The sequence below is a fragment of the Neisseria sp. HMSC067G12 genome, assembly GCF_001812725.1.
In the GTDB taxonomy this organism is placed as follows: domain Bacteria; phylum Pseudomonadota; class Gammaproteobacteria; order Burkholderiales; family Neisseriaceae; genus Neisseria; species Neisseria perflava.
In genome coordinates this window covers 822-56235 of record NZ_KV810226.1, presented here as the reverse complement: position 1 = coordinate 56235, position 55414 = coordinate 822, and the positions used below count along the sequence as shown (strand labels likewise).

Sequence of the window (55414 nt, the reverse complement as noted above, 5' to 3'; positions counted from 1 at the left end):
TATTTTACTGTTTCCAATCATCGTCTCGGCGTTGACGCTTCAACAAAATCCTGACTGCGCCATCATTGCCTTGTCGAGGCTCGACATAAGCCAACACTTCAGGATGCTGCATCAACCAGCGGCGCGTCATATTTTTCAAAACCGGTTTATAGCCTGCCGAACCCAAGCCACTGCCGTGGACAATCTCGCCGCAAACGCCGCGTTTTTTCGTAAACTCAATAAACTCGTTCAATACCTGCTGCGCTTCTTCCTGCGTATAGCCGTGCAAATCCACATCTGCCACCACGGGATAATGGCCGTTTCGCAAACGCATCAAATCATTTTTACCCTGTCCGTTTTTACTGAACGAAGCCGGCGGTTCTTCCCAGCCGCCGCTGCCCACATAAAAATAATCTTCCTGCTCCAAAGTCGCCATTTCTTTAGGTCGCGGTTTGATAGGCGATTTATCGCGGGGCTGTTCATAATAGTTGCCGGCATTTTTCAAAGGTGTAACCTTGCCAACCGCCTTGCTGAAATCTACATCCTCTGCCTGCTTTTTAGCCTTCGCTTCCGCCTCTCGCTCCGCAGCTTCCTTTTTCGCCTGTTTGCCCAAAGCCTTCAGCGTTTCTTGAAAGTTTGCCGTCATGGTTTGTCCTTTCCAAAAAATAGATTGCACACATTATAGCAAACCCGATTACAAGGCCGTCTGAAAGACTCTTATCATCGCACCTTGTTTAGGGTATAGTATTGTCGCCTTGTCAGTCTTACAAAGAGAAAAATCATGTTTAAACGTCCGGAAGAAATTATTGTTTTGGTACTTGCCCTATTATGGGTCGCACTCAGCTACTACTTCGCCGCCATCCTGATTTCAGATGCCTACACCATCCTCCTGATTACCGTATTGACTTTTGTTTGGGCGGCCATCTGTTTCCTTTTATGGCAACGCAACTTAAGCCGTCATATTTGGCCGCTGTTTCTCGGCAGCCTAGTTGCCTGCTGGTGGCCCTACTTCACTTGGCTTGCAAGCGACGTTCCCGAAGGCACATGGTATTCGGGCTGGACATTCAAATCCATTATCGCCCTGATTCCCGTTGTAGCCGCTTATGTCTTCAAGTGGAAACGAAGCCGGAAAAACAAAATTTCCGATACCCTCGCCTGATACCTTACGCCGTCTTTTCAGACGGCGTTTTCCATATCTGACATAGCGCTCAGACTGTCAACAATTCCAATAAAATGCTATACTCTTCACACGATTTAACACCCTGAAACAGGCCGTCTGAAAGACTTATCAAGATGATCAGCAAACAAGAATACCAAGCCCAAGCCGCACAAGGTTACAACCGCATTCCACTCGTTCAAGAGCTGCTTGCCGATTTGGATACACCGCTCTCAATCTACCTCAAACTTGCCAACAAGCCTTTCACCTACCTGCTCGAATCCGTTGTCGGTGGCGAACGCTTCGGCCGCTATTCCTTTATCGGTCTGCCTTGCAGCCACTATCTCAAAACCAGCGGCAAACATGTCGATGTGTATCAAAACGGCAAAATCGTCGAACAACACGACGGTAATCCCCTACCCTTTATCGAAGCCTTCCACAACCGCTTCAAAACGCCCGAAATCCCAAGCCTGCCGCGCTTTACCGGCGGCCTGGTCGGCTACTTCGGTTATGAAACCATCTACAATTTCGAACATTTTGCCCACCGCCTGAAACATACGGCCAAAGCCGATCCCCTCGGTACGCCTGACATCCTCCTGATGCTCTCGCAAGAGCTTGCCGTAGTGGATAACCTAAGCGGCAAAATCTACCTGATTGTTTATGCCGATCCGTCTCAAGCCAACGGCTACGAACGCGCGCGCGAACGTCTTGAAGACATCCGTACCCAGTTGCGCCAAAGTTGCGCCATCCCGCTCTCGCTCGGCAGCAAACAAACCCAAGCAGTCAGCGAATTTGGCGAAGAACCTTTCAAAGCCTGCGTCAACAAAATCAAAGACTACATCTTTGCAGGCGACTGTATGCAGGTTGTGCCCAGCCAACGCATGAGCATGGAATTTACCGATAATCCGCTTGCCCTCTACCGCGCCCTGCGTACGCTGAACCCATCGCCGTATATGTTCTACTACGATTTCGGTGATTTCCATATTGTCGGCTCTTCGCCCGAAATCCTCGTCCGCCGCGAACGCGACGATGTTATTGTCCGCCCTATCGCCGGCACACGCCTGCGCGGCAAGACACCAGCCGAAGACCTTGCCAACGAACAAGACCTGCTGAGCGACGCCAAAGAAATTGCCGAACACGTCATGTTGATTGACCTAGGACGCAACGACGTCGGCCGCATCAGTAAAACCGGCGAAGTCAAAGTCACCGACAAAATGGTGATTGAAAAATACTCCCATGTGATGCACATCGTCTCCAACGTCGAAGGCCGTCTGAAAGACGGTATGACCAACATGGACATCCTCGCCGCCACGTTCCCCGCCGGCACACTCTCCGGCGCCCCCAAAGTCCGCGCCATGGAGATCATCGAAGAAGTCGAACCGAGCAAACGCGGCATCTACGGCGGCGCAGTCGGCGTATGGAGTTTCAACAACGACATGGACTTGGCCATTGCCATCCGCACTGCCGTGATTAAAAACAATACCCTCTTCGTCCAAAGCGGCGCAGGCGTAGTTGCCGATTCCGACCCAACATCCGAATGGCAGGAAACCCAAAACAAAGCCCGGGCAGTAATCCGCGCAGCGCAAATGGTGCAAGAAGGATTGGATAAATAATTTTCAGACGGCCTGCGCTCTGAAATGACTAAACAACAAGATTATGATACTCAACGAAAAACAACTAAAATCCATCAGCAAATTCCTCAGCTTTATCTTGCGTCATCATCCCGAGCAAATTGGTATTACTTTGGATAAAGACGGCTGGGTGGATATTGATACCCTACTGACGCAGGTAAACCATCCCAAGCGCGGCTTTACGGGCAATCCGCTGACCTACGAAATATTGTTGGAAGTAGTCGAAAACAACGATAAAAAACGGTTTACCGTATCTGAAGACGGCAAACTCATCCGCGCTGCGCAAGGTCATTCGACGGCACAAGTTCAGGTTGAACACAAAGTAGCGACGCCTCCTCAGATTTTGTATCACGGTACGGCTGAGCGCTCTGTTCCGTCTATTTTGGAACAAGGCCTGCATTCTGCCTCGCGCCATTTTGTCCATCTGTCTGCCGATGCCGAAACAGCCGTCAAAGTCGGCTCCCGCCACGGCAAGCCGGTTGTATTGACCATCGACACTGTCGCCATGCTTACGGCAGGACATCAATTTTTTCTGGCGGACAACGGCGTATGGTTAACTGAAAACGTTCCGCCGCAATTTATCGGCAAACTTTAAAACATCAGGCCGTCTGAAGCCGTAAAACCATTTTCAGACGGCCTGCAAACACCCTACCCAATTTCTTCATAAAGCGATTATCCATGAACACATCCCCCATCCTCCCTCCTGCTATGCTCGGCATTCTTGGCGGCGGACAATTAGGCAGAATGTTTACTGTTGCTGCCAAAACCATGGGCTACAAAGTAACCGTACTCGATCCCGACCCGAATGCGCCGGCAGCAGAATTTGCCGACCGTCATTTATGCGTGCCGTTTGACGACCAAGCTGCTTTGGAAGAATTGGCAAAATGCGCGGCAGTTACGACTGAGTTTGAAAACGTCAATGCCGACGCGATGCGTTTTCTCGCCAAACACACCAATGTTTCCCCCAGCGGCGACTGTGTTGCCATCGCGCAAAACCGCATTCAGGAAAAGGCATGGATACGCAAAGCAGGCCTGCAAACCGCGCCGTATCAAGCAGTTTGCAAGACCGAAGACATCACTGAAGAAAGCATACAATTTCTGCCCGGTATCCTGAAAACCGCCACTTTAGGCTACGACGGCAAAGGCCAAATCCGCGTAAAAACATTGGATGAACTCAAAGCCGCGTTTGCCGAACACGGCGGCGTGGATTGCGTTTTGGAAAAAATGGTGGACTTGCGCGGCGAGATTTCCGTTATCGTATGCCGTCTGAACAATGACAACGTGCAAACTTTCGACCCTGCCGAAAACATTCACGAAAACGGTATCCTCGCCTACTCCATCGTCCCTGCACGACTGAGTGCCGACATTCAGCTACAAGCGCGACAAATGGCGCAGCGTTTGGCCGATGGGTTGAACTACGTCGGCGTATTGGCAGTAGAAATGTTTGTTGTCGGCGACACACATGAATTGGTCGTCAACGAAATCGCCCCGCGTCCGCACAATTCCGGCCACCATACCATCGACGCCTGCGCGACAGACCAATTCCAGCAACAGGTTCGCCTGATGTGCAACCTGCCTCCGGCTGACACCAAATTGCTGAGCTCTTGCTGTATGGCGAATATTTTGGGTGACGTTTGGAAGAAAGACGGCGACGAACCCGAATGGCTGCCGCTGCAAAGCAACCCGAATGCACATCTGCATCTTTACGGTAAAAAAGCCGCGCGCAAAGGCCGAAAAATGGGCCACTTTACCGTCTTGGCCAATGATGCGGACAACGCGTTCCAAACTGCACAAACCTTACATCAAAGCCTGTAACCTTACCCACTTTTTCAGACGGCCTTTGGTTGCCAAAGGCCGTCTGAAATCAATTTTTCCGACCATCCGCCATGAGCCTTCTGACCATCCTCCGTCCGGCAACCGAAAAAGACTGCCAAGCCATACACAACGCCCATCTGCATGCCGTTCAATACGCCTGCATCCGCAGTTACGATGAAACCATTATGCACGCATGGGAAAGTCTGCTCGACATCAACAGCTATTTGGAAACCATCTCCGATAAAAACAAAGCCTTGTGGGTGGTCGAATACAAAGGGCTGATTCAAGGCTTCTTCCAAGTCGATTTCAAAGAAGCGCAACTGGACGCCTTATACGTCCATCCGCTCTTCCACAATCTCGGCTTGGGCACGGCCCTGCTCAGCCGCTCCGAAGAAATGGCACGAAATGCAGGTCTCAGCTTTCTCAAACTGTATGCCTCGCTCAATTCCGTGCCTTTCTATCGCCTCAACCGTTATGAATCGCTCGGCACTGCCGTGTTGCAACTGAACAAAACCGTCCGCGTCGAATGCGAATTGATGCGCAAATACCTGTAAATTCCCCTTCCGCCGTTGCTTTTTGAAAGAAACCGATGTCCCGAATTGCCGCCCTGCCCGACCATCTTGTCAACCAAATCGCCGCCGGCGAAGTGGTCGAACGTCCTGCCAACGCCTTGAAAGAAATCGTTGAAAACAGCATCGATGCAGGCGCGACAGCGATTGATGTCGAGCTGGCCGGCGGCGGCATCCGCCTGATTCGCGTCAGCGACAACGGCAGCGGTATCCATCCGGACGACATCGAGCTTGCGCTCCACCGCCACGCCACCAGCAAAATCAAAACCTTAAACGATTTGGAACACGTTGCCAGCATGGGCTTTCGCGGCGAAGGTTTGGCCAGTATCGCCTCCGTCAGCCGCCTGACCCTGACCAGCCGCCAAGAAGACAGCACGCATGCGACCCAAGTCAAAGCCGAAGACGGCAAACTCAGCAGCCCCACCGCCGCCGCCCACCCCATCGGCACCACCATCGAAGCCGCCGAACTCTTCTTCAACACCCCCGCGCGGCGTAAGTTCCTCAAATCCGAAAACACCGAATACGCCCACTGCGCCACCATGCTCGAACGCCTCGCGCTGGCGCATCCGCACATTGCCTTTTCACTCAAACGCGACGGCAAACAAGTGTTCAAGCTTCCTGCCCAAAGCCTGCATGAACGTATCGCCGCTATTGTCGGCGATGATTTTCAGACAGCCTCATTGGAAATTGACAGCGGCAATGGCGCGCTGCGGCTCTATGGCGCGATTGCCAAACCGACTTTTGCCAAAGGCAAAACCGACAAACAATACTGCTTCGTCAACCATCGTTTTGTCCGCGACAAAGTCATGCTCCATGCCATCAAGCAGGCATACCGCGACGTATTGCACAACGCGCTGACGCCTGCTTTCGTCCTCTTTCTCGACCTGCCACCCGAAGCCGTCGACGTCAACGTCCACCCCACCAAAACCGAAATCCGCTTCCGTGACAGCCAGCAAGTACACCAACTCGTGTTCCACACGCTCAATAAAGCCCTTGCCGACACGCGTGCCGATTTGACTGAAAGCGTCAGCAACGCAGGCGAAGTGTTGCATGACATTACCGGCGTTACTCCTGCACCAATGCCGTCTGAAAACGACAGCGAAAATCTGTTTGATAGCGCATCCAACTACCCGGCAGGCAACAAATCCGATACACGCAATGCCTTTGCTTCATCAGGCAAAACCGCGCCCATGCCTTACCAAGCCGCGCGCGCACCGCAGCAACGCAGCCTGTCCCTGCGTGAAAGCCGCGCGGCAATGAATACTTACGCCGAGCTCTACAAAAAAACCGACGACATCGACCTTGAGTTAAGCCAATTCGAGCAGGCACGTTTCGGCAATATGCCGTCCGAACTCCCTACCCAAAAAACAGATACGCTGCTTTCAGACGGCCTTCCATCCCAATCCGAACTGCCGCCGCTCGGCTTTGCCATTGCCCAATTGCTTGGCATCTACATCCTTGCCCAAGCCGAAGACAGCCTGTTGCTCATCGATATGCACGCTGCCGCCGAACGCGTTAACTACGAGAAAATGAAACGCCAACGTCAGGAAAACGGCAACCTGCAAAGTCAACGCCTGCTTATTCCCGTAACCTTTGCCGCGTCCCACGAAGAATGCGCCGCCCTTGCCGATCATGCCGAAACGCTGGCAGGCTTTGGCCTGGAACTGTCCGACATGGGCGGCAATACCCTTGCCGTCCGTGCAGTTCCCGCTATGCTCGGCAAAGCCGACGTTGTTTCGCTGGCTAAAGATGTATTGGGCGAACTCGCCCAAGTCGGCAGCAGCCAAACCATCGAGGAACACGAAAACCACATCCTCGCCACCATGTCTTGCCACGGCTCAGTCCGCGCCGGCCGCCAGCTTACTCTGCCTGAAATGAATGCACTCCTGCGCGATATGGAAAACACACCGCGCAGCAACCAATGCAACCACGGCCGTCCGACATGGGTTAAACTGACTTTAAAAGAATTGGATGCGTTGTTTTTACGCGGACAGTAACGCTAAAAAGGCCGTCTGAAAATGCTTTCAGACGGCCTTTTAACTTATTTGCCCTTAACGAATATCCATAGGCACAAACGATTTCACAGTTTCATCGATTGCTTTAACACGGGTCAGGAAGTCTTCCAATTGCGCAAGCGGCAATGCGCTTGGACCATCGCATTTGGCTTGGTCGGGATTGGCATGAGATTCAAGGAACAAACCGGCCAATCGGGTTGCCATACCGGCAAGCGCCAAGTCCAATACTTGGGCGCGACGACCGCCTGACGCAGCAGCGCCAGATTCGCGCGTTTGCAGGGAATGGGTTACGTCAAAAATAACGGGCAGGTTGTTACACGTTTTTTTCATCACGCCAAAGCCGAGCATATCGACCACCAAATTGTCGTAGCCGAAGTTTGCGCCGCGTTCGCACAAAATGATTTGATCGTTGCCTGCTTCTTGGAATTTCTCCACAATGTTTTTCATTTGAGAAGGGCTGAGGAATTGCGGCTTTTTGATGTTGATGACATTGCCGGTTTTCGCCATTGCCACCACCAAATCGGTTTGACGTGCCAAGAATGCTGGCAGCTGGATGACATCGCAGACTTCGGCAACCGGTTGGCATTGGTAAGGCTCGTGAACGTCAGTAATTACGGGAACGTTAAACTCGCGTTTCACCGCTTGAAAAATCTTCATACCTTCGTCCAAACCCACACCGCGGAAAGAGTGGATGGAAGAGCGGTTTGCCTTGTCGAAAGAGGCTTTGAACACGTAAGGAATGCCGAGTTTATCGGTTACTTTAACGTATTGCTCACAGGCTTTCAGCGTAGAGTCGAGGTCTTCAAGGACATTGATGCCGCCGAAAAGGGTAAAGGGCGCATCGTTGCTGACGGTGATGTTGTTGATTTGGATATTCACGGCAAAGCCTTTCAGATAAGTTGAATTTGGGAAACAGGCCGTCTGAAACGTTTCAGACGGCCTTTGTTTGAATATTACAACACGGTGTGCGGCGGCTCATAAGAAATCACGTCGCGGATTTTATTGTTCTCATCGACGAGGACGACTTTCGGCTCATGCGCTGCAATTTCAGGTTCGGACAACATGACGTAAGACATGATAATTACGATGTCGCCTTTTTGAACCAAACGCGCGGCTGCGCCATTAAGGCAAACGACGCCGCTGCCGCGTTCGCCGGGGATGGTGTAGGTTTCAAGACGTTCGCCGTTGTTATTGTTGACGATGGCGACTTTTTCGTTAACGCAAATACCTGCCGCATCCAGCAGGTCTTGGTCAACGGTAATGCTGCCGACGTAGTTGAGGTCGGCTTCGGTAACGGTGGCACGGTGGATTTTGCCGCCGAGCATGGTACGGAACATGGGTTTCCTTTTTGATTGTGGGTTGATTTGCGGTTTTAACTTCCTGGAAGTTAAAACCGCTGTTTGTGTTATTGAGGATTAGTTATTGAGGAAGTCTGATTCGTCAAACTCGGGTTCTGGGTCGCTTTGAAGGACTTTTCCGTTTAATTTCAACTCGCTGTTTTGCAGAGTCAGATGGGTTTTGACATTATCGTCTTCTAAGGTCAGATATTTCTCACTTGCCATGCTTTTAATGGTGCTGTCCACCATCAGGCGCAAGGTCTCGTTGATATCGTCGATGCTGGCACGGCCTGCGGCTTCATCTTCGGCATTGACGCTAAACAGGCTGCTTGCTTGGTTGACGGCGAGTTGTTCCAACAATTTTTGCGGTACGCTCATGTTGAAGTCGGCTTCGGTTTTTTTCAACATATCGCCTAGGCTGTTGAGGTCTTTGGCCGTCAAACCTTTAAAGGCAAGCTTGCCGCTGACATCGACATCACCATTAGGCATGGTAAATTTGAAGGTTTTGACGTTCAAAACCGGATTGTTAGTAAACAGGCCCGAAGCCTCGTTTTTGGCCGTCTGAATCAAGGAAGCCTGAATTTCTTCTTCGCTCATTTTCTTCACGGACACTTCGGCAATTTTGTTTTTCAATGCCAAAAGTGATGCGGCGTCCAAATGCTCGGCAGCGACATTGATGTCCAGAGGGCCGTATTTATCTTCGCCATAGGTCAGGCTTTCAAATTGGAAGCGGCCTTCGCTGTTGATGAATTTATCGACTTCGCCGGTCTGGGTATCGAAACGCAGTTTGTTGACTTCGATTTTAGACGGAGCAATCGTACCGGTCGGATTGATAAACGCACCGATTTGTAGATTGGTCACAAGGTTGACCAATTCGTTCAACTTAACGTTGTAATCGATATTTTCTTTCCATTGCAGCAGGAATTTATCCAACGTAATGCTGCTCTTACCCAAAGCAAGTTTGGTCAGGCCGTCTTCCGTTTCGGATTGGAAGCGCAGGTTTTCCAAAGACACATCACCTTTGTCGGCCAATTTGACTTGCAAAGACGGCGCAAGATAATCGTGACGATAGCTTTTGAAGCCTTGGCTGTAATCGGTATTGCCGCTAAAGCCTTTCCAGTTGAGCTTGATACCGGAAAGCTCTTCATAATCGAAGGCGGGAATATTGAGGCTGAGTTTGCCGTCGCCGGAAAGGTAAACCGTATTGGTCATGGTCAACGGCGTTTGCTGGCCGAAGAAGCGGTCTAAAACTTTTTTGGTTTCCGGATGGTATTGGAACTCAGTTTCCACATGGGCGCGCGTGCCGAAACCTCCGGCAAACGGGCCGTGTGTCACGTGGTTAATGACCGTAATCGGCTCTTGTAGGACGGTTTTCAAATTGTCCGGCAGGTATTTTTGCGTATTTTGAAGCAGGGTCGGCTTGAGGCGGATGACGGTCGTCTCGGTTGAACTGAACCAGCCGCGATCGTATTGGTGGGACTCAACGGTCAAGAAACCGGATTCCTGCAACAGCTTTTGTTGCTCGGTCAGGCTTTCTTCCGCTTTGACACCAAGATAATAAGGCGTGCCGAGCGCAGCGGCGACAACGACGGCGGCAGTCGGGATAAGATACTTTTTCATCACTTCAAACAGATTAGGTTCAAAGCGTAAAGCATAGCATTTTTTAGCTGTTTTGTCTTATCCGCCGTTTCAGACGGCCTTTAGGTAAAGATTGTGATATTATGCAAACATAAACGATTTTTACAATTTTGGCAGACCTTACCCTGTCTGCCGAAATGTCATTAAAGGTTTGCAAATGCTTTTATTCATTGATAACTACGACAGCTTCACCTACAACATCGTCCAATACTTTGCCGAATTGGGGCAGGAAGTTTTGGTACGCTGCAACGATGAAATCACCATCGAAGAAATCGAAGCCCTGAAACCGCAATATCTGGTCATCGGCCCCGGCCCTTGTTCCCCTAAAGAGGCAGGCATTTCTGTTGCAGCCATGCAGCACTTTGCCGGCAGGCTGCCCGTCATGGGCGTGTGCCTCGGCCATCAAACCATGGGCGAAGCATTCGGCGGCAATGTCGTGCGCGCGCAAACGATGATGCACGGCAAAGTCTCCCCCGTTTTCCACCACGGCACAGGCATGTTTAAAGACCTACCCAATCCGGTCAACTGCACGCGCTACCACAGCCTAGCCATCGACCGCGCCACCCTGCCCGACTGCCTCGAAATTACCGCGTGGACGGAAGACGGCGAAATCATGGGCGTATGCCACAAAGAATATGCCGTCGAAGGCGTACAGTTCCACCCCGAAGCCCTGCTGACCGAACACGGCCACGATATGCTGAAAAACTTCTTGGAAGAATTCAAAGACTATCGTCCGCAAAAATCTTAATGAAAGGCCGTCTGAAATGTGTTTGAGTGTTCAAACCGCATTTCAGACGGCCTGAATCACATCGGACACAAACAAAGGAAAAATCATGATTACCCCTCAACAAGCAATTGAACGCCTCATCAGCAACAACGAACTTTTCTACGATGAAATGACCGACCTCATGCGCCAAATCATGAGCGGCCAAGTTCCTCCCGAGCAAATCGCCGCCATTCTGACCGGCCTGCGGATTAAAGTTGAAACCGTTTCCGAGATTACCGCCGCAGCCAGCGTGATGCGCGAATTTGCCACTAAAGTGCCGCTGGAAAACGCCGACGACTTAGTCGATATTGTCGGCACAGGCGGCGACGGTGCCAAAACCTTCAATATTTCCACGATTTCTATGTTTGTCGCGGCTGCGGCAGGTGCGAAAGTCGCCAAACACGGCGGCCGCTCCGTTTCTTCATCCAGCGGCGCTGCCGATGTCATGGAACAAATGGGTGCCAACCTCAACCTCAACCCCGAACAGGTTGCCCAAAGCATTCAGCAAACCGGCATCGGCTTTATGTTCGCGCCCAACCATCACAGCGCCATGCGCTATGTTGCCCCTGTCCGCCGCTCGCTCGGCTTCCGCAGCATCTTCAATATCTTGGGCCCGCTGACCAATCCGGCCGGCGCGGCAAACCAACTCTTGGGCGTGTTCCACATCGACTTGTGCGGCATTCTTTCCCGCGTATTGCAACAGCTTGGATCTAAACATGTTTTGGTTGTGTGCGGCGAAGGTGGTTTGGATGAAATCACGCTGACCGGCAAAACCCGCGTTGCCGAACTGAAAGACGGCAAAATCACCGAATACGACATCAGCCCAGCCGATTTCGGCATGGAAGTCCGCCGCAATTTGGACGAAATCAAAGTCGAAAACGCGCAAGAATCCCTGCAAAAAATGAACGAAGTGTTGGACGGCAAAGCTGGTGCCGCACGCGATATCGTCGTCCTTAACGCCGCTGCCGCGCTCTATGCAGGAAATGTGGTTGCTTCGCTGGCAGATGGCGTCAAAGCCGCTCAAGAAGCCATCGACTCCGGCAAAGCCAAAGCCAAAAAAGACGAATTTATCAAATTTGGCAAACAGTTTGCCTAAGCTTTAAAACCATAATAAAAGGCCGTCTGAAAATCTTTCAGACGGCCTTTTATTCTTTAAATATTAAAATTTGCTTTTAATATCATTAATCAAGCCTTCAGCTTTTTCTTTGGCTTCTTCAGCCAAGTGTGCTACTTTCTCTTTGGCTTCATCGGCTAAAGCAGTTGCTTTTTCTTTAGCTTCTTCAAACAATTGCGAACCTTTTGCTTTACCTTCTTCTAAAGTGTCACTGGCTTTGCTTTCAATATCTGATGCTGCTTCTTTTACTTTGCCAACGCCTTGTTGAACCAAGCCCTCAGCTTCAAGTTTGGTATTGCTGGATACATCTCCTGCCACTTCTTTTACTTTACCGCTGATTTTATCTAATTCGCCGCTCATGGCCATACTCCTGGATTAAATGTTGATAGGATTAGTGCTATATTACCATATATCGGGGCTTCACTTCAACTTTAAAGGCCGTCTGAAAGCCAAAACATGACAAAACAAATTAAGTCAGGTTAATCCATCTGTTTCAATATCGCCTCTGCTACTGCCTTGCCTATCATCTTACTGCCGAACTCATTGAAATGAAGTCCGTCGCACAGCATCACATCAGTCAAATCCTGCCCGAACATCAAACTATATAAATCATTGACGGCAAAACCATATTGCCTTGCCAAATCCTCCGCCACACGGTTATAGGCCTTCAAGTCGGCCAGATAACGGCGCGAGGGTTTGACGATATTGTGTACACTTTCCAAAAACGGCGTACTGCTCGCCCAAATAATTTTTGCACCCGTCCGTTTCAGATAATCGAAAATTCGGGTCAGGTTGTTGCGGTAGGTTTCTATATCGGCCACCGGCTCATTACAGCCTTGATTGTGGCGGATGTCGTGCAAACCGCAGTTGATGTGGATAATGTCTCCCACTGTCGCGCCCTCTGTCCATTGCCCGATATGCTCTAACACATCATGCGACGAGCGGCAGTTTTCCGATGGAGAAACAATATCCGCCTCAAACAAAGCGGCGCGTGTGTAAGGCTCCGATGCAAGCCGAACAGAATCGCCGATTAAGTAAACGGTCATTTTTATTCTCCTCCCTTTATTTGAACCAACAGCAAGGCCGTCTGAAATATTACTTATATTATTATAAGAGTGCTATTTCAGACGGCCTTAACTTCAGTCAAATTCTATCGTTAAATCATAAATTAACGCTGACCGTTTTTATAAAAATCAATTAATTGCTTGGCCTGCAACACCGGCAGCCCAAAACGGTCGCTCACGGCTTTCAAATCCTTCCACTCCTGACCGGTCAGATTTTGCCCAACCCATTTGAGGTTTTCCGGATTGCTTTTGATTTTCTCAAAATACGCCTGCTTGCGTTTCCAGTTGCGCGACCACACCAGCAACATGGTAAAAATACATAAAACAATCAATACAATATTGGTCAACAACATCATGTCCATACGACATACTCCCGCTTGGGTCTCAAAATCAGAAAAGATATGGATTAAAGGCCGTCTGAAAAAAAGTCTTCAGGCGGCCTCAACGTCATACTCAACGTTGCATTTCCAGCATCAATGCCTGACAAGCGGCTTCATTTTCCAAAGCACAAGATTCGCTCAGTTGGTTTAACCGGCTGTCGCGGTCTGATGTATTGCCTTGCGCCATCTCTGCTTTAGTGTCTTCAAGATTGGTACAGGCATTTTCATAACCGCCTTTACAGGCCCGTTCGTAGAGCTTGACCGCGGCGGCATAATCCATACCCAAACCGCTGGACGGATTAAGATACAGATTACCCAAAACATTGCAGCCGCGCATATTGCCGCCATCACAAGCTTTTTTCAGAAACGGATAAGCATTAGCAGGCGCTTCAAGATAGTCGCGCGTCCAAATGGCCGCAGTGACGCAACTTTCCAGATTGTTCCGATTGCATTCCCGTATCAGCTTATCGTGCTGCTTCTCGCTGTAATCCTCAGCCTGCACGCTAAACGCAGTGGCAACCAATGCCAAGCCAAACAATAAACGAAGTGTTTTCATCTGATTATTCCTTCAAAAATACTTGATGACAGGCCGTCTGAAAAAACAGTCTTCAGACGGCCTTTATATTATCACTCAATATTCACCCGTTTCAGGCGCAAGGCATTGCTCAACACGGAAACCGAGCTTGCCGCCATTGCCGCGCCCGCGATGATGGGGTTTAAAAAGCCGAGTGCGGCGAGCGGAATGCCCAAGATATTGTAGAAAAAAGCGAAAAACAGGTTTTGCTTGATGTTTTTCAAAGTCGCTTGCGACACCAGCAGGGCATCGGCGAGTTGGTTGACCGAATGCTGCATCAGTGTAGCGGATGCGGTGTGTTCGGCAACATCCGCACCGCCTTTCATCGCGAAGCTGACGTTGGCGGCAGCGAGCGCGGGTGCGTCGTTGATGCCGTCGCCGACCATCGCCACGGTTTTGCCGGCGGCTTTGAGTTTCTGCACTTCGGCGGCTTTGTTGCGCGGACTCATGTTGCCGAAGGCGTGTGCGATACCCAGTTGTTTGGCGACGTATTCGACCGTGCCTTGGTTGTCACCGCTCATGATGTAAACATCGATATTGTGTTTTTTCAGACGGCCTATGGCTTCGGCGGTATCGGCTTTCAGCGCGTCGGCGAGTGCGAATGCGCCGATGGGTTTGTTGTCAACTGAGACTGCAACAATGCTTGCAATGTCCCAAACGCCGTCTGAAAACTTCGGCAAGTTCAGTTCGGCAAATTCGGCTTTTCCTGCTTTCACCAAACCCACGCCTTCCACTTCGGCGGTAATGCCTGCGCCAACAACGGTTTGGGCGTCTTTTGCAGTGGGAATATCCAAGCCGCGCGCTTGGGCTGCGGAGACGATGGCGCGGGCGAGCGGGTGGGCGGCGTTTTGTTCAACGGCGGCGGCGATGCGGTACAAAGCGTCTTCGTCAAAGCCGCTGTCGGGTACGCAATAAACGGCGGCAACCTGCGGTTTGCCTTCGGTCAGCGTGCCGGTTTTGTCCAACACGACGGCATCGACGTGGGCAGCTTCTTCCATTGCCGCCGCGTCTTTAAACCAAATCCCGTGTTTCACCGCCTTGCCCATACCGACCATAATCGCGGCAGGGGTTGCCAGACCAAGCGCGCACGGACAGGCAATCACTAAAACAGCAACGGCATGCATCAGCGCAACCGTCCAATCACTTTTAATCAGCCAAGTAACGATAAAAGTCAAAAGCGCAATGCCCACGACAGTTGGCACAAACACCGCCGCCGCTTTATCGGCCACACGCGCAATCGGTGCTTTACTGCCTTGTGCTTCAGAGAGCGCGTTCATCATGTCGCCGAGCAATGTTTGGCTGCCGAGCTGTGTGGCGCGGTAAACCACGCTGCCTTCGGTCATCAACGCACCCGCCAACACTTTGCCGCCTGCCTTTTTCTCTTCGGGGTTGGATTCGCCGGTAAGATGACTCTCATCCGCCCAACCGCTGCCGCTTTCAATAATGCCGTCGGCGGCAATGCGTTCGCCGTGGTTAGCGCGGATAAGGTCGCCGATTTGTACTTGGTCGATGGGAAGCTGTTTCCATTCGCCATTGCGTTGCACGTTGACTTGGGTCGGCGTGAGCTTGAGCAGCAAGCCCAAGCTGTTCAGGCTGGATTTTTTGGTGCGGTGTTCCAAAAATTTGCCCAGCGACACAAAACCGATCACCATCACGCCTACTTCAAAATACACGTGTGCCATGCCGTGCGCCGCGTGCGGGCTGAAAAACAGCATATAAACGGAATACAGGTAAATCGATACCGTGCCGATGGTAACCAGCACGTCCATATTCGCCAACCCGCCCTTAATGCTTGCCCACGCGCTTTTGTAAAACGGGATGGCCAGCCAAAGTTGCACTATGCTTGCCAGCACAAATTGCCATACAGGCGGAATCATCCAATCGTGCCGCCCGATCATCATGCCTACCATGCCGATTAAAAACGGAATATTAATGGCCAGCAAAAGCCACAGCCTCCAGCCGATATGGTGTTCTGCTTCAGGTTGCGGCAATGTATCTTCCGTTTTTTCCTTTGCGCCGTAACCGGTTTTCTCAATGATTTTGGCGATGTCGGCTGCGGAGGTTTTGCTGTCGTCAAATGTAACCTGCGCCTCCTCGCTGGCAAAGTTCACCCCCGCCGATTCGACAAAATCTTTTTTGTTCAACACTTTTTCAATACGCGAAGCGCAGGCCTGACAGGTCATGCCTTCGATTTGAAAACGGACTTTTTGTTGCATGGCAAAGCCTCCTATTGATTGTTTGGCGCGTGTTTTTGTGTTTATGTATTATCAAACGAAAACGACATAATGGCAAAAAGTAAGTATCAAGAGACAAAGGCCGTCTGAAACTGTTCAGACGACCTTTATTCAAAAATACACTTATCGGTTACAAAGCCACATCGTAGCCGCCGTCTTCTACGGCATCAATCAGCGCGTCGGCATCTGTTTTGCTTTCATCGAAAGTAATCACTGCATTTTTGTTTTCCAAGCTGACTTCTGCTTTTTCTACGCCTTCTACGCCTTCCAAAAGACGGGTTACGCTTTTCACGCAGCCACCGCAGGTCATGCCGTCGATGTTGAGGGTAACAGTTTGCATTTGTATTTCCTTTCATTCACACAAATATGGTTGCCGAACACTTTACTCCTTACGCAAACAGCTTGCAAATTCTTCATTAAGGCCGTCTGAAAAATGCAGATAGGCGTACAATAACGCCTTTTGCTTCATCAAACGGACATAATAATGACTTCAACATTCAAACAATGGGTTAGCGTATGCGCGCTGGCGGTGGGGGCGTTTATTTTCAATACCACCGAATACATTCCGATTGCGCTTTTGAGCGACATCGGTCAGAGCTTTGGCAAACCGGCAACGGAAGTGGGCATGATGATTACGGTGTATGCGTGGATTGTTGCGCTCCTATCGCTGCCGCTGATGCTGATGACGAAAAACATCGAACGGCGCAAATTATTGCTGATGCTGTTTGCACTGTTTGCGCTGTTTCACGCGCTGTCGTTCTTTTCTTGGAACTTCAACATCCTTTTAGTCAGCCGTATCGGGATTGCGCTGACACACGCAGTATTTTGGTCGATTACGGCTTCTTTGGCGGTACGGCTTGCTCCGGACGGTAAGACCAATCAGGCTTTGGGCCTGCTCAGCACGGGTACGGTTTTGGCGATGGTGTTGGGTATTCCGCTCGGACGCGTGGTCGGGCAATATTTCAGCTGGCAGCTCAGTTTCCTGCTGATTGGTGTCTGCGCCGCCGGCGTAATGCTGGTGTTGGCTAAAAACCTGCCTGCTTTACCCAGCCAAAATACCGGCTCTTTAAGCAGCCTGCCGAGTTTGTTCAAACGCCGCAACCTGATGCTGCTCTATGCCATGACGGTGTTGATTATTACAGCCCATTTCACGGCATACAGCTATATCGAGCCTTTCGTTTTGCAAATCGGCCACTTTAAAGCCGAACAAGTAACAATAGTCTTGAGCCTGTACGGTTTGGCAGGATTTGCCGCATCTTATCTGTTCGGCAAATGGTTTGCCAAAGCGCAACGTTTGTTTATGCTCGGCGCAGTGACGGTCATCCTGCTCTCCGCCCTGCTGCTTCTGCCGCTTGCCTCTTTCCCGTATGCGGTATATGCGCTGGTGTTTATTTGGGGCGTGGCCATCGTCATCGTCAGCTTGGGCATGGTCTCCAAAGTATTAACGTTTGCTTCCGATGCGACAGATGTGGCCAACTCGATTTATTCAGGTTTGTACAATGTCGGTATCGGCGGCGGTGCGCTTTTGGGGCATTACGTGACCACTTGGTTCGGCCTTTCCAATATCGGCATTGCAGGCGCGCTCTTGGCTGCGGCCGCTTTGGCCGTGTGCAGCCTGCTGGTTAAAGCACAAGGCAACCCGCCACAAAACGTTTAAAATCCAATCACTTTCCTAATCGAACGGACAAACAGCCTTCCTGCTGCTTGTCCGTTTTTTATTTTATTTTAAAAAATAATTTACAATTTATTTACACTACATTAAATTACAAATATACTGTCGCTGTCAGGCCGTCTGAAAACGGCCGGCACAAGCGTAAAAGAAAAACCAGCAAACTTCAGAGGAACATTCTATGGATCTGCACGCAAAGGACAAAACCCAGCATCCGGAAAACGTCGAGCTGCTCAGTGCACAAAAGCCGATTACCGACTTTAAAGGCCTGCTGACCACCATCATCTCCGCCGTCGTCTGTTTCGGCATTTACAGCATCCTGCCTTACAGCCCCGACGCCAACAAAGGCATCGCGCTATTGATTTTCGTAGCCGCGCTTTGGTTTACCGAAGCCGTCCACATCACGGTAACCGCATTAATGGTACCGATTCTCGCCGTCGTACTCGGCTTCCCCGACATGGACATCAAAAAAGCGATGGCGGGCTTTGCCGATCCGACGATTTACATCTTCTTCGGCGGCTTCGCGCTTGCCACCGCCCTGCACATGCAGCGCCTCGACCGTAAAATCGCCGTCAGCCTGTTGCGCCTGTCGCGCGGCAATATGAAAGTGGCTGTGTTGATGCTGTTTGCCGTTACCGCCTTCCTGTCCATGTGGATCAGCAATACTGCGACCGCCGCCATGATGCTACCTTTAGCCATGGGTATGATGAGCCACCTCGACCAAGAAAAAGAGCGCAAAACCTACGTTTTCGTCCTGCTCGGCATCGCCTACTGCGCCAGTATCGGCGGTTTGGGTACCGTGGTCGGTTCACCGCCAAACATGATTGCCGCCAAAGCGCTGAACTTGGACTTCGTCGGCTGGATGAAGCTCGGCCTGCCGATGATGCTGTTGATTCTGCCGCTGATGCTGTTCTCCATGTATGTCATCCTCAAACCTAATTTGAACGAACGTGTGGAAGTTAAAGAGGAGTCTATTCCTTGGACGCTACACCGCGTGATCGCGCTGTTGATTTTCTTGGCTGCCGCCGTTGCTTGGGTATTCAGCTCCAAAATCAAAGCTGCATTCGGTATTTCCAACCCAGACACCGTCATCGCCCTGATTGCCGCCGTTGCCGTCGTCGTATTCGGCGTGGCGCAATGGAAAGAAGTCGCGCGCAATACCGACTGGGGTGTATTGATGCTCTTCGGCGGCGGTATCAGCTTGAGCGCGTTGCTGCAATCTTCCGGCGCGTCTGAAGCATTGGGTCAACAGGTTGCCTCCACCTTCTCCCATTCTCCTGCATTGCTGGTAATTTTCGTGGTTGCCGCCTTCATCATCTTCCTGACCGAGTTCACCAGTAACACCGCCTCCGCCGCGCTGCTCGTGCCTATTTTCGCCAGCATCGCCACACAAATGGGGCTGCCCGAACAAGTCTTAGTATTCGTCATCGGCATCGGCGCGTCTTGCGCGTTCATGCTGCCGGTTGCTACGCCGCCTAACGCGATTGTGTTCGGTACGGGCTTGATTAAGCAACGCGAAATGATGAACGTCGGCTTATTGCTGAACGTCCTCTGTATCGTATTGGTTGCGCTGTGGGCTTATTTCGTCCTGATGCCGTAAACCCGTAAACATAGTCCAGGCCGTCTGAAAGAATATTTTTCAGACGGCCTTGAAGTTTGTCGTTCAGACACAATTTAACAAATGATTCAAAACCGGATTCTAACGAAAGGAAACCCATGATTATCCTGCACACCAACAAAGGCGACATCAAAATCGAACTCGATTTCGACAAAGCCCCCGTTACTGCTAAAAACTTCGAGCAATACGTTAAAGACGGCTTCTACGACGGCGTAATCTTCCACCGCGTCATCAAAGGCTTCATGATTCAAGGCGGCGGCATGGATGAAAACATGAACGAAAAAGAAACCCGCGATCCGATTCAAAACGAAGCGTCCAACGGTTTGCCTAACGAAAAATACACCATCGCCATGGCGCGTACTTCCGATCCGCACTCTGCCAGCACGCAATTTTTCATCAACACTGCCGACAACGCTTTCCTGAACTTCCGCTCTAAAGAATTGTACGGCAAAACCGTCGTCCAAGACTGGGGCTATGCCGTATTCGGTAAAGTCGTTGACGGTTTTGACGTTGTCGATGCCATCGAAGGCGTTTCTACCAAACGCCACGGCTACCACGACGATGTACCGACCGAGCCTGTGATCATCACCAAAGCCGAAGTGGTTTAATTGATTTGATTTCCCATAAAAACAGCCTGTCCGAATTCAAAACGGACAGGCTGTTTTTCAATCATTAATGACGATACCTTCACACATCATAAGTACCGACCACGCATGCCGAATCCAACATATGGCCCTGCATGGCAAAATGCAGCTCATTAAAGCGGAAACCGCGCGGCAAATCCAAAACGGTATCCAGCGCATACACAATCAGCTCGTAACGATGGCGGTTGTTCGGTGGCGCCATACCGCCGTAAAACGAAGCCTCTTCGATTTCAAACTTACCCAACGCGCTCGCCCAAGTATTCGCGCCCTGCGTAAAATCTGTTGCAGAAATACTCTCATTTTCTGCCACGGAAGTGCGTTTCAAATCCGAAATCAACCAATGCGTCCATACAAAACCCGATGCTGAAATGGCATCTTTGTCTTCCAATACCACGGCAAACGATTTTGTTCCTTCAGGCGCATCTTCGATTTCAAAAGGAATCGAATAAGAAGGCATACCGCTCGGACTGAACTGGCTGCCGCGCTTGCCGTATTTGTCTTCAAATTCGCCGTTGACAATAGCTTTACTGCTGACTTTCATCTTATATCTCCCAATAGTAGGTTTGTTCATTCTAACAAACACCAAGGCCGTCTGAAAGATACTGCCGTTTTCACTTTCCCGATGTCGCATTTTCAGACGGCCTCCAGCAATATTCACAATTCGATCAAACACATTTGACATTCCATAGTATAATCCGCCGCATGAAAACTACACAGGATACGCATTATGGATTGGAAAGGCCGTGAACAAAGCCAAAACGTCGAAGATCGCCGCGGAAGCCGTGGCGGCGGTGGCGGCAAAACGCCGGGCATACTCGGCATTATTGTGGTTTTGGTCGGCGCATATTACGGCGTGGATTTGAGCGGTTTGGTCGGCGGCTCATCTTCAATGGGCATTCCTACCCAGCAAGCTACCCGACTCGACAGCCAACAAGAAGCCGAATTGAACGAAATGTCCCGTGTCGTCCTTGCCGAGACGGAAAAAGCATGGAGCAAATATTTCCAACAACACGGCCAACGCTACACACCGACAACCATGGTGTTGTATGAAGGCGGTACATCCACCGCCTGCGGTACAGGCCAATCTGCCATGGGTCCGTTTTACTGCCCGGGCGACCAAAAAGTTTATTTGGATTTGAGCTTCTACGAAGACATGCGCACCAAGCTCGAATCCGCCAGCGATGCCGCGTTTGCCTACGTTATTGCCCATGAAGTCGGCCATCACGTTCAAAACCTGCTCGGCATTCTGCCTAAAGTCCACAAAATGCAACAGCAAGTCGGCAAGAAAGAGGCCAACGCCCTTTCCGTCAAACTCGAATTGCAGGCCGACTGTTTCGCCGGTATTTGGGGACACTACGCCGTCAACAACAATATCTTCAAAGCCGAAGATATTAAAAAAGCGATGCTTGCCGCCGAATCCGTCGGCGACGACCGCTTGCAGAAACAAGCTCAGGGCTATGTCGTTCCCGACAGCTTTACCCACGGCTCGTCCGAAGAACGCATGACTTGGCTCAAGCGCGGCTTGGAAAGCGGCGACATCAACCAGTGCAACACTTTCAACAATTGATTCGTCCAAACAACACTGTTCTTTGATGTAACAACAAAAGGCCGTCTGATTTTTTCAGACGGCCTTTTAGCCGTGTTAGAATAAGCCTCATTATTTCCCCTTAAATTTAAAGGAAATCCACATGGCAAATATCGCCCGCGACATTTTCAAAGCCTACGACATCCGAGGCATCGTCGGCAAAACCCTGACTGACGAAGCAGCCTACTTAATCGGCAAAGCCATTGCCACCAAAGCCGCAGAAAAAAGCATTACCCGTATCGCACTCGGCCGCGACGGACGCTTGAGCGGCCCCGGCCTGATGGCGCAGATTCAACGCGGTTTCACAGACAGCGGCATCGACGTCCTCAATGTCGGCATGGTTGCCACCCCTATGCTCTACTTCGCGGCCATCAACGAATGCGGCGGTAGCGGCGTGATGATTACCGGCAGCCACAATCCGCCCGATTACAACGGTTTCAAAATGATGCTCGGCGGCGACACGCTCGCAGGCGAAGCCATTCAAGAACTTTTAGCCATTATTGAAAAAGACGGTTTTGTTGCCGCTGACAAACAAGGCAGCGTAACCGAAAAAGACATCTCCGGCGAATACCACAACAATATCGTCGGCCACATCAAGCTCAAACGCCCGATGAAAATCGCCATCGACGCGGGCAACGGTGTCGGCGGCGCATTCGCGGGCAAACTCTACAAAGGCTTGGGCAACGAAGTAACCGAACTTTTCTGCGAAGTGGACGGCAACTTCCCTAACCACCACCCCGACCCTTCCAAACCGAAAAACCTGCAAGACCTCATCGTCGAGCTCAAAAATGGCGATGCCGAAATCGGCTTGGCATTTGACGGCGATGCCGACCGCTTGGGCGTGGTTACCAAAGACGGCAACATCATCTATCCGGACCGCCAACTGATGCTTTTCGCGCAAGACGTGTTGAGCCGCAATCCTAAAGCCAAAGTGATTTTCGACGTCAAATCCACCCGCCTGCTCGCACCTTGGATTAAAGAACACGGCGGTGATCCTGTGATGGAAAAAACCGGCCACAGCTTCATCAAGTCCACCATGAAAAAAACCGGCGCACTGGTGGCCGGCGAAATGAGCGGACACATTTTCTTTAAAGAACGCTGGTTCGGCTTCGACGACGGTATGTATGCCGGCGCACGCCTCTTGGAAATCCTGTCTGCCTTCGACAATCCGTCCGAAGTGTTGAACAAGCTGCCGCAAAGCATTTCCACGCCCGAACTCAACATCGACCTGCCCGAAGGCAGCAACGGCCACAAAGTGATTGAAGAGCTGGCTGCCAATGCCAAGTTTGAAGGTGCGACCGAAATCATCACCATCGACGGCTTGCGCGTTGAATTCCCTGACGGCTTCGGCCTGATGCGTGCTTCCAATACCACGCCGATTTTGGTGTTGCGTTTTGAAGCGGATACGCAAGAAGCGATTGAGCGCATTCAAAACCAATTCAAAGCAGTCATTGAAAGCAATCCTGCATTGAAATGGCCGCTGTAAGGGTTTAGGCTAAAACAAAAGGCCGTCTGAAAATTATTTCAGACGGCCTTTAATATTAAACATTGATTATTTAAAATTTGGAAACCAAGAATATCCCGGCTTCGTTATCCGACTTGCGCCAACTGTTGACGCATTTCATCGATAACGGCTTTATAATCCGGTTTGCCAAAAATCGCCGAACCGGCCACAAACGTATCCGCACCTGCCGCCGCAATTTCTGCAATATTGTCTGTCTTCACGCCGCCATCGACTTCCAATGCAATATGGCGGCCGCTTTGCCGTTCATACTCGTCCAACATCTCGCGCACTTTGCGGACTTTCACCAGCGTATTCGGGATAAAGCTTTGTCCGCCAAAGCCCGGGTTGACCGACATCAGCAACACCATATCCAGTTTGTCCAAAACGTTTTCCAGAATATTAACCGGCGTAGCAGGATTCAATACCAAGCCTGCCTGACAGCCGTATTCTTTAATCAAACCCAAGCTGCGGTCGACATGGCGGCTGGCTTCGGGATGAAAGGTAATGATATTGGCACCGGATTTGGCAAACGCATGAATCAAATCGTCCACCGGCTCAACCATCAAATGCACATCGACCGGCACGGTTGCATACGGTTTCAAAGCCGCACAAACCATAGGGCCGAAAGTCAGATTCGGCACATAATGATTGTCCATCACGTCAAAATGAATCAAATCCGCACCCGCGCGGATAACTTCGGCAACCTCTTCGCCCAAACGGGCAAAATCGGCAGACAAAATACTGGGGGCAATACGGTAGTCGGTCATGTTTATTCTCCTAAAGTGTGTTCCTTTGTCATTATCGCATTTTTAACCCTATGTTGTATGCCGCCGACAACGTCTCTACCGTCATTTTTATGAATTTACATTTCACATACATTAATGAAACTTAAAATCAAATTGTAAGGCTTTGAAAATAAATTATTTGAATACATACACGTGCAGAAAAATCTAACATCATTAACAAAAGTTAACTGCTTTGATACTGCCTTTCACACGCTAATCGGTTATATTTCCAAACCTGATGAAATATTAGGAAAACACCGTGTCTGTCGCACTTTCCCGCTATCCGACTTTTACTTTCTTAGCACTCGCCCTACTCTGTTCCAGCCTGCCTGCACATGCCGGTCCGTTTCTGGCCACTTTAGACGACTTCCATCCAAATTGCGACATTCGACAGCTTAATTTATCCGCCGACCAACACGCCGCTCTGCGCCGCCTGCGTACCGACTTCAAACAAATCAACGATAAAGCCTACCGCAAAACCGTACGCTCCGACCGCAACCGCCGTCAAACCATCATCAAAATCCTCTCCGGCGACTCATTCGATTCAAACGCCGCCCGCGACTATGTTGAAAGCCGCTACCTCTCCAGCATGGACTATGCAGTGGATGAAATGGAAATCCAATACCGCCTCTATCATCTGCTCAATCCGCGCCAACGCCAGCAGTGGTTGTCTTCATGCTTGCGCTGATGGATAAATAAAAATACAAAAAGGCCGTCTGAAACCATATTCAGACGGCCTTTGCTTTTTCAGCCTTAATCCAACACTCTTTCTTCCGGCAACCGACCTGCCCAGTCGCAGGCAAACTGCCATGCCGAGCGGCCTGAACGGCTGCCGCGCATTTGCGCCCATTGCAACGCGGCTTGGCGCGCCGTATCGTCAAAAGGCACATTGAAATCGTCCAACCAGTTGGCTACGGCGGTCAAATAATCGTTTTGATCGAAAGGATAAAAACTCAGCCATAAGCCGAAGCGGTCGGAAAGGGAGATTTTCTCCTCGACGGCCTCTTTCTGATGGATTTCGCCGCGAGTGCCCGTCGTACCGCCGTTTTCATCCATGTATTCAGGAATTAAATGACGACGGTTGGAAGTAGCATAAACCAAAACATTGGTGCAACGTTGCGACAGTCCGCCGTCTAAAGCAGTTTTCAAGGCTTTATAGGTCTCATCACCGGTTTCAAACGACAAATCATCGCAGAAAACGATAAATTTCTCGGGACGCTCAGACAACAGCGTCAACAAAGCCGGTAAGCTGATCAAATCGCTTTTATCCACCTCAATCAGTCGCAGGCCGCGCTCGGCGTATTCGTGTAACAACGCTTTAACCAAGGAAGATTTGCCCGTACCGCGTGCGCCGGTCATCAAGACATTATTTGCCGGACGGCCTGCCAAAAATTGCTCGGTATTGCGTTTCAGCCTGTCGGTTTGCGAACCGACTGCCGCCAATCTGCTCAAAGGAAACGTATGCGGACGTGGCAGGCTTTCCAAAATGCCTTTTTTGCCCACGCTGTGCCAACGGTAGGCCAAAGCGCGCCAGTCGGTTTTACCGGCTTCGTCAGGCAGGATTAAATCCAGACGGTTTAAAACGGAATTCGCTTTTTTCAAAAAATTGGATAATTTCATTTCGGCTTTCTTTTTTTCAGACGGCCTTTTGCGCCAATACTCGCATCACGGTATCGACAACGGCTTGGGTTTGCGGATCGATTTCAATATTAATGAGGTCGCCTTCTTTGCGGCTGCCAAACAGGGTGCGCTCCAAAGTCTCCGGAATCAGGTGTACGCAAAATTCGCTGTCGCTGATTTCACCTATGGTCAGGCTGCAACCGTCCAAACCGACAAAGCCTTTGGTCAGGATGTAGGGCTTGAGGTTTTCCGGCAGCTCAAACCAAACTGTACGGTTGAACTCGCTTGATTCAATTCGGGAAATTCGGGTAACCGCCATCACATGGCCGCTCATTACATGGCCGCCGATTTCATCGCCAAACCGCGCCGCGCGTTCCAAATTGACACTGTCGCCGACTTTCAAGCTGCCGAGATTGGTTTTACGTAAGGTCTCGTCCATCAAATCAAAGCTGACTTTGTTGCCGTCGATTCGGGTAATGGTCAGGCAGCAACCATTGTTGGCGACAGAGGCGCCGGTTTGCAGATTGTCGGCGATTTCGGGGGGCAGCTCAACTGTGTGGGTACGAAAGTCGGGCGAAGGTTGGGCGATGTCTGTAATTTTGCCCATACCTTGTACGATGCCTGTAAACATGATGTCTTCTTTCCGATGGTACGATAAGGCGGATATTGTAGCATTTTCCAGGCACAAAGGCCGTCTGAAAGCGGTGATGGCGATGGTTTGGGGTATAATCGAATTTTTATTTCCGCAGCCCGATCATGCTCAGCTACCGCCACGCCTTCCATGCCGGCAACCAGCCGATATGCTCAAGCACTTTACCCTCTTCCTCGTCCTCGAATATTTCAACCGCAAAGACAAGCCCTATTGGTATATCGATACGCACAGCGGTGCCGGTTTGTATGATTTGAGCGGCGATGAAGCGCAAAAAGTCGGCGAATACAAACAAGGCTTTGTGCTCTTGGAACAAGCTGACAAGCTGCCTGCCGAATTGGCCGAATTTGTGGGCCGTCTGAAACAAATACTGCCGCAAGACAACCTTTACTGCGGCTCGCCTTGGCTAGCACAGGCGCTCACGCGCGACAGCGACAAAATGCGCCTCTTTGAGCTGCACCCTGCCGATTTTGTCCATTTACAAAACAATATGCGCGAAGTTCGCCCTGCGCGTAAAGTGCAGGTCAGCCAAGCGGACGGTTATCAAGGTTTGATTTCACTTCTGCCTCCTCCGCCGCGCCGCGCCGCCGTCTTGATTGATCCGCCCTACGAAGAAAAACAAGACTACCGCCGTGTCGTCCAAGTCTTGAAAGATGCTTTAAAACGCTTTGAAACCGGCTGCTACATGGTTTGGTATCCCTGCTTGAGCCGCGAAGAAAGCCGCAAACTTCCGGACGAACTCAAAAAAATCGCTCCCGACAATTATCTGCACGCCGAGCTTCATGTCCATACGCCGCGCAGCGACGGCTTCGGTATGCACGGCAGCGGCATGTTCGTCATCAACCCGCCCTATATGCTTGCCGAACAGTTGCAAAACAATCTGCCCGAACTTGCCAAAATTTTGGCGCAAGATGTCGGCGCGCATTATGTATTGGAAAGCAAAACGAAATAAACACTGCCGTCTGAACGTATACCCAAACGCTTTGATTTTGCCGCCATACCTGTTCAGACGGCCTTAACCCTTTATACTTAAGCCTTTTTCCACTACAATTCACAACATAACAATTAACGGCCGTCCACTCATGAATATACGCACACCCCTAGCCTGCACACTCCTGCTCTGCGCGTGCAGCGAATCAGCAAAAAACGAATTTAAAGAAGAATTTACCCAAAGTTTCCGCACCGAATTTGTCCGCTCGGCAACCGAAGCCTGCGTAGAAAAAGCCTCCGGAAAAAGCCCGTTTGATTCCGCGACCACTGAAAAAATCTGCCGCTGCATCGGCGAAAAAACAGTCGACCAAATCAATCCTGAAGAAGCGACATCGCTTTTGGGCGGCAGCGACTCCATCAGCGACGAGCTGAAAAAACGCATCAAAGACACCAGCATCGCCTGCACTAAAGAAGTTTTAGGCATGGCCGAGAGCAAAACCAAATGAACACGCCGTTTTCAGACGGCCTGAAATTGAAAAATATTCGATTCAAACTTAGGAAAAGAGTGAAACCATGAAGACACTGAACCAATTCTTAGCCCAACACCTGCCCGAACACAAACTGCCGCAAGAGCTGGCCAGCGTACTGGAATCCGTAGCCGCCGCCTGTTTGGACATCAACGCCAAAGTCCGCCTCGGCGCGCTTTCCGGCGTTTTGGGCATGGCAGGTACCGGCAACATCCAAGGCGAAGACCAAAAGAAACTTGACGTCATTGCCAACAACATCATGATTGATGTTTTAAAAGCCAATGCCAACATCGCAGGCCTTGCCAGCGAAGAAGAAGACACCTATGTCGCCACACACGAAAACGGCGGCTATTTGGTATTGTTTGACCCGTTGGACGGCTCTTCCAATATCGACGTCAACATCTCCGTCGGCACCATCTTCTCCATCTTGGCGAAACCAGAAGGCGCATTAACTACCGAGTCCTTCCTGCAAAAAGGCCGCGACCAAGTGGCCGCAGGTTATGTTTTATACGGTCCGCAAACACAACTGGTACTGACTGTCGGTCACGGCGTGTTCGTCTTCACTCTGGACGATGCCAACCAATTCCTGCTGACCAAAGAAAATCCGCGCGTTCCCGAGTCTACTAAAGAATTCGCCATCAATATGTCCAACCAAAGACATTGGTTCGCCCCTGTTCAACAATACATTGACGAATTGCTGGCAGGCGAAACCGGCGTACGCGGCAAAAACTACAATATGCGCTGGGTAGCCAGCATGGTTGCCGAAATCCACCGCATCCTGATGCGCGGCGGCGTATTCATGTATCCGCAAGACAAACGCGACCCATCCAAACCGGGCAAACTGCGCCTGATGTACGAAGCCAACCCGATGAGCCTGCTTATGGAACAAGCCGGCGGCGCATCAAACAACGCCATCGAAGCCATGCTCGACATCCAACCTACCGGCCTGCACCAACGTGTTGCCGTATTCATGGGCAGCCGCGAAGAAGTCGAATACGTTTACAATCTGCATCAAAAATAATCGGATATATTGAAACCAAAAAAGGCCGTCTGAAATATAATTTTCAGACGGCCTTTCGTTAAGAAATCAAAGAAATGAAAAATCAAAAGGCAGACTCAAATCTGCCCTTTACTACTTTCCATCTAAGCTTTATTGGATTACGCCGAACGAGCCAGCTCTTCCGCTGCTTTTTGCACCATATCCGGCGTCAGCTTGTTCAAACAATCCGTATGCCCTAACGGACATTCGCGTTTAAAACATGGCGAACAATCCAAATTCAAGCTGACGATTTTTGCCTTTTGGCTTAGAGGCGGCGTATGGTCAGGGCTGGATGAGCCGTAAACCGCAACCAATTTCCGATCAAGCGCGGCCGCAAGATGCATCAGACCGCTGTCGTTGCACACGACCGTATCGGCGCAAGACAACAGATCAATCGCCTCCGGAAGATTGGTTTTGCCGCAAAGATTGGTACACAGGCCGTCTGAAAGTTGGTTGATTTCATCTGCAATATCGAAATCTTTTTGCGAACCAAACAGCCAAACCTGCCAACCCTCGGCCAAATATCGGCGGCCGAGTTCGGCAAAATGACGCGCAGGCCAACGCTTGGCCGGGCCATATTCCGCACCGGGACAAAATGCCAAAATCGGTTTATCCGTCGTCAAACCATGTTTTTCCAAAGCAGCTTGACGGCTTTCGGGATCAATCTTAAAACACGGATTATCGGAATGCCCGTTAAAATCTGCTTGGGTCGGATGCGCCAGCGCAGTATAGCGGTCGACCATCAAGGGCAACGCGGCCTTATCCAACTTGCGGATATCGTTCAACAAAAAATAGCGCGACTCGCCAACATAGCCCGTACGCTGCTTAATACCCGTAGCCAAGGCAATAATGGCGGATTTGAGCGAACCGGGCAAAACAATTACTTGATCATAGCCTTCTTTTCCCAATTCACGCCCGATACGCCAGCGTTTTTTCAATTCCAACGCACCATGTCCAAACGGATTTTCCATCACACGGTTGATTTCAGGCATACGCTCAAATACGGCCATCGACCATTTGGGTGCAAAAGCATCAATGGTGCAGCCGGGATGCAGCTCATGCAAACGACGATAAAGCGGTTGGGTCATGACACAGTCGCCAATCCAGCTTGGGGTAATAATCAGGATTTTTTTGGACATAATGGAATGTGTTTTTAATTTTAGCTTATTGTAATACGATTTTTAAAAGGCCATCTGAAACTCGGTTTAATCGCTCAGTTCAAAACGTACTAGTTGATACATGTCATTTCAGCGCGTGAAGCGTTTGTCTTCCCAATTTATCCGGCAAGTTCTGCAAATACCTAACCTGAAACACCAGACCAAACAGCGGCAAGTAATATTCTCTTCATTTTTAAAACCTTATAAAAACAGAAAGGCCGTCTGAAATATTTTCAGACGACCTTTTTATACTGGTTTAACGATGGTAGTTAGGCGCTTCTTTAGTGATTTGTACGTCGTGAACGTGAGATTCGCTCATACCGGCAGAAGTGATTTCCACAAATTCTGCTTTCTCGTGCATTTCAGCAATATTGGCGCAACCCAAATAACCCATGCTGGAGCGCAGGCCGCCAGTCAGCTGGTGGATGATGTTCACAATCGGGCCTTTGTAAGGAACGCGGCCTTCGATACCTTCAGGAACATATTTGTCTGTGCTGTCGGTTTTGTCTTGGAAGTAGCGGTCGGCAGAGCCTTGGCTCATCGCACCCAACGAACCCATGCCGCGGTAAGACTTGTAAGAGCGGCCTTGGTAGAGTTCGATTTCGCCCGGTGCTTCTTCCGTACCGGCAAACATACCGCCGAGCATGACGCTGTATGCACCTGCTGCCAGAGCTTTGGCAATATCGCCGGAGAAGCGGATACCGCCGTCGGCAATCAGGGGAACGCCTGTACCTTTCAAGGCTTCGGAAACATTGTGAATCGCAGTCAGCTGAGGCACGCCCACGCCGGCCACGATACGGGTGGTACAAATCGAACCCGGGCCGATACCGACTTTAACGGCATCCGCACCGGCGGCCACCAAATCCAAAGCGGCTTGGGCAGTCGCGATGTTGCCGCCGATGACTTGAATGTGCGGATAAGTTTCTTTGACCCAGCGCACGCGATCGATAACGCCTTGGCTATGACCGTGGGCAGTATCAACCACAATCACGTCCACGCCTGCTTCTACCAATGCTTTGACGCGCTCTTCGGTATCGCCGCCGGTACCCACCGCGGCACCGACGCGCAGGCGGCCTTCGGCATCTTTGTTGGCATTAGGGAATTCGGTTGTTTTCAGAATATCTTTAACTGTAATCAGACCTTTGAGTTCGTCTTGGTCATTTAACACCAAAACGCGCTCAACTTTGTGCGCATGCATGATTTCGCGGGCTTCATCGATGCTGGTACCTTCAGGAACGGTAACCAAACGGTCACGGGGAGTCATGATAGCAGAAACCGGCAGATCGACACGGTTTTCAAAACGCAGGTCGCGGTTGGTCACGATACCGACCACTTTGCCGTTTTCAACAACAGGCAGACCGGACATTTTGCGTTTGCGTTGTGCGCGCATTTCCAAGACTTCGCGGATCAATGCGGTCGGCGCAACGGTAACGGGATCTTTCACCACACCGCTCTCATGGCGCTTCACTTTGGAAACGGCACGCGCTTGCAACTCCGGCGTCATGTTTTTATGGATAATGCCGATGCCGCCTTCTTGAGCCATAGAGATGGCCAGACGCGCTTCGGTAACGGTATCCATTGCAGCAGAAAGTAGAGGGAGGTTGAGCGTGATATCGCGGGTGAGTTTGGTTTGAAGTTTGACATCTCGAGGCAGCACGTTTGAGTGCGCTGGAACCAACAAAACGTCGTCGAAAGTATAGGCTTTTTCTACAATACGCATGATGCTCGGTCTTTCAGTTTGTGCAAGATGCACGGCATTATATCACACCGGCTTGATGCTAACATTGGCAATACACGTTTTAACGTTATTTTTTTACATGATTTGATTTGGCGTACAAAAATATGCCAACGCATTGCAGTTTCAAGTAAAATAAGCCGCATGAGAACATCATTTACATAAGGGAAACCCATGAAATCTTCCGTACTCAAAACCTGTCTGATAGCAGCCCTTCTCTCTTCCGCCGCCCTGACCGGCGCGGCCGAGGTTTACACTTGGAAAGGCACATCGGGCAACAGCTATTCCGATACGCCAAACCGTCTGCAACCGAAGCGTTCCGGCGTGGTCAACATCCGCACGCACAACGTCAAACCTGCCGTTGCGCCTGCTGTTGCGGCATCTGAGCCGGTTGCCGAGCAGCCCAACGAACAGGTTGCGGAACAAAACAAACAAATCGAAGAGCGCAATAAAAAAATCGAAGAGCAAAACCGCCAAAACAAGCTGGAAAACTGCAAAATCGCCAAAATCAACCGTCAAGTCGCCGAAAGCGCACGCTTGACCAATCGCGACAGCCTGATTAAGCAATACCAAAACGACGTCAATAAATACTGCAATTAAGCTCTCGGATAACAATATCAAAAAGGCCGTCTGAAATTTAATTTCAGACGGCCTTTATTTTTCAGTCCATCAATAATACAGTTGAACCAACAACAAACCGAAAGCCAGACTAAATGCCATGCTCAACAGGCCCGGAATCATGAAGCTGTGGTTGAAGATGAATTTGCCGATTTTGGTCGAGCCGGTTGTATCGAAGTCGATAGCGGCAATAATCGGACCGTAGTTCGGAATGAAGAAATAACCGTTTACCGCAACAAATGTGCCGATAATGATGGGCGCAGGAATACCCAGTTTGATGGCGATCGGAAACAGCGTTGCCACTGTCGCGCCTTGGCTATTGACCAATACCGACAAGACAAACAGGGCAAAGGCAAAGGTCCATGGTGCAGATTCAACCAAATGGCTGACTGTCGATTCCACTTCTGTTAAGTGGCCGTTCATCAAGGTATCGCCCAACCAAGCCACGCCAAACACCGCAATCACGGCACGCATACCGGCATGGAATACCGAACCTCGGGTAATCGCATCGCCATTGGGTTTACACGCCAAAATAATCAGCGCAGAAGCAGACAGCATCACGATTTCAATCGTATGTGCCATGCCCATAGGCTTGATCGCGCCATCGTGTTCAAAAGCCGGACGCAGCTCAGGCAGCGCACCCATCACGACCACCAGCAATGCCGCAGTCAAGAAAATACCGACCGACAATTTGGCTTTCGGCGAAATGGCAACATCGGTTTGTTGTTCCTCCACATCGATATATTCTTTCACATAATTCGGATCTTGCAGCAAAGCCTGATAATGCGGATCATCTTTCAATTCTTTGCCCAGTTTGTTTACAAACACGCAAGCCAAACCGATACCCAAAATCGTGGACGGAACGGTAACTTTCAACACATCCGCCATCGTGATATGTTGCGGCTCAAGCATGGTGACGCAGGCAACAACCGCGGCGGCAATCGGGCTGGCGACAATCGCAAATTGGGAAGCGATAACCGCCATCGTCAAAGGACGGGAAGGACGGATGCCATTGCGGCGGCTGACTTCGGCAATCACGGGCAAGACCGAGTAAGCCACATGGCCCGTACCTGCCAACACGGTAAAGGTGTACGTTACCGCCGGCGCGATAAAGGTGATGTATTTCGGATTGCGGTGCAGCACACGCGTGGCAATCTTAATCATATAGTCCAAACCGCCGCTGGCCTGCATGGCCGCCGCGGCAGACACTACCGCCATAATCATCAGCATCACATCAATCGGCGGGCTGGTCGGCTGAAGATGGAAACCAAAAGACAATACGGCCAAGCCGATACCGCCGAGCACGCCCAAACCAATACCGCCAACCTGCGCACCAATCAGGATACACAGCAGCACAACGGCAAACTGGATAAAAAACATAGTTGACATCACAACTCCCAAAATCCGGTCTTCGCCGAAATAAAATTACAAACGGTTGGATTATAGAGTAAACCCTCTTCCCTAACCATACTTTACCTAATTATACATACTGATCTACATCAAATAAATAATATTCTCATTTAACCAATAGACTCATCAAAAGCATAAAAAGGCCGTCTGAAGATTTTCAGACGGCCTCTATGATTCAGATGAAATGATAAGGCTATTTTCCGGCTACTTCTTCATCTTTTATAAAATCCGATACGCCATGAACACAGCGGATTTTGCGTTCCGACAAGGTTGCCTCCAACAAGGCATCGTTTTGCGGCAAGGAATCGCGTTCTGCCTCATTGTGCCAGAGGTGGTACGCAATACCGGCAAATTTCAAATTATGGCGTTTCATACCGTTATGATAGCAACGGGCGACAAATTCGCTGTCTTCCCTGCCCCAACCGACGAAGCTATTGTCAAACCCGTTGACGGCAAGCGCATCGCTGCGGAAAAAGCCCATATTGCAGGTTTTGATGCCTTTATGTTTGCGGTTGCCTTTTCGGCCTGCCAATTTGGCCAAACAACGGCAACGTAGGGCGGAAAGCCGTTTTTCTATTCCCGAGCTGAACATAGACAAGGCAGGCAAATCGCCTTCGTCCAAAATATCCTGCGTTTTATCCTCAGTCAAAATCACGCGGGAGCCCTGTATCAGACGGCCTTTGCGGGCAATCTTCAAATGATCGGCGATAAAAGACGGATCCAAAACCATATCGCCGTCAATCAACACAATATAATCGCTTTGCGCCTGTGCCAACGCACGGTTGCGCGATTCGGCGGCACGAAAGCCTCTATCCGGCTGCCATGAATGTTTGACCGGAATGCTTGTCCTACGGCGGATAAAATCAACTACTTCGGCGGTTTCCTGCCTTGAGCCGTCATCCGCGACAATAATCTCATCCGGCAGACGGGTTTGCGATAAAGCCGATTTCAATACCAGCTCCAAAGCATCGGGGCGGTTGTAGGTGGTGATAATGAGGGAGACGGTTATCGTGCGGTTGCGCTCGTAGAGTTTGACATATTTATAATACGAACCTTGCGCATTGGACACTGAAATCGTCAGCCCGTCCGCCCCATAAGCAAAACCGCGTTTAAGCAGATAATTCTTCACAAACGATACGCCGCCATGCAGCAAAGCCTTAAATGGCGAACTGTCTTTCTTGAAGCGGTTTTCTTCCGCATACAGCGAACTGTACTGCTGCATTTTCTGAATCAGCCCTTCGGCGTTTTCAAAAGAATAATGTTTCAGACGGCCATCGAGTTGTCTAACCTTGGCTTCCTGCGGCAACACCAAAGACTCATGCACCTGACGGTCGGAAAAACAGGTAAATCTGCGATGGTAAAGGCGCGGAATAATATCCGGATACCAGCCGCAGCCTTTAATCAGTCTGCCGTGGTAATGGTTCAAACGGGAAAGCGAAAAGATGTGTTCCTTCTCATTTTCCAAAACGGCCGCACGAATGGATTCAATTAAAGCTTCATCCGCCACTTCATCGCTGTCTATGCTGAAAATCCAATCATTTTGCGCCAGTCTGGCCGCCAGATTTTTCATCGGGCCAAACCCGATAAAGTCATGCTTGTAATAGCTGACATTGGGAAAGCCCTTAGCAATTTCAAAAGTACGGTCGGTCGAGCCGTTGTCCAACAGCAGGACTTCGTCAAAGTCTTTCAACGCACTCAAAACTTCTGAAAGATAACGTTCTGAATTTTTTACCAACATGGCGGCGGTTGCCGGAATTGTGTGCATCATAAAAAGGCCGTCTGAAAAAGGAAGCTGTATTTTAACCGATATACCGCTACAATATGTCCTCCTTTTTTCAGACGGCCTGACTCATGCAGCTTATTCTTGCCCCCATGCAGGGGCTGGTGGACGATGTGATGCGCGACCTGTTGACGCGCATCGGCGGATTTGACGAATGCGTCAGCGAATTTGTCCGCATTACACACACGGTCCACTCACGCGCCACTTGGCTTAAATATGTTCCCGAAATCGCCCATGCCAACCGCACGCCGGCCGGCACACCCTGTACTGTCCAACTTTTGGGCAGCGATGCGGAAAACATGGCCGTCAATGCTTTGGAAGCCGTGCGTTTCGGCGCGGACAAAATCGACCTCAACTTCGGCTGCCCCGCGCCGACGGTCAACAAACACAAAGGCGGCGCGGTCTTACTCAAAGAGCCCGACTTGATTTACCACATCGTCCACACCCTGCGCCAACGCCTGCCACAACACATTCCGCTGACTGCCAAGATGCGGCTCGGTTATGAAGACAAAAGTCTGGCATTGGAATGCGCTTCCGCGATTGAAAACGGCGGCGCATGCGCGTTGACCGTCCACGCGCGCACCAAAGTCGAAGGCTACGAGCCGCCGGCACATTGGGAATGGGTGCGCAAAATCCGCGATGCAGTCAGTATTCCCGTTACCGCCAACGGCGATGTGTTCAGCCTTCAAGACTATCTCGACATTAAAACCGTCAGCGGCTGCGACAGCGTGATGCTCGGGCGCGGCGCGGTTATCCGTCCAGACTTGGCGCGGCAAATCAAGCAATATGAAAACGGCGAAACAGTGAAAGACACCGACTTTGCCGAAGTCTCCTCATGGATAGTCCAATTCTTCGACTTATGCCTTGCCAAAGAGGCCAACAACAAATATCCGGTTGCCCGTTTGAAACAGTGGCTGGGCATGATGAAAAAAGAGTTTGAACAGGCACAGATATTGTTCGACCGTATCCGTGCCGTCAAAGAAGCGGATGAAGTAAAACAGATTCTGCTGTCGTTTGAACAAGAGATGCATTCATGATTTTAAAAGGCCGTCTGAATTTCAGACGGCCTTTAATATGATTACTGACAGATATAATCAGCCAACAGTCTGCCTTTTTCCGCACTGGCTGCATTGGCCATATTCACATGCCTGGTCTCAGGGCCATTCTTGGATTTCAGGGCTTCGCCATATTTTTTGGCAAACTCTTTATTGGCACTGGTCACTCTTGACTCAGTGGCATCCAATATAAACCCGTCTTGCTCATATTTGCCTTGCGCAGTGATAATCAAGATATTTTCAGGCGAAGGATAATCCGGAAAATTAACATAGTTGGTAACCAGCTTGTAGGAAACGCCTTTGCCGTGTTTCATATCCTGACAGATACCGTTAGGCGCGGTAAAGACTGCATGGCCGATACGGCCGTGACCGAAATCGTAAAAATCGATTCTCTTCGCAGAAGCCAATTGTTTTTTATCGTTGCCGTCATTTACATTTAATGACTTGCCGTTTACCAGAAACAGGGTTGGCAACAAGGAGCTGCCATGAGAGGCTTCCAAATTATATGCTTCGCCCAACAGCTTGCCCTGGCGATACACCGTCAAGACAGGCTTTTTCAGACCATTTTCCGGATTACCGGTTTTCTTAAAAGAAATCTTCTGAACCACATTGCCAAATTCATAATAAGGTCGCGACTGCACACCTGTTTTCGTATCCTGCAGGGCACTCCAGCTACCGTCCGTCGCTTGGGCGCATGCAGTCACAGCAGCAAACAGAATACCCGATAGTAAAACTTTAGAATGTTTCATTCATAAACTCCTTCTCAAGTAAACAAAAAAACGGATGTGTGCCTTTACTGCTTATTTTTGTTTCTTTATTAAAATTTTAGAACTATTGTACTAACTTAGCAAGGGATTAAAGAACAGGCCGTCTGAACATTCAGACGGCCTTGATTAACATCAATTCTTAAGAAGCTAAAACGCGGGGGAACAAAATCTCATTTTCCAAGTGGATGTGGTCTTTCAAATCGTCCACCATCTCTTTGGCCAATGCGTACAAACGGGTCCAGCTGCCGCAAGCACCTTCGGGAAGCTCAAAATTATTGGTCAATTCTTCCAAACGCGCGATGGCTTGGTCGTGTTCTTCATGCTCGTGCATCATCACGCTGATGGGCATGGCCGCACCACGGCCCACGCCCTGATTAATCATCGGGAACAACATGCGCTCCTCTTTCATCATGTGCATCAACAGCTCGTTTTGCATATAGGCCAACAAATCAGGAACTTCGGCAGGAAAAGTATCGGCATGAACCTGCGCTACTTTTTGCGCCAGCGGAACCAACTCTTCAAACTGGGCACGGTGGACATTGTGGTAACGCTGCAAAATATGGTCAATGGTGGAATTGAAAGGCGCGGTTTCCCAAAGGGTAAAGTCGGTCATGGCTGTGTTCCTTTAAAGATTTATATTGAATGAATGTTAGACATAAGGATACACGCAGCTACCGTCTTTGTATAGCTTTTTAATTGTTTAATTAATTGATAATAAAAGTTATTTTCAAATTTAAAATAACAAACAGGCCGTCTGAAACATAAAGTCAAAGTTTCAGACGGCCTGCCCTTTTCTTAAATAATCCAACGATATAACGCAATCATGACCGGCATGGTTACCATACACAGCAAGGTTGTCAGCCCATAAATCGCGCTGGCTTTTTGGGCATTTTTGCCGTAAACAACCGCCATTTGGGTAACTGTCGCAGCGGCAGGCGAAGTCGTTGCCAAAAAGCTGATTAAAACAACCGTATCCGTATGCACATCATGATGGGCAAAACCGCAAACTTTGACGGCAAAAAGCAATAATATCGGAATCAAAATCAGCCTTAAAAAAGCAACGAGATAAAGCCTCGGCGTCCACATAATCGAGCGTAGCGGCAAAGAAGCCAAAAGCATACCCGCCACCAACATGGCAACTGGGCCAATCATACTGCCCACCGTCGCCAAAGTATTATCGACAATGTGCGGCAGCTTGATTTGAAAGGCAAACATCAGCAGCCCGACCAGCATGGATAAGATGTTGATATTGGTAAAAATAGTTTTCCAAGCCACATTGCCTCGGCCGCAAATCAACAGGCGCAGATGCGTCCAAAACAAAAACGTCTGCACCATGATAAAACCGCTGGTGTAAATCACCCATTCCGCACCAAATACCGACATCACCAAAGGGATAATCAGGTTGCCCGAATTGCTGTACACCGTTGCCGCGTGTTCGAGCGCATCGAGTTTGAACAAGTGTTTAAACAACCTGCCCAAAACAATCAGCACCACATGGAAAAACACCGCCAGCGTGACGGAAAGCTTCAGCCCTTCGATAATCTGCGGCGTATTGTCCATCTGAAAGGCATGAATCATGACAGACGGGCTGATCAAGTAAAGCGCGATGACCGAGAGCGTGTAGCTGTTTTCCGATTTCAACAGCCCGGCCTTCACCAAAGCCACGCCCATCAAAACAATCAGCGTCAGCTCGGTAATTTTTCCGGCAAGCAGGAAAGAGGTTTCCATAATAAAAAAGCGGCAAAAACGTTGATTTTACGCTTCTACCGCTTGGCATGCCAAATTCAGACGGCCTGAAGCCTTTTTCCAACAACCCGACATAATTTGCCCTACCGCAAAGCAAATCAATATAAATCTGTCCGTATATCCGCTATAATCAGCCATTTTCTTCAAACAGGAAACATCATGTCCCCCAGCCGTTTCAATCAAACGGGCCCCAAAATCGGCCTGAGCGTACGCCTTGCAGAAACCCAAGCTGAAATCGAAGCCGCCCAAAGATTGCGCTATCAGGTTTTTGCCCAAGAGTTAGGTGCGGAAATCGAAAGCGATGACGGCCGCGATGTCGATCCTTATGATGAACATTGCCACCACCTGCTCGCCTTTGACGATGCAACCGGCGAGGTAATCGGCTGCTACCGCCTGATTACCGAAGAAACCGCAAAAAAAGTCGGTGGCTGGTACAGCGAGCATGAATTTGATCTTGAGCCTTTGAAAGACATCCTGCCGCAAACCGTCGAACTCGGCCGCGCCTGTACCCACCCGGACTACCGCAACGGCGGCTTGGTCATGCTGTTGTGGACCGGTTTGGTCAAATTCATGAAAGACGAAAACCTGCGCTTTATGATTGGTTGCGGCAGTATCGAAATGCGTGACGGCGGCAACGATGCGGCCGGCCTGTATCATGCTTTGAAAGACAAATACCTCGCTCCGGCACAATGGTGTGTCAAACCGCTCAACCCGCTCAAATGGGACAGCATCACGCCGTCTGAAAATCCGCCTGTACCTGCCCTGATCAAAGGCTATCTCAAAGCAGGCGCGTGGTTCTGCGGCGAGCCTTGCGTCGATGAAGCGTTCAACTGCGCGGATGTGCTGATCATGATGGACATCAACCACCTTTCCGACCGCTACTTGCAGCGTTTTGCCCCTAAAGCCGATTCATAATAAAAGGCCGTCTGAAACTTCAGACGGCCTGCCTAATCTTTATAAAAACACACACAATGACCGCCAAAATCCGTTTTATCTTCCGTCTTCTCTGCATTGCCGGCTGCCTTTTATACGGCATGGCCGAAATGTTTTTTCTGTTTCCCTTTTACAGCAGCAAACGCAAACTGCGCGCGATCCAATTATGGTCGCTGCGCGTGCTCGCTTCCTGCGGCATGAAACTGCAAACTTTCGGCACGCCGCCGCAAGAAGATCGCGGTCAGCTGATTATCAGCAACCATATTTCATGGTTGGACATTATGGCGGTCAACGGTGCTTTCCCCGGCCGTTTTGTGGCTAAAGACGATGTGGCCAAATGGCCTGTGGTCGGTTATCTTGCCACACAGGCTCAAACGGTTTACGTCTCGCGCAACCGCGGCATCAAAGGCAATTCTGCCAAAATCGCCGGCGTAACCGAAGCGCTGAAAAACGGCGATACCGTCACCATTTTTCCCGAAGGCACCAGTACCGAAGGCCGTGAAATCCTGCCGTTCAAACCGAGCTTTTTTCAGACGGCCTATGATGCAGGCGTACCGATTATTCCGGCACTCTGCCGCTATCCGAATCCAGACGGCAGCAGCCCCAATCCGCACACTGCCTACTACGGCGACATCAGCCTCTGGCAATCTATCTGCATGGTCATCAGCCAGCCTTCCAACACGGTCGAACTGCATTTCCTCGATCCGATTGAAGCAGGAGAAGACCGCTACGCTACTGCGCTTCAAGTACACGCCCTGTTGAGCGAAAAGCAAAAACAGTTGGGTTGATCAAAAAAAGGCCGTCTGAATGTTCAGACGGCCTTTTCCATTATCTTATGCCTTAAGATGAATATTGAACCGAATCGCTACCGCTTTTCTTTTGAATAAATTCAATTTTGTAGCCATCTGGATCTTCAACAAACGCAATCACAGTCGTGCCGTGTTTCATCGGGCCGGCTTCGCGTACCACTTTACCTCCCATTTCTTTGACACGCTCGCACGCCGCGTAAGCATCATCGACTTCAATCGCGATATGGCCATAAGCATCGCCCAAATCGTAAGACTCGGTATCCCAGTTGTGGGTCAGTTCCAAAACAGTATGGTCCGCTTCATCGCCATAACCGACAAAAGCCAAAGTAAAACGGCCTTCGGGATAATCGCGGCGGCGCAGCAGTTGCATGTTCAATACGTTTTGATAGAAATCCAAAGAGCGTTCGAGATTGCCGACACGCAGCATAGTATGAAGCAAGCGCATGATTTTGTTCCTTTCTGAATTATGTTTGGTCATGGATTATAACACATCGGGCATTTACCCTCCCCAACTTAGAAAATGCTGATACTTAAACCTTGTGAAAATGAAGCGTATCCCTATCGCCAGTTGAATTTAATTTATTAACAAGCACACCGACTGACTAAATTGCTATAATCGCCACACTTACAACACAACACTTCAAACCGTCATGAAAACCTTTGTTCTTCCAGATACCCGCCCTTATCCGCAGAGCCCTATCAAAAACTACCTTCTGCTCAATGCCTATCAGCTGGCGCACAACTCCTCCTCCGCATCGCGCAAGCTTTCGGCCGGCCAACTGCAAACCGAAATCCGCACCATGCTCAGCCAAAACCATTACATCAACCTTTCATTGGCAATGACCATGGCGCCCGATGTCGGCACTTACACCAGCCTGATTCAAAGCGTAGGCGAAGTCCTGAAGGCAGAAAACGATAACGAAGCCCAATGGTTTGCCCTGCCTGTCGTTTTGGTCGCCGGTTGCAAAAAAGAACAAACCCTGCCGCTTACGCTGCCTACCGAAGCACTCTTCGCCTGCCTGCAAAACTACCCCAACCTGCGTACCCTCACGCAAAACACGCAATGGCTGCCTTACCTCGTCCAATCTACCGACTTGAGCAGCGTTACCCCGGGCGAGTGGTTCCAAGCCAAGCAAAACGATGAAGCGGCAGGCGCATTCCTGCAAAAATTCGAATACAAACCATTGACGCTGCCCGAAGGTCAATCCGTCCATGTTGTTTACGCGCTGGGCTACGGCAATAAAGACATTCAGACTGCCTTGGGCCTTAACCTGCAACAGGCAGGCCTGCCATTGATGCAGGTTTGGCAAGAGCATCTCGCCCTCGACGGCGTTACCCTCTTTACCAACCCGCTCTCGCCCAATACGCCGCTTGACGCGCTTACCGACGGCAGCCACACCCGCCAACGCATGGCCATGGACGTTTTTGCCACCAACGCCATCCGCGCCATCCGTATGCAAAGCCCGCGCGTCGGCGTTGTTGCCGCAGCGAAAGCGGACGGCAAGCTCCAGTTCAGCTTCAACGCGACAGACAGCGCGTTTGAAATCGTTCCGCAGACCTTCACTTGGGAGCTTGCATCAACCGACAATATCGCCATCGTTCAGCAAAACTTCCTCGACCTGATGGCCGAATGCCGAATCGAGCACCTCTACCTGCTGCACAACCCATTGGGCGAAAACGAGAACATCCCTACTTATGCCCAAGCGTTAAAACTAGAAGGCCATAATCCTTTCTTCAGCAATGTAAACTAAATTGAAAATGCAACACGCCAAGGCCGTCTGAAAACGGTTTAGCGTGTTGCATTGATTTTCAAACCTTACCGCTCATTTTCACGCATATGAAAACCCACAAAATCCTTTTCGTCTGCCTCGGCAACATCTGCCGCTCCCCTATGGCCGAATACGTCCTGCGCCACCGCGCCCGCAAAGCAGGCATGGGCAATGCCGTCATTACAGCCAGCGCAGGCACGTCAGGTTGGCACGACGGGGAAAACATGCACGAAGGCACGCGCCGTGTACTCAAACAACACGGCATCGACCCGTCAGGCTTTACCAGCAGCAAAATCAAACCCAGCGATGCCGAACATTTCGACTACATCATCGTGATGGACGACAACAACCTCAGAGAAACCGAAAAGCAGCTCGGCTTCCACCCCGGCAAAATCTTCAAACTGACCGACCTTATCCCCGATTCAGGTTACAACCACGTTCCTGATCCGTGGTACACGGGCGACTTTGACGAAACCTACCGTCTGGTCGATGCCGGCAGTTTTGCCTTGTTGGAAAAACTGAAACAGGCTTAAACCGACTTTAATAATAAAAGGCCGTCTGAACAGGTATTTGCAAAAGCCATGCTTTCGTGATTACCTGTTCAGACGGCCCTATTGATTACTGCAATCAACCTACACGATAAAACGCCAGGCTGCCCAATAAATTCGGCAGATGTTTAACCTGTCGGTTGCCCGTCATGACCGCACGCTCAAGCACGCGGATTTTGTTTTTGGCACACAGCAAATCAAAGTCTTTGAGGGTACACCAATGGATATTGGGCGTATCGTACCAATGATACGGCATCCGCTCGGAAACCGGCATATGGCCGCCAATGGCGATTTGAAAGCGGTTGCGCCAGTAGCCGAAGTTAGGGAAGCTGACAATAGCCTGCTTGGCCACGCGCATCAGGCAGCGCAGGATTTTTTCCGTGTTCTGCATCGCCTGAATGGTTTGGCTCAAGACAATCACATCAAAGCTTTGATCGCCAAAAGCCACCAAACCTTCTTCCAAATCGGCTTGAATGACGTTCACACCGCGGGATATGGCGGCAATCACGCTGTCGGTATCGATTTCAACACCGTAGCCGGTGCAATTTTTATGTTCCACCAACGCAGCCAACAGCTCGCCGTCGCCGCAGCCTAAATCGAGTACGCGGCTGCCTTCGGGTATCCAATCGTAAATGAGTTGCAAATCGTCGCGCAGATTCATTTTTGGCAGTCCTTGTAAACGTTGTTCATATAAGCGGCAACCGCGCGGATATAGGCTTCGTCTTCCATCAAGAACGCATCGTGGCCGTGATTGGATTTGACTTCAATGTACTGCACGGATTTTTGCGCGGCGATTAATGCCTTGACCAATTCATGCGAACGTTGCGGCGAAAAGCGCCAGTCGGTGCTGAAGCTGGCAACAAAAAACTTGGCCTGCACATTCTCCACAGCGCGCGTGAGGTTGTGGCCGTAATCGGCGGCCGGGTCGAAGTAGTCAAGCGCCTTGGTCATCAGCAGATAAGTGTTGGCATCAAAGCGGCCGACAAACTTGTCGCCTTGATAGCGAAGATAAGATTCCACTTCAAACTCAACGCCGTAACCATACTGATAACCGTCTGATTTTAAATCGCGGCCGAATTTTTTACCCAAGCCGTCTTCGGCAAGATAAGTGATGTGTCCCATCATGCGCGCGATACGCAAACCGCGTGAAGGAACGGTATGATGGCTGCGGTAATTGCCTTCGTGGAAATCGGGATCGGTCAAAATCGCCTGGCGGGCAACATCGTTAAACGCGATGTTTTGAGTGGAAAGTTTAGGCGCAGAAGCGATGACGAGCGCATGAGCAACGCGTTCAGGCAAAGAAATCGTCCATTGCAATGCCTGCATGCCGCCTAAGCTGCCGCCGACAATGGCCGCCCATTTTTGAATGCCGAGATAATCGGCAAGCATGGATTGGGACTTCACCCAGTCTTTGACGGTTACAACGGGGAAATCCGCGCCATATTCGCGACCGGTTTCAGGATTTTCGGATAAAGGGCCGGTACTGCCGTCGCAGCCGCCCAAGTTGTTCAAACCGACAACGAAAAAGCGTTCGGTATCGATAGGTTTGCCGGGGCCGACCATATTGTCCCACCAACCGGCGTATTTATCCTCCACGCTGTGCTTGCCGGCAACGTGATGATTGCCTGACAGGGCGTGGCAGATAAGAACGGCGTTGCTTTTGTCTGCGTTGAGCGTGCCGTAGGTTTCAATCATCAGGTCGAAACGAGGTAAGGTTTTGCCGTTTTCCAGAGCAAGCGGTGTGTCAAACGGGATTTTCTGGGGCGTTACAATGCCCACTGAGGCATTTGTTGTCATTTGTAATTTCCAAGTGAAGCGGCAAAAGGGGTATTATAACGTTTCGTCTTTGTTTTGTGCATGAGGCTTCAGACGGCCTGCCCTGATTAAAGGCAATATTTTTGGGAGAATGTGGAATGATAGGCAGGCTTTTGCGATTTTTTTTCTTTTGCGCCATAGCGGCATTGATTGTGAACCGTTTGTTCAGCCGTAAACAAAAGCGCACCATTCGTGAAATCGCCAAAATCAGCGCATGGGTATTGCTGGGCGCGGCGGCCGCTACGCTGTTTTGGTATCTGATGATGCTGTTTTTCAAGCATATTCCTAATTCTTATTGAAATAAAATATAAAAGGCCGTCTGAAAACCTTAATCCAACGTTTTCAGACGGCCTTTTGATGTCCAAATTTAAAACAGCTCTTCCGGAATCTTGCAAACCGGAATCGGGTTGACTTTGTGCTGCATGGCTTTGTGCAATCGGGTATAGATTGTCAAAACTTCGCGCTGTCTGCCTTCAAAATCTTCAGGCTTGTGGCTGTTGTACACGCTCATCGCCCATTCGAGTTCGGGATAAGATGCGCCCATTTGCTCTTCATCGGTACGCTCGATATCCCAAAGGCCGTCTGTCGGCACGGCTTTTTGAATGTCTTCCGATACGTCTAGCTCGGCTGCCAAAGCGTACACCTGAGTTTTGGTTAAATCGGCAATCGGGCTGATGTCCACGCCGCCGTCGCCGTATTTGGTGAAGAAACCGACGCCGAAATCTTCAATTTTGTTGCCCGTTCCCGCCACCAGCAAACCATGCAGCTGGCCGTAATAATAAAGCGTCGTCATGCGAAGGCGGCTGCGTGCATTGGCAAGTGCCAGCTGTTTGTTGGGAAATTCGGTTTCGCTGACATCAACGGTATCGGCAAACGTATCGAACGCCGGAGTCAAATCAACACTTTGCGCTTTTACGTTAGGATAACGCTTTTTCAGACGGCCCATGTGTTCTTGAGCGCGGTTGACTTGGTCAGATTTCTGACGAATCGGCATTTCCAACAACAAAACCGACAAACCGGTTTGCGCGGCAAGGGTGGAAACCACGGCAGAATCGATGCCGCCGGATATGCCGACGACAAAACCTTTGGCAAGCGCCTGCTCGGCGTAATCTTTGAGCCATTGAACAATATGGCGGATGATGGCTTGGGTTTGCATAGGGATAAATGTTCGCTTCAAATAAAACGAATGATAGCCTGATTTGCACTTGTCTGAAAGACGACAGGGTATAATACCCTTTTTATTTCTTGCACACACACCATGTCCAAACCCATCCTTCTGCGCTGGCTCGTCGTCTGCCTGATTCCGCTCGCCACCCTTTTGTGGTTTGCCCTCAACCCGCCCGAAGACAAAACGCAACACCTCATCAACGGCATCATCCTTGCCTGCGAAGCCACGTTCCTATTCAAGTTCGTCCTTTTTGACGTCATCAAACACCACCTCAAACAAGAGCCCGAATTGAAACGGCAAAGCATTTGGATGTTTATCCCGATTATTTTGCTGATTGTTTATTTATTCCACTATTTCGGCGCATTCTGATGTTTTCAGACGGCCTTGGGCATATTTTTCCATGAACACCACCCCACCTTATACCTGCTGGATTTTCTGCAACGTCATCGACAACTTCGGCGACATCGGCGTTTCATGGCGGCTGGCGCGTGTTTTGCAACGCGAACTCGGCTGGCAAGTGCATTTGTGGACAGACGACTTTCCGTCCCTTCAGGCACTCTGCCCTGACTTGGCCTCGATTCCCAATATCCATCAAGGCATCGGCATTCACGCTTGGCAAGCCGACTACGCCGAAGATACCGATACAGCCCCTACCCCCGACATTGTCATCGAAACCTTCGCCTGTGAACTGCCCGACAACGTTCAAACCATCATCCGCCAACACCAACCGCTTTGGCTCAACTGGGAATACCTCAGCGCGGAAGACAGCAACGAGAGGCTGCACTTAATGCCCTCGCCCCAGGCCGGCGGCATACAGAAATACTTTTGGTTTATGGGTTTCAGCGAAAAAAGCGGCGGCCTGCTGCGCGAACGCGATTACGCCGAATCGGCCGGATTTGATACGGAAGCCTTACGCCGACAACTCAAACTTCCCGCAAAAAACGCGTCCGAGTGGCTGCTTTTCGGCTATCAAAGCGATATTTGGGCAAAATGGCTGACTATGTGGCAACAGGCCGGCCAACCCATTACCCTGCTGCTTGCAGGTACACAAATCATCGCCAGTCTGAAAAACAGCGACCTAGTACCGCAAAATGCCCTGCTTGAAGACGGCGATGTGTATCAGAGCGAACACATTACCCTGATCAAAATCCCTTTTGTCCCCCAACAGGATTTCGACAAACTGCTCAACCTTGCCGACGGCGCTATCATACGCGGCGAAGACAGCTTTGTTCGCGCCCAGCTTGCCGGAAAGCCTTTCTTTTGGCACATCTATCCGCAAGAAGAAAATATCCATCTCGACAAACTGCACGCTTTTTGGGACAAAGCGCATCAGGTTTATCCGGATGTTGTCGCCACGGCACACCACCGCCTTTCCGACGAACTCAACAACGGTGATGCACTCAGCGACAGCCAGCGCCTGCAGGCATGGCAAACCCTGACTGCACACCAAAATGAATGGCGGCAAAGCGCGGCAAAATGGCGGGATGGACTTTTTGCTCAAAAAAGTGCCGTTGAAAAACTTGCCGCCTTTATTTCAAAGCACAAAAAAATACGCTAAAATAGCGCGTTTTATTACAACCGATTTGATTGGAAAACTACAATGAAAACAGCACAAGAACTGCGCGCCGGCAACGTATTCATGGTCGGCAACGATCCTATGGTCGTTCAAAAAACCGAATACATCAAAGGCGGCCGCTCTTCCGCCAAAGTCAGCATGAAACTGAAAAACCTGCTGACCGGTGCCGCTTCTGAAACCATTTACAAAGCCGACGACAAATTCGACGTCGTTATCCTGTCCCGCAAAAACTGTACTTACAGCTACTTTGCCGATCCTATGTACGTCTTCATGGACGAAGAATTCAACCAATACGAAATCGAAGCCGACAACATCGGCGACGCGTTGAAATTCATCGTTGACGGTATGGAAGACCAATGCGAAGTTACTTTCTACGAAGGCAACCCAATCTCCGTAGAATTGCCTACCATCATCGTTCGCGAAGTTGAATACACCGAGCCTGCCGTTAAAGGCGATACCTCCGGTAAAGTGATGAAAACCGCGCGTCTGGTCGGCGGCACTGAAATCCAAGTGATGTCTTATATCGAAAACGGTGACAAAATCGAAATCGATACCCGTACCGGCGAATTCCGCAAACGTGCTTAATCAGCCCGTAACACAAAAAGGCCGTCTGAATATTCAGACGGCCTTTTTATCAATCTACCTTATTGTTTCTTCAAGCCCTTGGCTGCAACAGTCGCAATCGTACCGTCAATGCCTTTGCTCTTAATCAGCTCGCCAAATTGGTTGCGGTATACCGTTACCAAGCTGGTACCGTCCACGCGGATATTGTAAATCTTATACGCACCGCCACTTTGGTAAAGCTGGTAGGCCACTTCATACTTGGTGCCTTTTTTGGTCTGAATTTCCGAGAAAACGTCAAACTTATTGCCGTTTGCCGTCATCTTCGGCAACAGGCGTACATTCGCATCCGCCGCACCAATCAGTGCAGAATGCGAGTACATCGCAATCACCATGTCTTTGAATGCACGGATAAAATCAGTTTTCTGTTTGGCAGAAAATTCACGCCATGGCGCGCCGACAGCCAAAGCCGAAATACGTTCATAATCCAAATAACGGTTGGCATACTGCTCAACCTGTTTCACACGTTGCGCTTCTGTCAAAGAAGTATTGCGTGCAATTTTCAGCACAGCATCAATATTCTGCTGCATCTGCTTTTGCGCAGGATGCGTTTCCGCCGCCACATAGGGCGCGGCAATCACCATCGGCGCGGCCACAATCAAAGTCTGAAGAAAACGGTTCATGACGATATCCATCCAAAATAAAACCGCATTTTAAAAACAATCTATTCCAAAAAACTTAATTCTTTGTAAAAGCAGTCATGAGCAATGAAAAATCCTGCAATCAAATTTCAGACGGCCTGATAAAAATAAGATAACATGTGAACACTATTTTAAAAGGAAAAAGCCATGCCCTACGTCAACATCAAAGTAACCGGCGGCAACGAAGCCCCGAGTGCGGAACAAAAAGCCGAATTAATTCGCGGCGTCACCGAATTACTCTCACGCGTTCTCAACAAAAATCCCGAGACGACCGTCGTCGTCATCGACGAAATCAATATGGACAACTGGGGCATAGGCGGTAAAAGCGTGACGGTTCGCCGTGCTGAAGCGCGCAATAAGTAAGCTTTGGACGTCTGAAGCTCTTTTAATTTACCCACAAAAAGAGTACATTTATCCCATTGTTAACAATTTTACGGAACACACATCATGGAGAAATTCCCTAAATCATCCAAACTGGATCACGTTTGCTACGATATTCGCGGCCCAGTTCACAAAAAAGCCCTGCAACTGGAAGAAGAAGGCAACAAAATCCTCAAGCTCAATATCGGCAATCCGGCTCCGTTTGGCTTTGAAGCGCCTGACGAAATTTTGGTTGACGTCATCCGCAACCTGCCGACTTCGCAAGGCTATTGCGACTCCAAAGGCCTTTACTCCGCACGCAAAGCCATCGTCCACTACTACCAAACCAAAGGACTGCTCGACGTTACCGTCAACGATGTTTACATCGGCAACGGCGTGTCCGAGCTGATCACCATGTCCATGCAGGCATTGCTCAACGACGGCGATGAAATCCTGATTCCCGCACCGGACTATCCTTTGTGGACCGCCGCCGCAACACTGGCAGGCGGTACCGTCCGCCATTATCTATGCGACGAAGAAAACAACTGGTTCCCCAACCTGGCCGATATGGAAGCCAAAATTACACCGAAAACCAAAGCCATAGTCATCATCAACCCCAACAACCCTACCGGCGCGGTGTACAGCAAAGAAATCCTGCTGGAAATCGCCGAACTGGCGCGTAAACACGGCCTGATTATTTTTGCCGACGAAATTTACGACAAAATCCTCTACGACGACGCCGTACACCACCATATCGCCGCACTTGCCCCCGACCTCCTGACCGTTACATTCAACGGTCTCTCGAAAGCCTACCGCGTTGCCGGATTCCGTCAAGGCTGGATGATACTCAACGGCCCGAAACATCATGCAAAAGGCTATATCGAAGGCTTGGACATGCTCTCGTCTATGCGCCTTTGTGCCACCACACCCATGCAGCACGCCATTCAGACGGCCTTGGGCGGATACCAAAGCATCAACGAATTCCTCCTCCCCGGCGGCCGCCTGCTCGAGCAACGCAACAAAGCATGGGAACTGGTCAACCAGATTCCGGGCATATCCTGCGTCAAACCCATGGGCGCATTGTATATGTTCCCCAAAATCGATACCGAAATGTACAGCATCCATGACGACATGAAATTCATCTACGACTTACTCGTACGTGAAAAAGTCTTGTTCGTCCAAGGCACAGGCTTCAACTGGATACGCCCCGACCACTTCCGTATCGTTACCCTGCCGCCCGTTCATCAAATCGAAGAAGCCATGGACAAACTCAAACGCTTCTTGCAAAACTACCATCAATAAACCTAAACAAAGAGGCCGTCTGAAAAAGCAAACCGCTGTTCAAACGGCCTTTTTAATCAAACAGCAACTTGGCAAAGCCTGCTGACATGCGTATAATCGACCTTACCTATCTGGGGGCGATCTTGGTTTCGACGGGGGTTGCAAAGCAGATGCGGGCATACCGGGGTCTCAGATTTCCCGTTAAACACTGAATTTAAATAGTCGCAAACGACGAAACTTACGCACTGGCCGCTTAAGGCCTGCCGTTGCAGCAGTTGGTCAATGGGCTGTGTAGCGCAAGCTACCGCAACGTCATTCTACATTGACTGGTTTTCTGTCGGGTTACTTGGCAGGAAACGAGATTTAAGGTAACTGGTTCTCTGAAGGCCTGTTGGTCGGCATGATGAGGACGAGATTCTAAATAGACACAACTAAGTATGTAGAACGCTCTGTAGAGGACTTTCGGACGGGGGTTCGATTCCCCCCGCCTCCACCATACCCAATTTTCAGCAGTATCCTGTAATACGCATAAAGCCTTGAGCCGTAACGGTTTCAAGGCTTTTTTATTACCTTGAATATGCTGGCGTATGCTTGAGTTTTCGCAATTTATAGGGTAACTTTTAGGGTAACTTTTCATGAGTTACCCCAAAAAACAAGCCTGAAAAGTAGGCGGATTAGCCCTATTTTTTAAACAAGTTACCCCAAAAGTACATAAAACCAATTATTAACAATGGCTTAATGAGTTTTTAAAAGTTACCCCAAACTGGATTAAAAATGCCTAAACAGACGCTGCCACTTACAGATAGCCAATGCAAAAAACTACAACCGCCGAATCAATTATCAGACGGCGGCGGGTTATATCTTCAAGCAAGGGGAAACGGCAAATACTGGCGTTTTCGTTACTACCGGCCAAGCGACAACAAACGCGATGAAATGCGACTGGGTGTCTATCCTGAAATCAGCTTAAAAGAAGCAAGAGAAAAACGCGAAGAATTGCGCGGGCTGATAGCAAAAGGGATAGACCCTAAGCTACACCAGCAAGACAAAGCACAGAGGCAGGCAGAGCAGCTAAAAAACACATTTGAGGCTATTGCGCGCAAATGGCACAGCGACCAAGTAGCAAAGCCGAATAAATGGAAGCCCGACCATGCACAAAGAGTTATCCGCAGCCTTGAGCTTCATATTTTCCCTGACCTTGCAACACGCAAAATAGACGAAATCATGCCGCTTGAGGTTTTAGGACTGTTGCAAAGGCTGGAATCGGCGGGGAAATATGACACGGCACAAAAAATTTATGACGTAGTAAATCAAGTTTTCAAATATGCCGTGAAACTTCGCTTGAGCCTGTTCAATCCCGCCGCCGAATTACGGGGAGAGCTGGCAAAGGTGGAGCAGAAACATTACCGCTTCATTAAAGACCCGCAAAAGTTAGGCGAAGTGTTACGGGCTTTTGATGGTTACACAGGCTTTCCGCAAACACGCGCCCTATTGCAGCTTTCCCCTTATGTGTTTGCCCGCCCTTCCGAATTGCGTTTATTGCGCTGGTGTGAAATTGATTGGGAGGAGCAGCAATACTATAAAGACGGCGTAAACATGAAGAACAAGATAGACCATATTGTCCCCTTGAGCCGCCAAGCCCTAGCAATACTGGACGGCTTGAAACCTGTAACGGGGCATTATGAATATGTATTTTGTAACACCAGCAAAAAACAGCCCTTGAGCGAGGGGGCGATACGGAAAGCATTAGACCGTCTGGGATTCTTGGAAGAAACCACACAGCACGGCTTTAGACATACGGCTAGCACGATATTGAATGAAATGGGCTATAACGCCGATTGGGTAGAACGGCAACTAGCCCACAAAGACCCCAATACGACAAGGGCAGCCTATAACCATGCGGAATATTTAGAACAGCGCGCCGATATGGTTCAAAAATGGGCTGATTATCTCGATGAATTGAAAGCACATTCAGGCATATTGCAGGAAACAGCAGAATAAACTATCATCTTAAGCATTACGAAAGAAAACCATGCGGATATTTAGAAACCAGTGGATAACGAAATTTGCCAAGAAACACAAAATCAGCGATTCCGAGCTAATAGAAGCAGTAGAGCGGGCAGATGACGGACTGATAGACGCAGATTTAGGCGGCGGTGTTATTAAGCAGCGCATGGCAAGGCAAGGACAAGGCAGAAGCGGCGGTTATCGTAGCCTGATATTTTTCAGGCATGGAGAACGGGCGTTTTTCATGACCGCTTTTGCCAAGAACGACCGCGAAAACATCACGGACAAAGAACTTGCAGAATTAAAGAAAGCCGCCGCCATCATCTTGGCAATGACGGAAACCGACATAGAACAAGCCAAATCAAACGGCACTTTCACGGAGATACAGCCATGAAATACAAAAGCGAGATTTTCGCAGCAATACATGAAACCATGCAGGGATTGCACGACAGCGGCGTCATCGACAAAAAAACAATGCGCGATTTTGACAAATCATGCCTGACCGAAATCAAACCATTGAGCGGCGAAGACATTAAGGCAATCAGAGAGCGTGAAGCATTATCTCAAGCAGCTTTTGCCATGTATCTAAACATCGGTAAAAACCAAGTTTCCGAATGGGAACGGGGTATTAAAAAGCCGAGCGGCGCGGCTTTGAAGCTGCTTACTATCGTCAAAAACAAGGGGATTGAGGCGATTGCCTGATACTGGAAACAGAGCTAAAAATGAATACTCATGATTATTGTCCTAAATGGTTTGATATTTCCAAGTATGAAGAGACCTACCAATGGGGGCGGGAAGATTGGGCAATCGCTTTTGAACATAAAATTTACCACTACAATGAGAATTTAAAATATGACCGTAATCCAGATTTAGGTTATGACATCTGTAATGATTGTATAAACTCTTGGCAATCATTGTTTTTGGGCAATACTGATATTCCAAGAGATTCTAGAGGGATTCCATTAGGCAAGAATCTAATTTCTGATGACATGCACAAAATGCCATTTGAAGACCTAGAGAAAACATCCGCCAACTCTTCCTTTCTCTTTTGCTTTAATGAAGCTGATATTGTCGATTCTGACGGGGAAAAAATGCTACTAGACTGTGTTTCTACCGTAGGGATTCAATTACCTGAACTAGGACAATTCAGATATGAAAAAAAAGCAGGGGCATATAATTGTTTCACGCCGGTTCTGATTAATTTCCAAGAACATACCGATGATGAACTGAGAGAAATGTTTGAGTATTTCTTAAGGCGATACAGAGCATTTCAATTTTACGGCGGCCGTATCACTGGAAGCAAAAAATGCAGCATGACAAGAACATTTAGCGATTCAGAAATAGAAAGCCTAAACCGTTTCAGAGTATTGCCATGCCTAGATTTGCTGATTTGGGAGGTATACACCGGCCAACACTTCACACATGAAGAACTGTTATTCTTACTCTTTGGCGATGGTACAGAAACCGTTATCAACCCAAAAACAGGGGAAGAATGGTTTCCCGATAAGTCCACAATCAAAGACAGCGTATTACCAAAAGCTATCCTATTATTGGAAGCAGTGGCAAACCCTTTCATGCATAGATATGATATTAAATGCAAAGAAATAAATGAGGTAATAGAATTTTAAGATGATTTTATAGATATGTATCAATTACATATGAAAAAGAAACAAAAATAACCTAAGTAAATTTTGAAATTAAAAGAGAGTTTTTTCTCATTTTTTTCTCTCTCGAAAGCCGCCCATTGAGGCGGCTATATTTATGCCTATCGAAACGCCAGCAACCCGCAGGCGTGATTAACCAAACGGAGGCAATAAATGCACATTATCAATATCGACAGCTTACCTGATACCGCGCAATTAACTATTGCAGAACTTGAGACCAGCCAAGCGAAAGGACGACGCGGAATCACTCGCTTGAGTAGCAGCCAAATCAGACGACTGGAGGCAGCAGGACAATTCCCGCAATCACGCCAAATCACAGGCACACGCAGCCGCTTTTATGTAGCAGGAGAAGTGAAGAAATGGCTTACAGAACAGGCAAGCTAATGAAAGGAGAACAGGAGTTTTCGGACCAATACGCGCCCGCGCGCGCGATTGTAACTCAAGACCTGATTTTTAAAAAATAAAACCGCCTGAACGGACATTCAGACGGCAGAAAGAAGAGTAGATTATGAAATTTGATTGTATCAATAACAAGCCCAAAACGCCAAGCCAAAGAGAGCGAGTTTTAGCCCGATTGAGAAAAGGGAGCGTTACTTCATGGGAGCTGGCACAGATGGGCATACTTGGCTATAACTCACGCATTATGGAGCTTCGCAGAGCCGGGCATGAAATCATAACCGTGATGGAAGAAGTGCAAAACCAATTCGGGGAGACCGTGAAATGCGGGCGGTTTTCTTTGCTGGTGTCGGAAAAAAGTAAGTCATCCGCCGTCTAACCCCGTAAAAAACTATTTGACAGATTGAGCTTTGGGAAGCAGAATTAAGTTTCTCTCTTAAATACAGTTAGCCCAAATCAGCAGGGTAAACGCTGATTTTTTATCGCCATTTTCTCTTATGGCGTTTGAAGCCTATTCACAGGCTTTGGACGGCATATCAAAGTTTATGGCGGTGTGTGGTAACGGTAACGTCCACGCCTGACTAACTGCAGGAGAGAGCACCGCCCCCTATTTCGGGCATTTCTCAAATCTCAAACAGTTAGGAGCATTTCAAATGCAATCTTCCATTTCTACCCAAATCCAAAACATTCAAAATCAAGCCCAAACGGTAACCATCCCC

General features: G+C 49.6%; 60 protein-coding genes, 1 other RNA gene and 1 pseudogene. 36 read left to right on the top strand and 26 right to left on the bottom strand.

The window, feature by feature from the left end:
* Nucleotides 1–4: 4 nt before the first annotated feature.
* Nucleotides 5–625, bottom strand: a complete 621-nt coding sequence (locus tag HMPREF2871_RS10225; RefSeq protein WP_049344756.1) for a Smr/MutS family protein — start codon at nucleotides 623–625, stop codon at nucleotides 5–7.
* 135 nt (nucleotides 626–760) lie between these two features.
* Between HMPREF2871_RS10225 and HMPREF2871_RS10220 the strand changes: the two genes are divergently transcribed.
* The 6 genes from HMPREF2871_RS10220 (at nucleotide 761) to mutL (ending at nucleotide 7147) form a co-directional block, all read left to right on the top strand.
* Entirely contained in the window at nucleotides 761–1138 is a 378-nt protein-coding gene (locus HMPREF2871_RS10220; RefSeq protein ID WP_049344755.1) for a hypothetical protein, read from the top strand.
* A gap of 134 nt (nucleotides 1139–1272) precedes the next feature.
* The gene (gene trpE, locus HMPREF2871_RS10215; protein WP_049344754.1) at nucleotides 1273–2748 is read left to right on the top strand and encodes an anthranilate synthase component I; all 1476 of its coding nucleotides are present in this window, start codon (nucleotides 1273–1275) and stop codon (nucleotides 2746–2748) included.
* 43 nt (nucleotides 2749–2791) lie between these two features.
* Nucleotides 2792–3361, top strand: coding sequence for an RNA 2'-phosphotransferase (locus tag HMPREF2871_RS10210; protein ID WP_049344753.1), 570 nt, complete (start codon nucleotides 2792–2794; stop codon nucleotides 3359–3361).
* A gap of 83 nt (nucleotides 3362–3444) precedes the next feature.
* Nucleotides 3445–4581, top strand: coding sequence for a 5-(carboxyamino)imidazole ribonucleotide synthase (locus HMPREF2871_RS10205; RefSeq protein WP_039862153.1), 1137 nt, complete (start codon nucleotides 3445–3447; stop codon nucleotides 4579–4581).
* Between the two features lie 71 nt (nucleotides 4582–4652).
* Nucleotides 4653–5135, top strand: coding sequence for a GNAT family N-acetyltransferase (locus tag HMPREF2871_RS10200; protein WP_004519810.1), 483 nt, complete (start codon nucleotides 4653–4655; stop codon nucleotides 5133–5135).
* Between the two features lie 35 nt (nucleotides 5136–5170).
* A complete protein-coding gene (mutL, locus tag HMPREF2871_RS10195) occupies nucleotides 5171–7147 on the top strand; it encodes a DNA mismatch repair endonuclease MutL (protein WP_049336578.1) in 1977 nt (658 codons plus the stop codon).
* A 54-nt stretch (nucleotides 7148–7201) separates the two neighbouring features.
* Here the strand turns inward: mutL and kdsA are convergent, their stop codons facing one another.
* From kdsA to HMPREF2871_RS10180, 3 genes are all read right to left on the bottom strand, one after another.
* On the bottom strand, nucleotides 7202–8044 hold the full coding sequence (kdsA, locus tag HMPREF2871_RS10190) for a 3-deoxy-8-phosphooctulonate synthase (protein ID WP_049336577.1): 843 nt from the start codon (nucleotides 8042–8044) through the stop codon (nucleotides 7202–7204).
* 74 nt (nucleotides 8045–8118) lie between these two features.
* Complete coding sequence (gene panD / locus HMPREF2871_RS10185) at nucleotides 8119–8502, bottom strand: aspartate 1-decarboxylase (protein WP_003678944.1); 384 nt, start codon at nucleotides 8500–8502, stop codon at nucleotides 8119–8121.
* Between the two features lie 78 nt (nucleotides 8503–8580).
* Nucleotides 8581–10122 carry a YdgA family protein gene (locus tag HMPREF2871_RS10180; protein WP_049336576.1) on the bottom strand — a complete coding sequence of 514 codons (1542 nt, stop codon included), beginning with the start codon at nucleotides 10120–10122 and terminating at the stop codon, nucleotides 8581–8583.
* A gap of 175 nt (nucleotides 10123–10297) precedes the next feature.
* Here HMPREF2871_RS10180 and HMPREF2871_RS10175 point away from each other — a divergent pair, with 175 nt between their 5' ends.
* Complete coding sequence (locus HMPREF2871_RS10175; RefSeq protein ID WP_049336573.1) at nucleotides 10298–10888, top strand: aminodeoxychorismate/anthranilate synthase component II; 591 nt, start codon at nucleotides 10298–10300, stop codon at nucleotides 10886–10888.
* An 85-nt stretch (nucleotides 10889–10973) separates the two neighbouring features.
* Nucleotides 10974–12002 carry an anthranilate phosphoribosyltransferase gene (gene trpD, locus HMPREF2871_RS10170; protein WP_049336572.1) on the top strand — a complete coding sequence of 343 codons (1029 nt, stop codon included), beginning with the start codon at nucleotides 10974–10976 and terminating at the stop codon, nucleotides 12000–12002.
* A gap of 63 nt (nucleotides 12003–12065) precedes the next feature.
* Here trpD and HMPREF2871_RS10165 read toward each other — a convergent pair whose 3' ends face one another.
* The 6 genes from HMPREF2871_RS10165 to HMPREF2871_RS10140 form a co-directional block, all read right to left on the bottom strand.
* On the bottom strand, nucleotides 12066–12380 hold the full coding sequence (locus HMPREF2871_RS10165; protein WP_049336570.1) for a CsbD family protein: 315 nt from the start codon (nucleotides 12378–12380) through the stop codon (nucleotides 12066–12068).
* Between the two features lie 119 nt (nucleotides 12381–12499).
* A complete protein-coding gene (locus tag HMPREF2871_RS10160) occupies nucleotides 12500–13066 on the bottom strand; it encodes an SGNH/GDSL hydrolase family protein (protein WP_049336569.1) in 567 nt (188 codons plus the stop codon).
* A 122-nt stretch (nucleotides 13067–13188) separates the two neighbouring features.
* Nucleotides 13189–13446 carry a hypothetical protein gene (locus HMPREF2871_RS10155; protein WP_049336567.1) on the bottom strand — a complete coding sequence of 86 codons (258 nt, stop codon included), beginning with the start codon at nucleotides 13444–13446 and terminating at the stop codon, nucleotides 13189–13191.
* Nucleotides 13447–13537: 91 nt separating this feature from the next.
* The gene (locus tag HMPREF2871_RS10150) at nucleotides 13538–14020 is read right to left on the bottom strand and encodes an SEL1-like repeat protein (RefSeq protein WP_049336565.1); all 483 of its coding nucleotides are present in this window, start codon (nucleotides 14018–14020) and stop codon (nucleotides 13538–13540) included.
* A 71-nt stretch (nucleotides 14021–14091) separates the two neighbouring features.
* Nucleotides 14092–16254, bottom strand: coding sequence for a heavy metal translocating P-type ATPase (locus tag HMPREF2871_RS10145; RefSeq protein ID WP_049336564.1), 2163 nt, complete (start codon nucleotides 16252–16254; stop codon nucleotides 14092–14094).
* A gap of 148 nt (nucleotides 16255–16402) precedes the next feature.
* Nucleotides 16403–16612 carry a heavy-metal-associated domain-containing protein gene (locus HMPREF2871_RS10140; protein WP_049344680.1) on the bottom strand — a complete coding sequence of 70 codons (210 nt, stop codon included), beginning with the start codon at nucleotides 16610–16612 and terminating at the stop codon, nucleotides 16403–16405.
* A gap of 144 nt (nucleotides 16613–16756) precedes the next feature.
* Between HMPREF2871_RS10140 and HMPREF2871_RS10135 the strand changes: the two genes are divergently transcribed.
* The 3 genes from HMPREF2871_RS10135 (at nucleotide 16757) to HMPREF2871_RS10125 (ending at nucleotide 20167) form a co-directional block, all read left to right on the top strand.
* Complete coding sequence (locus HMPREF2871_RS10135) at nucleotides 16757–17929, top strand: sugar transporter (protein ID WP_049344681.1); 1173 nt, start codon at nucleotides 16757–16759, stop codon at nucleotides 17927–17929.
* Between the two features lie 193 nt (nucleotides 17930–18122).
* Complete coding sequence (locus tag HMPREF2871_RS10130; RefSeq protein ID WP_049344683.1) at nucleotides 18123–19541, top strand: SLC13 family permease; 1419 nt, start codon at nucleotides 18123–18125, stop codon at nucleotides 19539–19541.
* Between the two features lie 116 nt (nucleotides 19542–19657).
* Nucleotides 19658–20167, top strand: a complete 510-nt coding sequence (locus HMPREF2871_RS10125) for a peptidylprolyl isomerase (RefSeq protein ID WP_049344685.1) — start codon at nucleotides 19658–19660, stop codon at nucleotides 20165–20167.
* Nucleotides 20168–20246: 79 nt separating this feature from the next.
* Here the strand turns inward: HMPREF2871_RS10125 and HMPREF2871_RS10120 are convergent, their stop codons facing one another.
* Nucleotides 20247–20744 carry a YbhB/YbcL family Raf kinase inhibitor-like protein gene (locus HMPREF2871_RS10120; protein ID WP_049344687.1) on the bottom strand — a complete coding sequence of 166 codons (498 nt, stop codon included), beginning with the start codon at nucleotides 20742–20744 and terminating at the stop codon, nucleotides 20247–20249.
* Nucleotides 20745–20930: 186 nt separating this feature from the next.
* Here HMPREF2871_RS10120 and HMPREF2871_RS10115 point away from each other — a divergent pair, with 186 nt between their 5' ends.
* Together HMPREF2871_RS10115 and HMPREF2871_RS10110 are read left to right on the top strand one after the other, a co-directional pair.
* Complete coding sequence (locus HMPREF2871_RS10115; RefSeq protein WP_049344688.1) at nucleotides 20931–21770, top strand: KPN_02809 family neutral zinc metallopeptidase; 840 nt, start codon at nucleotides 20931–20933, stop codon at nucleotides 21768–21770.
* A 121-nt stretch (nucleotides 21771–21891) separates the two neighbouring features.
* Complete coding sequence (locus HMPREF2871_RS10110; RefSeq protein WP_049344690.1) at nucleotides 21892–23274, top strand: phosphomannomutase/phosphoglucomutase; 1383 nt, start codon at nucleotides 21892–21894, stop codon at nucleotides 23272–23274.
* A gap of 104 nt (nucleotides 23275–23378) precedes the next feature.
* On the opposite strand, the gene rpe is transcribed toward HMPREF2871_RS10110, so the two are convergent.
* Nucleotides 23379–24059, bottom strand: a complete 681-nt coding sequence (gene rpe / locus HMPREF2871_RS10105) for a ribulose-phosphate 3-epimerase (RefSeq protein WP_049344691.1) — start codon at nucleotides 24057–24059, stop codon at nucleotides 23379–23381.
* A gap of 277 nt (nucleotides 24060–24336) precedes the next feature.
* Here rpe and HMPREF2871_RS10100 point away from each other — a divergent pair, with 277 nt between their 5' ends.
* The gene (locus HMPREF2871_RS10100; RefSeq protein WP_036490577.1) at nucleotides 24337–24765 is read left to right on the top strand and encodes a Spy/CpxP family protein refolding chaperone; all 429 of its coding nucleotides are present in this window, start codon (nucleotides 24337–24339) and stop codon (nucleotides 24763–24765) included.
* 65 nt (nucleotides 24766–24830) lie between these two features.
* Here the strand turns inward: HMPREF2871_RS10100 and HMPREF2871_RS10095 are convergent, their stop codons facing one another.
* Nucleotides 24831–25697 carry an ATP-binding protein gene (locus HMPREF2871_RS10095; RefSeq protein ID WP_036472369.1) on the bottom strand — a complete coding sequence of 289 codons (867 nt, stop codon included), beginning with the start codon at nucleotides 25695–25697 and terminating at the stop codon, nucleotides 24831–24833.
* Between the two features lie 16 nt (nucleotides 25698–25713).
* The gene (locus HMPREF2871_RS10090; RefSeq protein ID WP_049344692.1) at nucleotides 25714–26328 is read right to left on the bottom strand and encodes a riboflavin synthase subunit alpha; all 615 of its coding nucleotides are present in this window, start codon (nucleotides 26326–26328) and stop codon (nucleotides 25714–25716) included.
* 125 nt (nucleotides 26329–26453) lie between these two features.
* Here HMPREF2871_RS10090 and rlmJ point away from each other — a divergent pair.
* From rlmJ to HMPREF2871_RS10075, 3 genes and pseudogenes are all read left to right on the top strand, one after another.
* Nucleotides 26454–27298, top strand: a pseudogene (gene rlmJ, locus HMPREF2871_RS10085) (23S rRNA (adenine(2030)-N(6))-methyltransferase RlmJ).
* Nucleotides 27299–27428: 130 nt separating this feature from the next.
* Nucleotides 27429–27782, top strand: a complete 354-nt coding sequence (locus HMPREF2871_RS10080; RefSeq protein ID WP_049344694.1) for a hypothetical protein — start codon at nucleotides 27429–27431, stop codon at nucleotides 27780–27782.
* 67 nt (nucleotides 27783–27849) lie between these two features.
* Entirely contained in the window at nucleotides 27850–28824 is a 975-nt protein-coding gene (locus tag HMPREF2871_RS10075; protein WP_049344695.1) for a class 1 fructose-bisphosphatase, read from the top strand.
* Nucleotides 28825–28961: 137 nt separating this feature from the next.
* Here the strand turns inward: HMPREF2871_RS10075 and waaF are convergent, their stop codons facing one another.
* Both waaF and guaB read right to left on the bottom strand, forming a co-directional pair.
* Nucleotides 28962–29981: a lipopolysaccharide heptosyltransferase II gene (waaF, locus tag HMPREF2871_RS10070; RefSeq protein ID WP_049344696.1), complete on the bottom strand. Its 1020-nt coding sequence runs from the start codon at nucleotides 29979–29981 to the stop codon at nucleotides 28962–28964.
* A gap of 274 nt (nucleotides 29982–30255) precedes the next feature.
* Complete coding sequence (guaB, locus tag HMPREF2871_RS10065) at nucleotides 30256–31719, bottom strand: IMP dehydrogenase (RefSeq protein ID WP_049344697.1); 1464 nt, start codon at nucleotides 31717–31719, stop codon at nucleotides 30256–30258.
* A gap of 189 nt (nucleotides 31720–31908) precedes the next feature.
* Here guaB and HMPREF2871_RS10060 point away from each other — a divergent pair, with 189 nt between their 5' ends.
* Complete coding sequence (locus HMPREF2871_RS10060) at nucleotides 31909–32334, top strand: DUF4124 domain-containing protein (protein WP_049336541.1); 426 nt, start codon at nucleotides 31909–31911, stop codon at nucleotides 32332–32334.
* A 69-nt stretch (nucleotides 32335–32403) separates the two neighbouring features.
* On the opposite strand, the gene HMPREF2871_RS10055 is transcribed toward HMPREF2871_RS10060, so the two are convergent.
* Complete coding sequence (locus HMPREF2871_RS10055; RefSeq protein WP_049336539.1) at nucleotides 32404–33732, bottom strand: anaerobic C4-dicarboxylate transporter family protein; 1329 nt, start codon at nucleotides 33730–33732, stop codon at nucleotides 32404–32406.
* Nucleotides 33733–33955: 223 nt separating this feature from the next.
* Entirely contained in the window at nucleotides 33956–35530 is a 1575-nt protein-coding gene (locus HMPREF2871_RS10050) for a glycosyltransferase family 2 protein (protein ID WP_049344698.1), read from the bottom strand.
* An 83-nt stretch (nucleotides 35531–35613) separates the two neighbouring features.
* Between HMPREF2871_RS10050 and HMPREF2871_RS10045 the strand changes: the two genes are divergently transcribed.
* Entirely contained in the window at nucleotides 35614–36579 is a 966-nt protein-coding gene (locus HMPREF2871_RS10045) for a tRNA dihydrouridine synthase (protein ID WP_049344699.1), read from the top strand.
* Between the two features lie 41 nt (nucleotides 36580–36620).
* On the opposite strand, the gene HMPREF2871_RS10040 is transcribed toward HMPREF2871_RS10045, so the two are convergent.
* From HMPREF2871_RS10040 to HMPREF2871_RS10030, 3 genes are all read right to left on the bottom strand, one after another.
* Nucleotides 36621–37346, bottom strand: coding sequence for a DUF8095 domain-containing protein (locus HMPREF2871_RS10040; RefSeq protein ID WP_049344700.1), 726 nt, complete (start codon nucleotides 37344–37346; stop codon nucleotides 36621–36623).
* A gap of 157 nt (nucleotides 37347–37503) precedes the next feature.
* Entirely contained in the window at nucleotides 37504–37977 is a 474-nt protein-coding gene (dnrN, locus tag HMPREF2871_RS10035) for an iron-sulfur cluster repair protein DnrN (protein WP_049344701.1), read from the bottom strand.
* A 182-nt stretch (nucleotides 37978–38159) separates the two neighbouring features.
* Complete coding sequence (locus tag HMPREF2871_RS10030; protein ID WP_049344702.1) at nucleotides 38160–39092, bottom strand: AEC family transporter; 933 nt, start codon at nucleotides 39090–39092, stop codon at nucleotides 38160–38162.
* Nucleotides 39093–39269: 177 nt separating this feature from the next.
* Between HMPREF2871_RS10030 and HMPREF2871_RS10025 the strand changes: the two genes are divergently transcribed.
* Both HMPREF2871_RS10025 and HMPREF2871_RS10020 read left to right on the top strand, forming a co-directional pair.
* A complete protein-coding gene (locus HMPREF2871_RS10025) occupies nucleotides 39270–40025 on the top strand; it encodes a GNAT family N-acetyltransferase (protein WP_004519852.1) in 756 nt (251 codons plus the stop codon).
* Nucleotides 40026–40081: 56 nt separating this feature from the next.
* On the top strand, nucleotides 40082–40831 hold the full coding sequence (locus tag HMPREF2871_RS10020) for a lysophospholipid acyltransferase family protein (protein ID WP_004519853.1): 750 nt from the start codon (nucleotides 40082–40084) through the stop codon (nucleotides 40829–40831).
* Nucleotides 40832–40883: 52 nt separating this feature from the next.
* Here HMPREF2871_RS10020 and gloA read toward each other — a convergent pair whose 3' ends face one another.
* A complete protein-coding gene (gene gloA / locus HMPREF2871_RS10015; protein WP_003685011.1) occupies nucleotides 40884–41297 on the bottom strand; it encodes a lactoylglutathione lyase in 414 nt (137 codons plus the stop codon).
* Nucleotides 41298–41502: 205 nt separating this feature from the next.
* Between gloA and HMPREF2871_RS10010 the strand changes: the two genes are divergently transcribed.
* Both HMPREF2871_RS10010 and HMPREF2871_RS10005 read left to right on the top strand, forming a co-directional pair.
* Nucleotides 41503–42603 (top strand): hypothetical protein, encoded by a 1101-nt coding sequence (locus HMPREF2871_RS10010; RefSeq protein WP_003685151.1) that lies wholly within the window; start codon nucleotides 41503–41505, stop codon nucleotides 42601–42603.
* An 86-nt stretch (nucleotides 42604–42689) separates the two neighbouring features.
* Nucleotides 42690–43154 carry a low molecular weight protein-tyrosine-phosphatase gene (locus tag HMPREF2871_RS10005; protein WP_049344703.1) on the top strand — a complete coding sequence of 155 codons (465 nt, stop codon included), beginning with the start codon at nucleotides 42690–42692 and terminating at the stop codon, nucleotides 43152–43154.
* A gap of 94 nt (nucleotides 43155–43248) precedes the next feature.
* Here the strand turns inward: HMPREF2871_RS10005 and metW are convergent, their stop codons facing one another.
* A complete protein-coding gene (gene metW, locus HMPREF2871_RS10000) occupies nucleotides 43249–43830 on the bottom strand; it encodes a methionine biosynthesis protein MetW (protein WP_049329691.1) in 582 nt (193 codons plus the stop codon).
* Nucleotides 43827–44966 carry a homoserine O-succinyltransferase MetX gene (locus HMPREF2871_RS09995; protein ID WP_049336341.1) on the bottom strand — a complete coding sequence of 380 codons (1140 nt, stop codon included), beginning with the start codon at nucleotides 44964–44966 and terminating at the stop codon, nucleotides 43827–43829. The genes metW and HMPREF2871_RS09995 overlap by 4 nt, the downstream gene beginning before the upstream one ends.
* 116 nt (nucleotides 44967–45082) lie before the next feature.
* On the opposite strand from HMPREF2871_RS09995, the gene HMPREF2871_RS09990 reads away from it, so the two are divergent.
* Nucleotides 45083–45283 carry a protein MIGRI gene (locus tag HMPREF2871_RS09990; protein WP_003682450.1) on the top strand — a complete coding sequence of 67 codons (201 nt, stop codon included), beginning with the start codon at nucleotides 45083–45085 and terminating at the stop codon, nucleotides 45281–45283.
* A 68-nt stretch (nucleotides 45284–45351) separates the two neighbouring features.
* Here the strand turns inward: HMPREF2871_RS09990 and nadE are convergent, their stop codons facing one another.
* The gene (gene nadE, locus HMPREF2871_RS09985; RefSeq protein ID WP_049336338.1) at nucleotides 45352–46140 is read right to left on the bottom strand and encodes an NAD(+) synthase; all 789 of its coding nucleotides are present in this window, start codon (nucleotides 46138–46140) and stop codon (nucleotides 45352–45354) included.
* A 102-nt stretch (nucleotides 46141–46242) separates the two neighbouring features.
* Between nadE and HMPREF2871_RS09980 the strand changes: the two genes are divergently transcribed.
* Genes HMPREF2871_RS09980 through efp form a run of 3 tightly spaced genes read left to right on the top strand, consistent with a single transcriptional unit; the run spans nucleotide 46243 to nucleotide 48313 of the window.
* The gene (locus HMPREF2871_RS09980) at nucleotides 46243–46521 is read left to right on the top strand and encodes a hypothetical protein (RefSeq protein ID WP_004519862.1); all 279 of its coding nucleotides are present in this window, start codon (nucleotides 46243–46245) and stop codon (nucleotides 46519–46521) included.
* Between the two features lie 31 nt (nucleotides 46522–46552).
* Nucleotides 46553–47710 (top strand): elongation factor P maturation arginine rhamnosyltransferase EarP, encoded by a 1158-nt coding sequence (earP, locus tag HMPREF2871_RS09975; RefSeq protein WP_049336336.1) that lies wholly within the window; start codon nucleotides 46553–46555, stop codon nucleotides 47708–47710.
* A gap of 42 nt (nucleotides 47711–47752) precedes the next feature.
* On the top strand, nucleotides 47753–48313 hold the full coding sequence (gene efp / locus HMPREF2871_RS09970) for an elongation factor P (RefSeq protein WP_002213793.1): 561 nt from the start codon (nucleotides 47753–47755) through the stop codon (nucleotides 48311–48313).
* Between the two features lie 59 nt (nucleotides 48314–48372).
* Here the strand turns inward: efp and HMPREF2871_RS09965 are convergent, their stop codons facing one another.
* Nucleotides 48373–48972, bottom strand: coding sequence for an MlaC/ttg2D family ABC transporter substrate-binding protein (locus tag HMPREF2871_RS09965; RefSeq protein ID WP_039862173.1), 600 nt, complete (start codon nucleotides 48970–48972; stop codon nucleotides 48373–48375).
* Between the two features lie 165 nt (nucleotides 48973–49137).
* Here HMPREF2871_RS09965 and HMPREF2871_RS09960 point away from each other — a divergent pair, with 165 nt between their 5' ends.
* The 9 genes from HMPREF2871_RS09960 (at nucleotide 49138) to HMPREF2871_RS09920 (ending at nucleotide 55074) form a co-directional block, all read left to right on the top strand.
* Nucleotides 49138–49353: a tautomerase family protein gene (locus tag HMPREF2871_RS09960; protein WP_004519865.1), complete on the top strand. Its 216-nt coding sequence runs from the start codon at nucleotides 49138–49140 to the stop codon at nucleotides 49351–49353.
* Between the two features lie 84 nt (nucleotides 49354–49437).
* The gene (locus HMPREF2871_RS09955) at nucleotides 49438–50652 is read left to right on the top strand and encodes a pyridoxal phosphate-dependent aminotransferase (RefSeq protein WP_004519866.1); all 1215 of its coding nucleotides are present in this window, start codon (nucleotides 49438–49440) and stop codon (nucleotides 50650–50652) included.
* Nucleotides 50653–50764: 112 nt separating this feature from the next.
* Nucleotides 50765–51127, top strand: a transfer-messenger RNA (tmRNA) gene (ssrA, locus tag HMPREF2871_RS09950).
* A gap of 278 nt (nucleotides 51128–51405) precedes the next feature.
* The gene (locus HMPREF2871_RS09945) at nucleotides 51406–52629 is read left to right on the top strand and encodes a tyrosine-type recombinase/integrase (protein WP_049344704.1); all 1224 of its coding nucleotides are present in this window, start codon (nucleotides 51406–51408) and stop codon (nucleotides 52627–52629) included.
* 31 nt (nucleotides 52630–52660) lie between these two features.
* Nucleotides 52661–53029: a type II toxin-antitoxin system RelE/ParE family toxin gene (locus tag HMPREF2871_RS09940; protein WP_049344705.1), complete on the top strand. Its 369-nt coding sequence runs from the start codon at nucleotides 52661–52663 to the stop codon at nucleotides 53027–53029.
* Nucleotides 53026–53337 (top strand): helix-turn-helix domain-containing protein, encoded by a 312-nt coding sequence (locus tag HMPREF2871_RS09935; RefSeq protein ID WP_049344706.1) that lies wholly within the window; start codon nucleotides 53026–53028, stop codon nucleotides 53335–53337. Before HMPREF2871_RS09940 ends, HMPREF2871_RS09935 begins: the two co-directional genes overlap by 4 nt.
* Before the next feature lie 20 nt (nucleotides 53338–53357).
* Nucleotides 53358–54263 (top strand): DUF6387 family protein, encoded by a 906-nt coding sequence (locus tag HMPREF2871_RS09930; protein ID WP_049344707.1) that lies wholly within the window; start codon nucleotides 53358–53360, stop codon nucleotides 54261–54263.
* 189 nt (nucleotides 54264–54452) lie between these two features.
* Nucleotides 54453–54683 (top strand): helix-turn-helix transcriptional regulator, encoded by a 231-nt coding sequence (locus HMPREF2871_RS09925; protein WP_049344708.1) that lies wholly within the window; start codon nucleotides 54453–54455, stop codon nucleotides 54681–54683.
* 124 nt (nucleotides 54684–54807) lie between these two features.
* A complete protein-coding gene (locus tag HMPREF2871_RS09920) occupies nucleotides 54808–55074 on the top strand; it encodes a helix-turn-helix domain-containing protein (protein ID WP_049344709.1) in 267 nt (88 codons plus the stop codon).
* The last annotated feature ends 340 nt before the right edge of the window (nucleotides 55075–55414 follow it).

Coding starts and splice junctions, on each gene's coding strand:
- HMPREF2871_RS10225 (WP_049344756.1), bottom strand. CDS start 625: ATGACGGCAAACTTTCAAGAAACGCTGAAGGCTTTGGGCAAACAGGCG.
- HMPREF2871_RS10220 (WP_049344755.1), top strand. CDS start 761: ATGTTTAAACGTCCGGAAGAAATTATTGTTTTGGTACTTGCCCTATTA.
- trpE (WP_049344754.1), top strand. CDS start 1,273: ATGATCAGCAAACAAGAATACCAAGCCCAAGCCGCACAAGGTTACAAC.
- HMPREF2871_RS10210 (WP_049344753.1), top strand. CDS start 2,792: ATGATACTCAACGAAAAACAACTAAAATCCATCAGCAAATTCCTCAGC.
- HMPREF2871_RS10205 (WP_039862153.1), top strand. CDS start 3,445: ATGAACACATCCCCCATCCTCCCTCCTGCTATGCTCGGCATTCTTGGC.
- HMPREF2871_RS10200 (WP_004519810.1), top strand. CDS start 4,653: ATGAGCCTTCTGACCATCCTCCGTCCGGCAACCGAAAAAGACTGCCAA.
- mutL (WP_049336578.1), top strand. CDS start 5,171: ATGTCCCGAATTGCCGCCCTGCCCGACCATCTTGTCAACCAAATCGCC.
- panD (WP_003678944.1), bottom strand. CDS start 8,502: ATGTTCCGTACCATGCTCGGCGGCAAAATCCACCGTGCCACCGTTACC.
- HMPREF2871_RS10180 (WP_049336576.1), bottom strand. CDS start 10,122: ATGAAAAAGTATCTTATCCCGACTGCCGCCGTCGTTGTCGCCGCTGCG.
- HMPREF2871_RS10175 (WP_049336573.1), top strand. CDS start 10,298: ATGCTTTTATTCATTGATAACTACGACAGCTTCACCTACAACATCGTC.
- trpD (WP_049336572.1), top strand. CDS start 10,974: ATGATTACCCCTCAACAAGCAATTGAACGCCTCATCAGCAACAACGAA.
- HMPREF2871_RS10165 (WP_049336570.1), bottom strand. CDS start 12,380: ATGAGCGGCGAATTAGATAAAATCAGCGGTAAAGTAAAAGAAGTGGCA.
- HMPREF2871_RS10160 (WP_049336569.1), bottom strand. CDS start 13,066: ATGACCGTTTACTTAATCGGCGATTCTGTTCGGCTTGCATCGGAGCCT.
- HMPREF2871_RS10155 (WP_049336567.1), bottom strand. CDS start 13,446: ATGGACATGATGTTGTTGACCAATATTGTATTGATTGTTTTATGTATT.
- HMPREF2871_RS10150 (WP_049336565.1), bottom strand. CDS start 14,020: ATGAAAACACTTCGTTTATTGTTTGGCTTGGCATTGGTTGCCACTGCG.
- HMPREF2871_RS10145 (WP_049336564.1), bottom strand. CDS start 16,254: ATGCAACAAAAAGTCCGTTTTCAAATCGAAGGCATGACCTGTCAGGCC.
- HMPREF2871_RS10140 (WP_049344680.1), bottom strand. CDS start 16,612: ATGCAAACTGTTACCCTCAACATCGACGGCATGACCTGCGGTGGCTGC.
- HMPREF2871_RS10135 (WP_049344681.1), top strand. CDS start 16,757: ATGACTTCAACATTCAAACAATGGGTTAGCGTATGCGCGCTGGCGGTG.
- HMPREF2871_RS10130 (WP_049344683.1), top strand. CDS start 18,123: ATGGATCTGCACGCAAAGGACAAAACCCAGCATCCGGAAAACGTCGAG.
- HMPREF2871_RS10125 (WP_049344685.1), top strand. CDS start 19,658: ATGATTATCCTGCACACCAACAAAGGCGACATCAAAATCGAACTCGAT.
- HMPREF2871_RS10120 (WP_049344687.1), bottom strand. CDS start 20,744: ATGAAAGTCAGCAGTAAAGCTATTGTCAACGGCGAATTTGAAGACAAA.
- HMPREF2871_RS10115 (WP_049344688.1), top strand. CDS start 20,931: ATGGATTGGAAAGGCCGTGAACAAAGCCAAAACGTCGAAGATCGCCGC.
- HMPREF2871_RS10110 (WP_049344690.1), top strand. CDS start 21,892: ATGGCAAATATCGCCCGCGACATTTTCAAAGCCTACGACATCCGAGGC.
- rpe (WP_049344691.1), bottom strand. CDS start 24,059: ATGACCGACTACCGTATTGCCCCCAGTATTTTGTCTGCCGATTTTGCC.
- HMPREF2871_RS10095 (WP_036472369.1), bottom strand. CDS start 25,697: ATGAAATTATCCAATTTTTTGAAAAAAGCGAATTCCGTTTTAAACCGT.
- HMPREF2871_RS10090 (WP_049344692.1), bottom strand. CDS start 26,328: ATGTTTACAGGCATCGTACAAGGTATGGGCAAAATTACAGACATCGCC.
- HMPREF2871_RS10080 (WP_049344694.1), top strand. CDS start 27,429: ATGAATATACGCACACCCCTAGCCTGCACACTCCTGCTCTGCGCGTGC.
- HMPREF2871_RS10075 (WP_049344695.1), top strand. CDS start 27,850: ATGAAGACACTGAACCAATTCTTAGCCCAACACCTGCCCGAACACAAA.
- waaF (WP_049344696.1), bottom strand. CDS start 29,981: ATGTCCAAAAAAATCCTGATTATTACCCCAAGCTGGATTGGCGACTGT.
- guaB (WP_049344697.1), bottom strand. CDS start 31,719: ATGCGTATTGTAGAAAAAGCCTATACTTTCGACGACGTTTTGTTGGTT.
- HMPREF2871_RS10060 (WP_049336541.1), top strand. CDS start 31,909: ATGAAATCTTCCGTACTCAAAACCTGTCTGATAGCAGCCCTTCTCTCT.
- HMPREF2871_RS10055 (WP_049336539.1), bottom strand. CDS start 33,732: ATGTTTTTTATCCAGTTTGCCGTTGTGCTGCTGTGTATCCTGATTGGT.
- HMPREF2871_RS10050 (WP_049344698.1), bottom strand. CDS start 35,530: ATGATGCACACAATTCCGGCAACCGCCGCCATGTTGGTAAAAAATTCA.
- HMPREF2871_RS10045 (WP_049344699.1), top strand. CDS start 35,614: ATGCAGCTTATTCTTGCCCCCATGCAGGGGCTGGTGGACGATGTGATG.
- HMPREF2871_RS10040 (WP_049344700.1), bottom strand. CDS start 37,346: ATGAAACATTCTAAAGTTTTACTATCGGGTATTCTGTTTGCTGCTGTG.
- dnrN (WP_049344701.1), bottom strand. CDS start 37,977: ATGACCGACTTTACCCTTTGGGAAACCGCGCCTTTCAATTCCACCATT.
- HMPREF2871_RS10030 (WP_049344702.1), bottom strand. CDS start 39,092: ATGGAAACCTCTTTCCTGCTTGCCGGAAAAATTACCGAGCTGACGCTG.
- HMPREF2871_RS10025 (WP_004519852.1), top strand. CDS start 39,270: ATGTCCCCCAGCCGTTTCAATCAAACGGGCCCCAAAATCGGCCTGAGC.
- HMPREF2871_RS10020 (WP_004519853.1), top strand. CDS start 40,082: ATGACCGCCAAAATCCGTTTTATCTTCCGTCTTCTCTGCATTGCCGGC.
- gloA (WP_003685011.1), bottom strand. CDS start 41,297: ATGCGCTTGCTTCATACTATGCTGCGTGTCGGCAATCTCGAACGCTCT.
- HMPREF2871_RS10010 (WP_003685151.1), top strand. CDS start 41,503: ATGAAAACCTTTGTTCTTCCAGATACCCGCCCTTATCCGCAGAGCCCT.
- HMPREF2871_RS10005 (WP_049344703.1), top strand. CDS start 42,690: ATGAAAACCCACAAAATCCTTTTCGTCTGCCTCGGCAACATCTGCCGC.
- metW (WP_049329691.1), bottom strand. CDS start 43,830: ATGAATCTGCGCGACGATTTGCAACTCATTTACGATTGGATACCCGAA.
- HMPREF2871_RS09995 (WP_049336341.1), bottom strand. CDS start 44,966: ATGACAACAAATGCCTCAGTGGGCATTGTAACGCCCCAGAAAATCCCG.
- HMPREF2871_RS09990 (WP_003682450.1), top strand. CDS start 45,083: ATGATAGGCAGGCTTTTGCGATTTTTTTTCTTTTGCGCCATAGCGGCA.
- nadE (WP_049336338.1), bottom strand. CDS start 46,140: ATGCAAACCCAAGCCATCATCCGCCATATTGTTCAATGGCTCAAAGAT.
- HMPREF2871_RS09980 (WP_004519862.1), top strand. CDS start 46,243: ATGTCCAAACCCATCCTTCTGCGCTGGCTCGTCGTCTGCCTGATTCCG.
- earP (WP_049336336.1), top strand. CDS start 46,553: ATGAACACCACCCCACCTTATACCTGCTGGATTTTCTGCAACGTCATC.
- efp (WP_002213793.1), top strand. CDS start 47,753: ATGAAAACAGCACAAGAACTGCGCGCCGGCAACGTATTCATGGTCGGC.
- HMPREF2871_RS09965 (WP_039862173.1), bottom strand. CDS start 48,972: ATGAACCGTTTTCTTCAGACTTTGATTGTGGCCGCGCCGATGGTGATT.
- HMPREF2871_RS09960 (WP_004519865.1), top strand. CDS start 49,138: ATGCCCTACGTCAACATCAAAGTAACCGGCGGCAACGAAGCCCCGAGT.
- HMPREF2871_RS09955 (WP_004519866.1), top strand. CDS start 49,438: ATGGAGAAATTCCCTAAATCATCCAAACTGGATCACGTTTGCTACGAT.
- HMPREF2871_RS09945 (WP_049344704.1), top strand. CDS start 51,406: ATGCCTAAACAGACGCTGCCACTTACAGATAGCCAATGCAAAAAACTA.
- HMPREF2871_RS09940 (WP_049344705.1), top strand. CDS start 52,661: ATGCGGATATTTAGAAACCAGTGGATAACGAAATTTGCCAAGAAACAC.
- HMPREF2871_RS09935 (WP_049344706.1), top strand. CDS start 53,026: ATGAAATACAAAAGCGAGATTTTCGCAGCAATACATGAAACCATGCAG.
- HMPREF2871_RS09930 (WP_049344707.1), top strand. CDS start 53,358: ATGAATACTCATGATTATTGTCCTAAATGGTTTGATATTTCCAAGTAT.
- HMPREF2871_RS09925 (WP_049344708.1), top strand. CDS start 54,453: ATGCACATTATCAATATCGACAGCTTACCTGATACCGCGCAATTAACT.
- HMPREF2871_RS09920 (WP_049344709.1), top strand. CDS start 54,808: ATGAAATTTGATTGTATCAATAACAAGCCCAAAACGCCAAGCCAAAGA.